Source organism: Streptomyces sp. SCSIO 75703, from assembly GCF_036607905.1.
GTDB lineage: Bacteria > Actinomycetota > Actinomycetes > Streptomycetales > Streptomycetaceae > Streptomyces.
This window is the reverse complement of record NZ_CP144555.1, coordinates 5,495,010-5,550,981: the sequence shown is the minus strand read 5'-3', so window position 1 is coordinate 5,550,981 and position 55,972 is coordinate 5,495,010. Positions and strand designations below refer to the sequence as shown.

Genomic DNA, 55,972 nt, shown 5'->3' with positions numbered 1-55,972 from the left:
TGGCGTACGTGACCTCCAGGAAGCGGTTCTCCTCGGATTCCGCGTACATCTGCTCGACCGCCGTCTGGATCATCCCCTGGACGGTGGAGCCCCGGTCGCCCGCGTGCTCCGCGAGGTCGTCCTCGTGCAGCGGGAGGCGCTCGGTGAGGTACTTGCCGAAGATGTCCGTGGCCGCCTCGGCGTCCGGACGCTCGATCTTGATCTTCACGTCGAGCCGGCCGGGCCGCAGGATGGCGGGGTCGATCATGTCCTCGCGGTTGGAGGCACCGATCACGACCACGTTCTGCAGGCCCTCCACACCGTCGATCTCGGCGAGGAGCTGGGGGACGATGGTGTTCTCCACGTCCGAGCTGACGCCGGAGCCGCGGGTGCGGAACAGGGACTCCATCTCGTCGAAGAAGACGATGACGGGGGTGCCCTCGCTCGCCTTCTCCCGGGCCCGCTGGAAGACCAGGCGGATCTGCCGCTCGGTCTCGCCGACGTACTTGTTCAGCAGCTCGGGGCCCTTGATGTTGAGGAAGAAGCTCTTGCCGGCGGCCTGGCCGGTCACCTCGGCGACCTTCTTGGCCAGCGAGTTCGCCACGGCCTTGGCGATGAGCGTCTTGCCGCAGCCGGGCGGGCCGTAGAGGAGGACGCCCTTGGGCGGCCGCAGCTCGTGCTCCCGGAACAGGTCGGGGTAGAGATAGGGGAGCTCGACCGCGTCGCGGATCGCCTCGATCTGTCCGCCGAGGCCGCCGATCTGCTCGTAGCCGATGTCGGGGACCTCTTCGAGGACCAGTTCCTCGACCTCGCTCTTCGGCACGACCTCGTAGACGTAGCCGGAGCGGGGTTCGAGCAGGAGGGCGTCGCCGGCGCGGATGGTGACGCCGCGCAGCGGCTCCGCCAGCCTGACCACGCGCTCCTCGTCGGTGTGGCCGAGGACCAGCGCGCGCTCGCCGTCCTCCAGGATCTCCTTGAGGGTGACGATGTCGCCGACGCTCTCGTACTCCATGGCCTCGACCACGTTGAGCGCCTCGTTGAGCATCACTTCCTGGCCGCGCCGCAGCTCGTCGAGCTCGACGCTCGGGCTCACGTTCACCCGGAGCTTGCGGCCGCCGGTGAAGATGTCGGCCGTGCCGTCCTCGTTCGCCTGAAGGAAGACGCCGAAGCCGGCCGGTGGCTGGGCCAGCCGGTCGACCTCCTCCTTGAGGGCCACGATCTGGTCGCGGGCCTCGCGGAGCGTATGGGCCAGCCGCTCGTTCTGGGCGGACACGCCGGCCAGATTGGTCTGCAACTCGACGATCCGCTCTTCGAGAATTCTCGTGTGCCGCGGAGAATCGGCGAGCTTGCGGCGCAGGACGGCGATCTCCTGCTCAAGATAGGCCACCTGCCCGGCCGGGTCCTCGGACCCTCGACCCGGGCGGATGCCGCGGTTCATGTCGTCGTCGTGGGCTGCCACGGTCCTCACCTCCTCCAAGGGGAGCTGGACGCTTCCAGACCCTACCTGCGTGGGTGTCGATTGAAACCCCTAGATCACAAAGACGGTGGGGGTGTGTCCGATCTTCACCCTTGCGCTCTCCCTCACGCCAGGGGAATACCCACCGAACGTGAAGGGAACCCAGGCGGAGGTAGGGTCGAACTGTTCAACACCCGTCGGAGCTGGCCGGATTCCCGGACCACCCGACGTGGTGCGAGGGCCGTACAGGGCAGGGAGAGATGAGCGTGGAACAGGGTGCCGGGACCACCGGTGAGGCGCTGGAGGTCTGGATCGACCAGGACCTGTGCACCGGTGACGGCATCTGCGCCCAGTACGCGCCCGAGGTGTTCGAGCTGGACATCGACGGTCTCGCCTACGTCAAGGGCACGGACGACGAGCTGTTGCAACACGCGGGGGCGACCACGCCCGTACCGCCGGCCCTGCTGACCGACGTGGTCGACTCGGCGAGGGAGTGCCCCGGCGAGTGCATCCACGTACGGCGCGTTTCGGACAAGGCCGAGGTCTACGGTCCCGACGCGGAGTGACCCTTCCGTGACGTTCCGCACGCGCGCGGGAGGCCGGTGCCGCCGGAGCGGGCCGTGCGGGCGCCGTCGCTCAGACCGTCCTGGCCGGTGCCGGCGTGCCGCGCAGGAACGCGCCGTCCTTCCACCGCCACATCACGTCGTCGGTGACGTCGGGACAGCAACTGGGCACATCGGACGAGGAGTAGCCGAGCATCGTGGCGAGCACCGCGCCGTCGCGGATCCGCAGGTCGGTGACGGTGCGGCGCTCGCGGGTGGCCACCAGGGTGGCCACGACGCGGGGGGCGTTGCCGCTGTCCAGGGTGAGGACGTACACGGCGTCGGGCGGGGTGCCCATGGGCGCGTCGCAGTGCACCGCGACCACCGTCTCGGGCACGCCGTCGCCGTCGAGGTCGCCGGAGGCGGTCTTCTGCACCAGCGCCTCGACGGGACCGCACTCCAGCGGGAAGACGGCGTCGGTCGGATCGGGCGGCGCGGTCCGCTGCGGGGCGCTCTTCGTCCGGGGGGCCGCGGGCTGCGCGGCCGTCGCGGCGTCGGGCTGGAGGAACGAGGAGAGCGCGACCACACCGGCGAGCGCCGCGGCGGTGGCGACCCAGTGGATCGGCCGGGTGTGCGTGTGGGACAGCTCCGGAACGGCGGGGTGCTGCACGAGGAGGGTCTCCTGTGAGGGCTGTGCCGGTGGGGGTGGCCAGCATCGTGCCACACGTCACAGTGGGAGGGAACGGTGGGGTGGGTACGCTTCCGCGCTCGCTCGCGGCCCACTGCCCCGTCCAACGCGGCGGCGCCGTGGCGAAGTTCCCGGTGTGTCCGGGGAACTCCGTCACGGCGCCCTGGGGTTGTGCGCGGCGCGGGCGGCTCAGCGGCCGGCGCCTCCGTCGGCGTTGGGACCGGAGTAGTCCTCGCCGTAGGCGCCCTTGGCGGGACGGCGGCGGCGCATGGGCGGCTCCACGCCGTCGGCGAGGCGCCGGGCGGTGAGCAGGAAGCCGGTGTGGCCGATCATGCGGTGGTCCGGGCGGACGGCCAGGCCCTCGATGTGCCAGTTGCGGATCATCGTCTCCCAGGAGGTCGGCTCGTTGAAGCAGCCGATCTCGCGGATGGACTCGACGGTCCGCGCGAGCTGGGTGGTGGTGGCGACGTAGCAGCAGAGGATGCCGCCGGGGACGAGGGCCTTGGAGACGGCGTCCAGGCACTCCCAGGGGGCGAGCATGTCGAGGATGACCCGGTCGACGTCGGTGTCGGACAGGTTGTCCTGGAGGTCGCCGACGGTGAGCTGCCAGGCGGGGTGGGGGCCGCCGAAGTAGCGCTCCACGTTCTGCCGGGCGATGTCGGCGAAGTCCTCGCGCCGCTCGTAGGAGTGCAGCATCCCCTGGTCGCCGATGGCACGGAGCAGGAAGCTGCTGAGCGAGCCGGAGCCGACGCCGGCCTCGACGACGCGCGCGCCGGGGAAGATGTCGGCGAAGGCGAGGATCTGTCCCGCGTCCTTCGGGTAGACGACGGCCGCCCCGCGGGGCATGGACAGGACGTAGTCGGGGAGCAGGGGGCGCAGCGCGAGATAGGCGACGTTGCCGGTGGTGCGGACCACACTGCCCTCGGGAGCGCCGATCAGCTCGTCGTGCGGGAAGGAACCCTTGTGGGTGTGGAAATTCTTCCCTGCTTCGAGCGTGAAGGTGTAGTGGCGGCCCTTGGGGTCGGTCAGCTGTACCTGGTCCCCGACCGTGAAGGGCCCGCGCCTGCGGGCGGCACCGGTCGGTTCGGACATGTGACCAGCCTACCGGTCCCCGGGGCACCGCCCGACCACGCGGCGGGGCGGGGCCGGGCGGGCGCGGTCCGGCCGGGTCCGGGGGCCGGTCACGAGGGGCCGGTCACGAGGGGCGGGCCATCGCCTTGACGAACGCCTTCTCCACGTCCGCCGCGGAGAGCACGCCGTAGATCGCGCCGGACTCCTCGACGACCAGGTACTCGGTCGCCGGGGTGGTGCGCAGCGCGTCGAGGAGTTCCTCGCCGGACAGCTCGGCAGAGACGCGCATGCCCTCGGTGATGTCGTGGGCCAGGGTGCTGACCGCGACCCAGGGGCGGCGGTGCTCCGGCACGCCGACGATGGCGGCCTCCCGGACCAGGGAGACGGGGTGGCCCTCGCCGTCGACGACGACCAGGGCGCGGGCCCCGGAGGCGTTGGCGCGGCGCAGCGCCTCCGACAGGGGCGTGTCGCCGGGGACCGGGACCGCGCGCCGGGTGAGGGCGCGGGCGCGCAGCTCGGGGAGGTGTTCGCGCAGGCGGGCCATGCGCAGGCTGTTGCCGGCGCCGGTCCAGATGATCGCGGCGAGGATCGCGGCCAGCAGCGCGTCCATCACCGTGTCCATGCCGACGCTGTTCTGCGCGGGCGAGCCGAGCGCCCCGGACTGGGTGAGCAGCGGCAGGCCGATCAGGACGGAGACGGCGAGCGCCCGGCCGACCCAGGCGGCGGCGACCGTACCGCTCATCGGCTTGCCGGTGATCTTCCAGACGACGGCGCGCAGCATCCGGCCGCCGTCCAGGGGGAGGCCGGGGAGCAGGTTGAAGACGGCCACGATGAGGTTGGAGATCATCAGGCCGGCCAGGAGCACGCCGGGGACGGTGCCCGGTTCCACGCCGAGCAGGGCGCCGTAGAAGACTCCGGCGAGGACGAGGGAGAGCAGCGGTCCGACGAAGGCGAGGACGAACTCGCGGCCCGGGGTCTCGGCCTCCTTCTCGATCTCGGAGACGCCGCCGAAGAACTGGAGCTGGATGCGGCGCACCGGGAGTTTGAAGCGGAGCGCGATGACGGTGTGGGCCAGCTCGTGGATGAGCACGGAGGCGTAGAACGCGACGGCGAAGAAGAGCGAGACGAGGTAGCGGGCGGCGCCGAGTTCGGGCAGTACGCGCTCCAGCTGGCCGCCGAAGACCCAGGTGATCAGGATGGCGACCAGGAACCAGCTCGGGGCGACGTACACGGGGACGCCGAAGAGCCGCCCCATGAGCAGCCCTCCCCCGGGCTCGGGCCGTTGCGGGGGCTTGCCGGGACCCTCGCCGGTGCCGCCGGTGTGGGCCTCGGAGCGGGGGGCGCCGGGACCGCCGGGGGCACCGGTGCCGCCGTCCGTGTGGGCCTCGGAGCGGGGAGCGCTGGGGGTGGGGTGCTCGACGGGGCCGGCGTGGCCGCCGGCGTGCTGGTGGTGGGCGGAGTGTTCGGGGTGCGCGTGGTCACGGTGGTGGCGGGGGCCGTCGGAGGTCTCCCCCGTGCCACCGGTCCCCCTCGTACCACCGGCCTCTTCCGAACCGCCGGTCCCCCTCGTACCACCGGCCTCTTCCGAACCGCCGGTCCCCCTCGTACCACCGGTTTCTTCCGTACTGCCGGCGCCTCGGGTCTCGTCCGTGTCCTCGGGCTCACCGGCACCACGGGCCTCGCGCGCGCCCTCGTCCGCGCGCTCCGGGGGTTCCGGTCGCTCCGCGTGTTCCGGGCGCTCCCCGCCGTCCGTGCCCCCGGTGGCAGCCCCGGGGGTCGTGGGGTCCGGGTGCTCGGGGCCGGCGGCCGGGGTTCCGGGCCCAGTGTGGGGCTCGGCCGGCTGGTCGTCGCCGGACCGCGGGTGCCCGCTCCCGCCGCTCACGTTCACGGTGTCCCCTCGTTCGAAGCGTCTTCCGCGCCTGCCGGGCGGAAGGGTCTCGTGTCGATGGTATGCGGCCGGGGCGCCCCGTTCCGCCCCGGCACCCCCTGGCGCCCCCGTGGCATCCCCGGCTCGTTCCCGCCCCGCCCCGCCGCACGCCTCGGCCCTCACCACCGCGGCTGGGTCACTGTCGGTGGCGGGCCGTAAGGTCTGGGGCATGGAGACGAGCACCGAGGGCGCCGCGGACGCGTCCGGTCCCGCCGCGGCGGCGGCCACCGCCCCCGCGCCCCCGTCCACCCCGGCACCCGAGTCCGCGCCGGGCGCCGCCCCCGTGCCCGTCGCCCTGCCCCCCGCCTCGCTGTCGCCCTCCCGCGCCGGCGACTTCATGCGGTGCCCGCTGCTGTACCGCTTCCGGGTCATCGACCGGCTGCCCGAGAAGCCGAGCGAGGCGGCGACCCGGGGCACCCTGGTCCACGCGGTGCTGGAGCGGCTGTTCGACGCCCCGGCGGCGGAGCGGACCGCGCCGCGGGCCAAGGCCCTGGTCCCGGGTCAGTGGGAGCGGCTGCGGGAGACCCGGCCCGAGGTCGTGGAGCTGTTCGCGGACGATCCGGGGGGCGAGCGGCTGGCCCGCTGGCTCGGGGAGGCCGAGCGGCTGGTGGAGCGCTGGTTCACCCTGGAGGACCCGAGCCGGCTGGAGCCGGCCGAGCGGGAGCTGTTCGTGGAGGCCGAGCTGGACTCCGGACTGCGGCTGCGCGGCATCATCGACCGGGTCGACGTGGCGCCCACCGGCGAGGTGCGGATCGTCGACTACAAGACGGGCAAGGCGCCCCGGCCGCAGTACGCCGAGGAAGCGCTGTTCCAGATGAAGTTCTACGCGCTGGTGGTCTGGCGGCTGAAGCGGGTGGTGCCGCGGCGGCTCCAGCTCGTCTACCTCGGCAGCGGTGAGGTGCTCACCTACGATCCGGTCCCCGCCGACCTAGAGCGCGTCGAGCGCAAGCTGCTGGCGCTGTGGGACGCCATCCGGCTGGCGACGGAGACCGGGGACTGGCGTCCGCGGCCCACCCGCCTGTGCGACTGGTGCGACCACCGGGAGCACTGCCCGGAGTTCGGCGGCACTCCCCCGCCCTACCCGCTGCCCGTCGTGAGGGCGGCCCCGTCCGGCGGCCCGCCGCAGGGCAGAATGGGCCCGGACTAGCGAAGGAGACTCACGTGGCCATCCGCGTCCTACTCGTCGACGACCAGCCGCTGTTGCGCACGGGCTTCCGGATGATCCTGGAGGCCGAGCAGGACATCGCGGTCGTCGGGGAGGCGGGAGACGGCCTCCAGGCGCTCGATCAGGTGCGGGCGCTCCAGCCCGACGTGGTCCTGATGGACATCCGCATGCCGCGGATGGACGGCGTGGAGGCCACCCGGCAGATCACCGGACCCGAGCGGGACGGCCCGGCCAAGGTGCTGGTGCTGACCACCTTCGACCTCGACGAGTACGTCGTGGAGGCCCTCAAGGCGGGCGCCAGCGGCTTCCTGCTGAAGGACGCCCCGGCCAACGAACTCGTGCAGGCGATCCGGGTCGTCGCCGGCGGGGAGGCGATGCTCGCCCCCTCCATCACCCGGCGGCTGCTCGACAAGTACGCCACCCACCTGCCCTCCGGCGAGGAGCCGATGCCGGACACCCTGCACACGCTGACGGACCGCGAGGTGGAGGTGCTCAAGCTGGTCGCCCGCGGCCTGTCCAACGCGGAGATCGCCGCCGACCTCTTCGTCAGCGAGACCACCGTCAAGACGCACGTGGGCCATGTGCTGACCAAGCTGGGGCTGCGCGACCGGGTGCAGGCCGCGGTGTACGCGTACGAGAGCGGACTGGTGCGTCCCGGCGCGCAGTAGCGTCCGGGAGCGCGGGCCGGGTGCCGCAACGGCGTGGGGCGCCCCCTTCCTCCGGGAAGGGGGCGCCCCACGTGTCGTACGGGTCCGGTGCGCTCAGCCGCTGACGCCCCGGTTCAGCTCCCAGAGCTGGAGCGTGGAGGAGGAGTTGAGGGCGTAGGCCGTGCCGGTGATGTCGTCGCGGGCGGCGACGTACTGCTTGCCCTGCCACAGCGGGATCAGCGGGACGTCCGCGGCGATGATGTCCTGGATCCGCGTCAGGCTGCCGGCGGCGGAGAGCCGGTCGGCCTCCCGCCGGGACTGCGGGATGAGGCTGTCGATGACCTCGGCGTTCGCGTACGGCGAGTTGAGGGTGTTGTCCTTGTCGAGGAACGGCGCGATGAAGCTGTCCGCGTCGGGGAAGTCCGGGAACCAGCCCATGCCGAAGACGTCGTACTCGCCCTTCAGCTCGGCCGAGCGGAAGTCCTTCCAGGGCGTGCCCTTGATGTCGACGTCGAACAGGCCGCTGCCGTTGAGCTGCTTCTGGAGCTGCTCGAACTCGTCCTTCGTCGCGGCACCGTAGTGGTCGGTGGTGTAGTGCAGCGTCAGCTTCAGCGGCGTGGTGATGTCGACGTCGGCGTCCTGCAGCATCTGCTTGGCCTTGTTGACACTCGGGTCGCCGTACGTGTTGAAGAACGAGTTGGAGTGGCCGGTGATGCTGGCCGGGACCATCGAGTACAGCGGTTCGGCCTGCGAGCCGTAGACCTCGGAGACCAGTTCGCTGCGGTTGATGACCTGGGCCATCGCCTGGCGCACGGCCTTGGCCTTGACGGTCGGCGCGTCCGTGTTGAAGGCAAGGTAGCGGATCTCCAGGCCGGCGACCTCGATGAGGGAGACCTCGCCGCCGGTGGTGGTGGAGAGCTTCTGGATCTGCGACGGCGTCATGGCACGTGTCATGACGTCGATGTCACCCTTCTCGATGGCGTCGCCCATGGCCTCGGCGTCGGCGAAGGAGACCATCTCGACCTTGCTGTTGTTCACCTTGAGGCTCCCCTTGTAGTGGGGGTTCCTGGTGAACACGGCCTTGACCAGCTCGCCGTCCTTGACCTCGCTCTTCAGGCGGTACGGACCGGAGCCGTCCACCGCGAAGCCCTCGCGCAGCTTGTCCTTCTCGTAGTCGTCGGGGTTGACGATGCCGGCGACCGGGGTCGACAGCTTGAACGGGAAGGTGGCGTCGGCGGTGTTGAGGTGGAAGACGACCTCGCGGTCGCCCTGGGTCTCCACGGTGTCCACGGTGGAGAGCAGCGCGTAGACCTGGCTGTCGGCCTCGATGGCCAGGGCGCGGTCGATGGAGTACTTCACGTCGGCCGCGGTGACGGGGTCGCCGTTGGCGAACTTCAGGCCGTCGCGCAGGGTGCACGCGTAGCGCTCGGAGGCGGTGTCGGTGAAGCCGCACTTCTCGGCCGCCTCGGGCACCGGTTCGCCGTCGCCGCGCGGCTGGGTCATCAGCGTCTGCACGGTCTGCCGAAGGATGTTCCAGGAGCCGACGTCGTAGGCGTACGCCGGGTCGAAGGGCGCGGGAACCTCCTTCGAGGCGGTGAACCGGTCCGTGGTGCCGACGACGATCGCACCGCCGCCACTGCCACCGTCGGACCCGCCGCAACCGGCGAGCACCGGCGCCAGCAGGCCGACGACGGCCGGCAGCACCAAAGTCTTACGGTTCATGCTCGAGTTTCTCCAGAGCTGTCGGTCCGTGTATCCGGCATGCAGGGGTGTCGCGGCGGATCACGGGGATAGTTGCCGAGGTTCTCGCCACGAGATTAGTCCGCGCCCGCACGCGGACTCACAGCCACCGGAGTTGAGGGCTCATCACGGAGCGAAACCGGGTGTGGACACACCGAAAACCCGACAGAGGAAGGATTCGTGCAGCCTCTCCCCAATCGGGACACATGGCCCCCCCGAAAACCTCTCCGGCACGATCGGCAGCACAATCTGCGCGCCCTGTCGACCCCCCAGGGGGTGGGAAACGTCACATCAACCCCCTCGGGTGCGGACCCACGTATTCGGTGATATGCGGCACCGGAAAATACGGGTCACGGGCCTGCGTTCCAGCAGACGCCCCTTACCGGAATTCGGCTGTTATCGAGACCGCACGCTGAGTGAAGGACTAGCGCATTCGCGTCATCAGGCCGTGCAGGAAATTCAGGTCCACCTCTTCCAGCGAGCCGACCACGGTGCGGCGGTGGGCCGGGGTGATGGGGTGGACGGAGGGCACGGCCACGACGTGGCAGCCGGCGGCCTCGGCGGCGGCGACCCCGGTCGCGGTGTCCTCGACGACGGCGCAGCGGACCGGATCGACGCCGAGACCCTCGGCGGCGGCCAGGTAGGGATCGGGGTGCGGCTTGGTCCGCGGGACCTCGTCGCCGGCGACGCTGAGCGCGAAGTGCTGGGGACCGAGGGTGGTGAGCACCCGGTCGATGATGCGCCGGTGCGAGGCGGACACCAGGGCCGTCGGGATCTCGTGGGCGGAGAGTTCGGCGAGCAGGCGGTGGGCGCCGGGCATCAGCGGCAGATCGCGGTGGATGCGCTCCTCGAACCCGTCGTTGAGCAGGACGCTCAGCTCGGCGAGGGAGATGTCCGCGCCGGTGGCCTCGATCAGGAATCCCGCGCTGCGGCTCATGGGGCCGCCGACGACGACGTGGCGCCAGGAGTCGTCGAGGGTGTGGCCGAGGGAGGCGAAGACCTCGGTCTCCACGTCCCACCAGAAGCCCTCGGTGTCCACCAGGGTGCCGTCCATGTCGAGGAGCACGGCCTGCAGGGCGGAGCCTTCGGCCGTACGGGTGCCGAGCGCGGGAACCGTACTGGTCATCCACGTACCTCCTTGGGGGACGAGCAGGCCGGTTCCCACGGGGGGAACCGGCCTGCAGGGGACCGACCAGTGTACGTCGTGCGGGACCGGAACGCCGGGTGTGGCGTCCGGGACCGCCCGGACGGAGGAGCCGGCGGGGTCAGCGGGCGTTGAAGTACTTCGCCTCGGGGTGGTGGATCACGATGGCGTCGGTGGACTGCTCGGGGTGGAGCTGGAACTCCTCCGAGAGGTGCACGCCGATGCGCTCGGGGCCGAGCAGGTCGGCGATCTTCGCGCGGTCCTCCAGGTCGGGGCAGGCCCCGTAACCGAGGGAGAAGCGGGCGCCCCGGTACTTCAGGGCGAACATGTCCTCCATTACGGCCGGGTCCTCCCCGCCGAAGCCCAGTTCGGCGCGGACCCGCGCGTGCCAGTACTCGGCGAGGGCCTCGGCGAGCTGCACCGACAGTCCGTGCAGTTCGAGGTAGTCGCGGTAGGCGTTGGCCTCGAACATGCGGGCCGTCTCCTCGCCGATGCGGGAGCCGACGGTGACGATCTGGAAGCCGACGACGTCGGTCTCGCCGGACTCCTCGGGGCGGAAGAAGTCGGCGAGGCACAGGCGCCGGCCGCGCCGCTGGCGGGGGAAGGTGAAGCGGGTGCGCTCGTTGCCGGAGTCGTCCAGGACGATCAGGTCGTCGTCCTTGGAGACACAGGGGAAGTAGCCGTAGACGACGGCCGCCTCCAGCAGGTTGTCGGTCTGGAGCCGGTCCAGCAGTCCGCGCAGCCGGGGCCGGCCCTCGGTCTCGACGAGTTCCTCGTAGGTGGGGCCCTCGCCGGTGCGGGCCTGCTTCAGTCCCCACTGCCCCTTGAAGAGGGCGCCCTCGTCCAGCCAGGAGGCGTACTCCTTGAGCTGGATGCCCTTGATCACCCGGGTGCCCCGGAAGGGGGGCTCGGGCAGGGGGTTGTCGGTGGCGACGTCGGAGCGGACGTGGCCCTCCTCGGGGCGCTCCTCGACCTCGACGGCCGCCGCGCGGACCCGGCGCCGGCGCAGTTCCGGCAGTTGGGCGCCGGGCACGCCGCGCTTGATGCCGATGAGCGCGTCCATCAGCCGCAGGCCCTCGAAGGCGTCGCGGGCGTAGCGCACCTCGCCGTCGTAGATCTCGTACAGGTCCTGCTCGACGTAGGCGCGGGTGAGGGCGGCGCCGCCGAGGATCACGGGGAACTTGGCGGCCAGCCCGCGCTGGTTCAGCTCCTCCAGGTTCTCCTTCATGATCACGGTGGACTTGACCAGGAGGCCGGACATGCCGATGACGTCGGCCCGGTGCTCGTCGGCGGCCTCCAGGATGGCGGAGACCGGCTGCTTGATCCCGAGGTTGACGACGTTGTAGCCGTTGTTGGAGAGGATGATGTCGACGAGGTTCTTGCCGATGTCGTGCACGTCGCCGCGGACGGTGGCGAGCACGATGGTGCCCTTGCCGTCCTCGTCCGTCTTCTCCATGTGCGGCTCCAGGTGGGCCACGGCCGCCTTCATCACCTCGGCGGACTGGAGCACGAAGGGCAGTTGCATCTGTCCGGAGCCGAAGAGTTCGCCGACCACCTTCATGCCGTCCAGGAGCGTCTCGTTGACGATCTCCAGCGCGGGACGGGTGGTGAGCGCGGTCTCCAGGTCCTCTTCGAGACCGTTGCGCTCGCCGTCGATGATGCGGCGCTTGAGGCGCTCGTCCAGCGGCAGCGCGGCCAGTTCCTCGGCCTTGGACGCCTTGAGGGACTTGGCGGTGGCGCCCTCGAAGAGCTGCATGAGCTTCTGCAGCGGGTCGTAGCCCTCGCGGCGGCGGTCGTGGATCAGGTCCAGGGCGGTGGTGACCTGCTCCTCGTCGAAACGGGCGATCGGCAGGATCTTGGAGGCGTGGACGATGGCCGAGTCCAGGCCGGCCTTGACGCACTCGTCGAGGAAGACCGAGTTGAGCAGGATGCGGGCGGCCGGGTTGAGACCGAAGGAGATGTTGGAGAGACCGAGCGTGGTCTGCACCCGGGGGTGGCGCCGCTTCAGTTCGCGGATGCCCTCCAGGGTGGCCACGCCGTCGCCCCGGGACTCCTCCTGGCCGGTGCAGATGGTGAAGGTGAGGCAGTCGATGAGGATGTCCTCCTCGCGGATGCCCCAGTTGCCGGTCAGGTCGGCGATGAGCCGTTCGGCGATCTCGACCTTCTTCTCGGCGGTGCGGGCCTGGCCGACCTCGTCGATGGTGAGCGCGATCAGGGCGGCACCGTGCTCCTGGGCCAGCCGGGCGACCTTGGCGAACCGGGAGTCGGGGCCGTCCCCGTCCTCGTAGTTCACCGAGTTGATCACGGCCCGGCCGCCGAGCCGTTCGAGCCCGGCGCGCAGGACGTCGACCTCGGTGGAGTCGAGCACGATGGGCAGCGTCGAGGCGGTGGCGAACCGTCCGGCCAGTTCCCGCATGTCGGCGACGCCGTCGCGGCCCACGTAGTCGACGCAGAGGTCGAGCATGTGGGCGCCCTCGCGGATCTGGTCGCGGGCCATCTCCACGCAGTCGTCCCAGCGGCCGGCGAGCATGGCCTCGCGGAACTTCTTCGAGCCGTTGGCGTTGGTGCGCTCGCCGATGGCCAGGTACGAGGTGTCCTGGCGGAACGGCACGGTCTGGTAGAGCGAGGCGGCGCCCGGCTCGGGGCGCGGGTCGCGCTCGGCGGGGGTGAGGCCGCGGACCCGCTCGACGACCTGGCGCAGGTGCTCGGGGGTGGTGCCGCAGCAGCCGCCGACCAGCGAGAGGCCGTACTCCCGGACGAAGGTCTCCTGGGCGTCGGCGAGTTCGGGGGCGGTGAGCGGGTAGTGGGCGCCGTCCTTGCCGAGGACGGGGAGTCCGGCGTTGGGCATGCAGGACAGTGGGATGCGCGAGTGGCGGGCCAGGTAGCGCAGGTGCTCGCTCATCTCGGCCGGGCCGGTGGCGCAGTTCAGGCCGATCATGTCGATGCCGAGCGGTTCCAGGGCGGTCAGCGCGGCGCCGATCTCGGAGCCGAGCAGCATCGTGCCGGTGGTCTCGACGGTGACGGACACGATCACCGGCAGGTCGAGGCCCAGGGCGTCGAGGGCGCGGCGGGCGCCGAGCACGGACGCCTTGGTCTGGAGCAGGTCCTGCGTGGTCTCCACCAGCAGCGCGTCGGCGCCGCCCGCGACCAGTCCCTCGGCGTTGCGCTGGTAGGCGTCGCGCAGGGTGGTGTACGGGGCGTGGCCGAGGGTGGGCAGCTTGGTGCCGGGTCCGATGGAGCCGAGGACCCAGCGCGGGCGGCCGTCGCGGGCGGTGAACTCGTCGGCGACGTCGCGGGCGACGCGGGCGCCGGCCTCGGAGAGTTCGTGGACGCGGTCGGCGATGTCGTACTCGCCGAGGGCGGAGTGGTTGGCGCCGAAGGTGTTGGTCTCCACGCAGTCCACGCCGGCCGCGAAGTACTCCTCGTGCACCGAGCGGACGATGTCCGGCCGGGTCAGGTTCAGTACCTCGTTGCACCCCTCGAGCTGCTGGAAGTCCTCCAGCGTGGGGTTCTGCGCCTGGAGCATGGTGCCCATGGCGCCGTCGGCCACCACCACGCGGGTGGCGAGCGCCTCGCGGAGGGCGGAGACACGGGTCCGGGTGTCGGCGGACGGGGTGGACGGCGACGAGGCCATGAAGGGGCTCCCTAGAATGCGACGGCTGTCGGCTTTGCGCCGGCCCGGCACCGCCCCCAGGGGACGTCCGGGACCACACGCACGGCGCCAGCCTAGCCGGGACCGGCGGACGGCGGGCGGGGGCGTCCACGAGACGGACGCGTCCGGCGGCCGGAATGCGCTCGGAGAGGTGACGTCGCAGGGCCGGGCGGCGGTGCCGGTCCGTCGGTGGGCGGCCGGCGGGCCGCCGGCCGGGCGGGGGTGGGACAGTGGCCCGCCGACCATTGGCGGGAGGTCGGCATCGACCGGTAGTGTTCGGCATTGCCGAACGGCGTCTGTGACGCCGGAGCTGCGGTCGGAGAGACGCCGGGAGCGGCGGTCCAGGAGACGGAGGCGTACGTCGATGGCTCGGAACATCCAGTCGCTCGAACGGGCGGCCGCGATGCTGCGCCTGCTCGCGGGCGGTGAGCGCCGGCTCGGCCTGTCGGACATCGCCTCGTCGCTGGGCCTCGCCAAGGGCACCGCCCACGGCATCCTGCGCACCCTCCAGCACGAGGGCTTCGTCGAGCAGGACGAGGCGTCGGGCCGGTACCAGCTCGGGGCCGAACTGCTGCGCCTGGGCACCACCTACCTCGACGTGCACGAGCTACGGGCCCGCGCCCTGGTCTGGACGGACGACCTGGCCCGCTCCAGCGGCGAGAGCGTCCACCTGGGGGTACTGCACCAGGGCGGGGTCCTGGTGGTGCACCACGTCTTCCGCCCCGACGACAGCCGCCAGGTGCTGGAGATCGGCGCCATGCAGCCGCTGCACTCCACGGCGCTCGGCAAGGTGCTCGCCGCCTACGACCCGGTCGCGCGCAGCCAGGCCCTGGAGGGCGAGCGGGAGGCGTTCACCGACCGCACGGTGTGCGGCGCCGAGGGGTTCGAGCACGTGCTGGACCTCACCCGCGCGCGGGGGTACGCGGCCGACGTCGAGGAGACCTGGGAGGGCGTCGCGGCCATCGCCGCGCCCATCCACGACCGGCGCCGGATGCCGGTCGGCGCGGTGGGGGTCACCGGCGCGGTGGAGCGGCTGTGCCGGGACGGGGAACTGCGGCCGGAGCTGATCGCGGCGGTGCGGGACTGCGCCCGCGCGGTCTCCCGGGACCTGGGCGCGGGACGGTTCTGAGGACGGGCCCCGACCCGTTCCCCTCCGAGACCCCTCCCCCTCCCGGACCCCGCCCCGCTCACGGACCCCACCCCCTCTCGCCCCAGGCCACCCCACCCCCCTCTCGCCCCAGGCCACCCCGCCCCGCTCACGGGCCCGCCTCCTGACGGCCCGGCCGGTGACGCCCCGCCTCCCGACGGCCCGTCCGCTGACGACCCGCCCGGTGACGACCCGCGCCCTGACGACCCGCCCTCTGACGACCCGCCCGGTGACGGTGCGGCCGTGCCCGGCGGTTTTCGCCCGCCCTCTTTCCGGGGACTGATAAGAGACGGCGATCAATCGGCTTCACGTTTCCGATAACGGAACCCTTGACGCATGACGGACGCCAGGCAAGACTCCCGTCCATCGGTCGGCATTGTCGAACACCTTCCGGACATACGCGTTAGAGTGTGGCAACGCCAAGGGCCGCCATCGCTCTCACACCGAGGGCGCCGGAACACCCGGAGGGACCCGGGGTTCGGCTTCCCCTGGACGAAGGACAAAGGAGTCGCGGGTGTCCAGCTCCGACATCTTCATCGGCGAGACCATAGGGACCGCCATACTGATCCTGCTGGGCGGCGGCGTGTGTGCCGCCGTCACCCTCAAAGCGTCCAAATCCCGCAACGCGGGCTGGCTCGCCATCGCCTTCGGGTGGGGCTTCGCCGTGATGACGGCCGTCTACATATCGGCCCCGCTCTCCGGCGCCCACCTCAACCCCGCCGTGACCGTCGGCATCGCGTTCAAGGACGGCCGGTGGAACGACGTCCCCGTGTACCTCGCCGGCCAGTTCCTCGGCGCCATGATCGGCGCGACCCTGGTCTGGGCCGCCTACTACGGACAGTTCCACGCCCACCTCACCGACCGCGAGATCGTCGGCGGTCCGGGCGCGCAGAAGACCTCCGCCGCCAAGGCCGTCGAGGCGCGGGAGAAGGGGGCCGGCCCGGTCCTCGGCGTCTTCTCCACCGGCCCCGAGGTCCGCAACGCGGCGCAGAACCTCACCACGGAGATCATCGGCACCTTCGTCCTGCTGCTCGCCGTCCTCACCCAGGGCCTGAACGACGAGGGCAACGGCCTCGGCACCCTGGGCGGGCTGATCACCGCGCTGGTGGTCGTCTCGATCGGCCTCTCGCTGGGCGGACCGACGGGATACGCGATCAACCCGGCCCGCGACCTCGGACCGCGCGTCGTGCACGCCCTGCTGCCGCTGCCCAACAAAGGCGGCTCCGACTGGACCTATGCCTGGGTGCCGGTCGTCGGCCCGCTGATCGGCGGCGCCGCCGCGGCGGGCGTCTACAACCTGGCGTTCGCCTAGGCACCCGGCCCGGCCCGCCGCACGGCACCCGCCGTACCCGCCGGTTCGCCCCCGACCGAGACCCCCAGACCCCAGGAGCACACAGTGACCGACGACCACTCCGCCAAGATCGCCTCGCACGGCCACGGGCCCTTCATCGCCGCGATCGACCAGGGCACGACGTCCTCGCGGTGCATCGTCTTCGACCGGGACGGCCGTATCGTCGCCGTCGACCAGAAGGAGCACGAGCAGATCTTCCCGCGTCCCGGCTGGGTCGAGCACGACGCCACCGAGATATGGACCAACGTGCAGGAGGTCGTCGCCGGAGCGGTCGGCAAGGCCGGCCTCACCCGCGCCGACATCGCGGCGATCGGCATCACCAACCAGCGCGAGACCACGCTGATCTGGGACCGGACCACCGGTGAGCCGGTGCACCACGCCCTCGTCTGGCAGGACACCCGCACCGACGCGCTCTGCCGGGAGCTGGGCCGCAACGTCGGCCAGGACCGCTTCCGCCGCGAGACCGGGCTCCCCCTCGCCTCCTACTTCGCCGGGCCCAAGGCCCGCTGGCTCCTCGACAACGTGGCGGGCCTGCGCGAGCGCGCCGCCTCGGGGGACCTGCTCTTCGGCACCATGGACTCCTGGGTCATCTGGAACCTGACCGGCGGCGTCGACGGCGGCCGGCACGTCACCGACGTCACCAACGCCTCGCGCACCATGCTCATGAACCTCCACACCATGGCGTGGGACGAGAAGATCTGCGAGTCCATCGGCGTGCCCCGGCACATGCTCCCGGAGATCCGCTCCTCCGCGGAGGTCTACGGCGAGATCAAGGGCGGCAGACTCGGCGAACTGCTCGGCGGCGTCCCCGTCGCCTCCGCGCTCGGGGACCAGCAGGCGGCCCTGTTCGGGCAGACCTGCTTCGCCGAGGGCGAGACCAAGTCGACGTACGGCACCGGCACCTTCATGGTGATGAACACCGGCTCCAAGATCATCAACTCGTACAGCGGGCTCCTGACCACCGTCGGCTACCGCATCGGCGACGCCGAGCCGGTCTACGCCCTGGAGGGCTCGATCGCCGTCACCGGTTCGCTGGTGCAGTGGATGCGCGACCAGATGGGCCTCATCTCCACCGCGGCCGAGATCGAGACCCTGGCCCTGTCCGTCGAGGACAACGGCGGCGCCTACTTCGTGCCCGCCTTCTCCGGCCTGTTCGCCCCCTACTGGCGCTCCGACGCCCGCGGCGTGATCGCCGGCCTGACCCGCTACGTCACCAAGGCGCACCTCGCGCGCGCCGTGCTGGAGGCGACCGCGTGGCAGACCCGGGAGATCGCCGACGCGATGACCAAGGACTCCGGCGTCGAACTGGCCGCGCTCAAGGTCGACGGCGGCATGACCTCGAACAACCTGCTGATGCAGACCCTCGCCGACTTCCTGGACGCCCCCGTGGTGCGCCCGATGGTCGCCGAGACCACCTGCCTCGGCGCCGCCTACGCCGCCGGTCTGGCCGTCGGCTTCTGGAACGGCACCGACGACCTGCGCGCCAACTGGCGGCGGGCCGCCGAATGGACCCCCCGCATGGACGCGGAGACCCGCGACCGTGAGTACGAGAGCTGGCTCAAGGCCGTCGAACGGACCATGGGCTGGCTCGACGAGAGCTGACCGGGCCGACGACGCCGACGCGCCGGCGGCGGTCCTCCCGGGACCGGCGCCGGCCGCCCGCACGGGGCCGGGAGTCCCGTCCCGCCCCGGCGCCGCCGGAGACCGCCGGCCGAGAAGGAGCAAGAGGAAGCGATGACCACACAGTCCACCCTGCAGTCCGCACCCGCCCTGGGAACGCGCCTGCTCGCCGGCCCGAACCCGAGCCGCGCCGAGACCCGCGAGCTGCTCTCCCGGGCGTCCTACGACCTCCTCGTGATCGGCGGCGGCATCCTCGGCCTGTCCACCGCCTGGCACGCCGCGCAGTCCGGGCTGCGGGTGGCCGTGGTGGACGCCGGCGACTTCGCCGGAGCCACCTCCTCCGCCTCCTCCAAGCTGCTCCACGGCGGGCTGCGCTACCTCCAGACCGGCGCCGTGCGGCTGGTGGCGGAGAACCACTTCGAGCGCCGGGCCGTCTCCCGCCGGGTCGCCCCCCACCTGGCCCGCCCGCTCACCTTCTACCTCCCCGTCTACGAGGGCGGGCCGCACGGCGCGGCCAAGCTGGGCGCCGGCGTCTTCGCGTACTCGGCGCTCTCCGCCTTCGGCGACGGCGTCGGCCACCTGCTCTCGCCCGCCCGGGCCGCGCGGGACGTGCCGGAGCTGCGCACCGAGAACCTCAAGGCCGTGGCCGTCTACGGCGACGACCAGATGAACGACTCCCGCATGGCCCTGATGACGGTGCGGGCGGCCGTCGAGGCGGGCGCCGTGGTCCTCAACCACGCCGAGGTCACCGGACTGCGCTTCACCCGGGGCCGGGTGACCGGCGCCGAGCTGACCGACCGGCTCTCCGGCGACGCGTTCGGCGTCGACGCCCGGCTCGTGCTCAACGCCACCGGCCCCTGGGTCGACCACCTGCGCCGCATGGAGGACCCCGGGGCGGCGCCCTCCATCCGCCTGTCCAAGGGCGCCCACCTCGTGCTGCGGCGCACCTCCCCGTGGCGGGCGGCCCTGGCCACCCCGATCGACAAGTACCGGATCACCTTCGCCCTCCCCTGGGAGGACATGCTGCTGCTCGGCACGACCGACGAGGAGTACGAGGGCGACCCGGGGGACGTCGCGGCCACCGAGAAGGACATCGCCCAGATCCTCGACGAGGCCGCCTTCTCCGTCCGCGACCAGCAACTCGACCGGGACCTGATCACCTACGCGTTCGCCGGGCTGCGGGTGCTGCCGGGCGGACCCGGCGACACCGCGAAGGCCCGCCGCGAGACGGTGGTCACCGAGGGCCGCGGCGGCATGCTCTCCGTCGCCGGCGGCAAGTGGACCACGTTCCGCCACATCGGCCGCACGGTCGTGCGGACCCTCCAGGCACTTCCGGGCGGACCGCTGGGCGACGCCTTCGAACCGGTCTCCACGCTGCCGAGGAAGCTGCCCCTGCCCGGTGTCGCCAACCCGCACGCGGTCGCCCACCGGCTGCTCACCGACCACCCGGCGCCCGGCCCGCGCATGGCCGCCGACACCGCCCGGCACCTGGCCACGCACTACGGCTCGCTGGCGTTCGACGTGGCCCGGCTCGCCAACGCGGACCCCGCGCTCGCCGAGCGCGTCCACCCCGACGCGCCGGAGATCTGGGCGCAGGTGGTGTGGGCCCGCGACCACGAGTGGGCCGCGACACCGGAGGACGTGCTGCGCCGGCGGACCACGCTGACGGTCCGCGGACTGGCCACCGAGGACGTCCGGACGAAGGTGCGGGACCTGCTCGGCCGGCGGTGACGCGCGGTGCCGCGCCGCGGGGTCCCGCCCGCTCCGCCGTACGGGGTGTCCGGGCCCCCCGAACGGGGCAGTGATCCGGTCACCGCCCCGTGCAAGGGGGCTGCGGGCGGCCCCTCGTGACGCCGTAAGGTTGGGGGGTACGCGAGGGCTCGTCGGAAGGAGGCGCTGGGTGATCGAGCTCGAGGGGGTTCCCGAGCTGATCGACCCGGTCATGGTGGCCGCGTTCGAAGGCTGGAACGATGCCGGTGACGCCGCTTCCACCGCGGTCGCGCACCTGGAGCGGGAGTGGAAGGGCGAGGTGTTCGCGGCGCTGGACGCCGAGGACTACTACGACTTCCAGGTCAACCGTCCCACGGTCTTCATGGAGGGCGGCGTCCGCAAGATCACCTGGCCGACGACCCGGCTCTCGGTGGTCCGCGTCGGCGGCGACACACCGCGCGACCTGGTGCTGGTCCGGGGGATCGAGCCATCCATGCGCTGGCGCTCGTTCTGCAACGAACTGCTCGGCTTCGCCCACGAACTGGGCGTCGAGATGGTGGTGGTGCTCGGCGCGCTGCTGGGCGACACCCCGCACACCCGCCCGGTGCCGGTCAGCGGGACCACGTCGGACACCGCGCTGGCCGGCCGGATGGACCTGGAGGAGACCAAGTACGAGGGCCCGACGGGCATCGTCGGCATCCTCCAGGAGGCGTGCACCCACGCCGGGGTGCCGGCCGTGTCGCTGTGGGCGGCGGTGCCGCACTACGTGTCGCAGCCGCCCAACCCGAAGGCGACGCTGGCCCTGCTCAACCGGCTGGAGGACCTGATCGACGTCCGCATCCCGCTGGGCGACCTGCCCGAGGACGCGCGCGCCTGGCAGGTCGGCGTGGACCAGCTCGCCGCCGAGGACACCGAGGTCGCCGAGTACGTCCAGTCGCTGGAGGAGGCCCGGGACACCGCGGAGCTGCCGGAGGCGTCGGGCGAGGCGATCGCCCGCGAGTTCGAGCGGTACCTGCGGCGCCGGGACGGCTCCGGGCCGGGCGTCGGCGGCCACGCCACCGCGGAGGGGAGCGAGGGCCTGCCGGGCGCCCCGTACCTGAAGGACAATCCGAGCGGCCGCGCGCGCCCGCCGAAACCGCCGAAGGCGGGCGGGGACGACGAGGACTCCGCCGAGGACTGACCGGACCGGACGGCCGGGCGGGGGCGCTTCCACCGGGAAGCGCCCCCGCCCGCCGTTCCGGAGGCTCCGTCAGAGGGCCACGCCGAGCAGCGCGTCCACGGCGCGGGAGACGACCCCGGGCGCCCCGTCGTCCGTGCCGCCGTCCTCGCGCTGGCGGTCGGCCCAGCGGTCGACCGCGTCGAGCGCGGCCGGCGCGTCCAGGTCGTGGGAGAGGGCCGCGCGGATCTCCTCGACGAGCCCCTCGGCCGGCGGTCCGTCGGGCCGGGAGACGGCGGCCCGCCAGTGCTCCAGCCGCCGCTCGGCGTCCCGCAGCACCTGGTCGGTCCACTCCCAGTCCGACCGGTAGTGGTGGGCGAGGAGCGCGAGCCGGATGGCCGCGGGGTCGACGCCGTCACGCCGGAGCTGCGAGACGAAGACCAGGTTGCCTTTGGACTTGGACATCTTCTCGCCGTGCAGCGCGACCATCCCGGCGTGGACGTACGCCTTGGCCATCGGGAACTGTCCGGTGAGCACCTGGGCGTGGGAGGCGCCCATCTCGTGGTGCGGGAAGGCCAGGTCGGAGCCGCCGCCCTGGACGTCGAAGCCCATGCCGAGGTGGTCGAGGGCGATGGCCACGCACTCGATGTGCCAGCCCGGACGGCCGGGGCCGAGCGAGCCGCCGTCCCAGCTCGGTTCGCCCTCGCGGGCGCTCATCCACAGCAGCGGGTCGAGGGGGTTCTTCTTGCCCGGCCTGTCGGGGTCGCCGCCCCGCTCGGCGGAGAGCAGTCGCATCGCGGCGGTGTCGAGGCCGGAGACGGCGCCGAAGTGGGGGTCGCAGTCGACGGAGAAGTACACGTCCCCGTCCAGGTCGTAGGCGGCGCCCGCGTCCCGCAGCCGCTCGACGAGCGGGACGATGCCCGGTATGGCCTCCACGGCGCCTATGTAGTGCCGCGGCGGCAGCATCCGCAGCGCCGTCATGTCCTCGCGGAAGAGCGCCGTCTCCCGCTCGGCGAGGCCGGCCCAGTCGACACCGTCGCGCTCGGCCCGCTCCAGCAGCGGGTCGTCGATGTCGGTGACGTTCTGCACGTAGTGGACCTGCCGCTTGGTGTCGAGCCACACGCGCTGCACGAGGTCGAACGCGTTGTAGGTCGCCGCGTGTCCCAGGTGGGTGGCGTCGTAGGGCGTGATGCCGCAGACGTAGATTCGGGCGACGGGGCCGGGGGCGAGGGTGACCAGCGCCCCCGTCGCGGTGTCGTGGATCTCCAGGTCGCGGCCCTGACCGGGCAGGGCGGGGACCTCGGAAGCGGGCCAGGCATGCATGTCATGAGCCTAACCGGACGGATGTTCCGTACACGAACCGGACCGGGCCGGTTGGCCGGTCCTGCCCTCTTGCCTTCCGGCCACCGGTGTGCCGCGCCCGCCGCGGGGCCCTCAGACCGGCGGCCAGGGGATGGCGGGCCACTGCCCGCCGGGCACGGGGTGCCGGCCGGAGTCGAGCAGGGCGCCGACCCGGGCGCGGGTGGCGTCCAGTTCGGCCGGGGTGATCAGCTCCCCCAGCCGGTCGGCCAGGGGCGCTCCCTCGCCGAGCGCCTCCCGCAGGGCGTCCAGCACCGCCAGGGCCTCCCCGGTGAGCGGGTCCCCGGCCCAGCCCCACAGCAGGGTGCGCAGCTTGTCCTCGGTGTGGAACGTGACCCCGTGGTCGATGCCGTAGAGCCGCTCCCCCGCGGCGGGCAGCAGGTGGCCGCCCTTGCGGTCGGCGTTGTTGACCACGGCGTCCAGGACGGCGAGCCGGCGCAGGCGCTCGTCGTCGGCGTGCACGAGCAGCGCGGGGCGCCCGTCCTCGGTCTCGGCGAAGGCGACCGCCTTCCAGCCGGGGGCGGGCTCCTCGTCCTCGGCCAGGGCGAGCAGTGCGGTGCCGGGCAGGGCCTCGATCCAGAGCTGGCACATGCCCTCTCCGTAGGGGCCGTCGCGGAGCACGGTGGGCGGTATCAGGCCCCAGCCGGTCGCCTCGGAGACCTCGTACGCGGCGACCTCCCGCCGGGCGAGGGAACCGTCGGGGAAGTCCCACAGGGGCCGCTCCCCGGCGACGGGCTTGTACACGCACGCGGCCTCGCGGCCGTCGTGGGACACGGTGCCGTGGAGCACCGCGTTGGAGGCGCCGCGGATGCGTCCGCGCACGGTCAGCTCGCCCTCGGCGAGGAGCCGTACGGTCGCCGCGTCGTGGGTCACGCCCCGCGGCGGTATCCGTTCTGGCGCGGACATACGTGTCCTTCCGGGTCGAGCGGGAGGCTGCACAGCGGACACGGCGGCCGCCCGGCGTTGACGACGTCGAGGGCGCGCTTGGCGAAGGCCCTGGCCTGCGCGCCGGTGAGGCGGACCCGGAGCATCGGGGGGCCGTTCTCCTCGTCCTGGAGCATCCGCTCCTCGGCCTCCGCCAGATCCTCCTCGGACTCGGCGTCCAGCTCCACCAGGGCCTGCGCCTCGACGATCATGCGCTCGTCCTCGCCGTCCCAGGCGAGCGCCATGGTGCCGACGCGGAACTCCTCCTCGATGGGGGTGTCCAGCGGCGCCGTGTCGGCGTTCTCGGTGGGTGCCATGGCGGGGACGGCGGTGCTGCCGCCGCTGCGCCGGACGACCTCGTCGAGGAGTTCGTCCATACGCTCGGCGAGCGCGGCGACCTGCGTCTTCTCCAGGGCCACGCTGGTCACCCGGGAGCCGGCGATGGCCTGGAGGAAGAACGTACGGCGTCCGGGCAGCCCGACCGTGCCGGCCACGAAACGTTCCGGTTGGTCGTAGAGGAACACCTGACGGGACACGTCCTGTCTCCATGGAAGTCGAGAGGGTGGTCGGGAGGGATGCGGAAGGGCGGGAACGGGCACTGCCGCGACCGCCTCACCCTACTGCGGCCGACGATCACGGTGCGCCCGCACCGCCACCGACCGGGGCCTCCTCGGCGGGCGGCTCCTCGCGCGGCACCAGGGAGGCGAAGTCGCCGGTGTCGCCGAGGCGGACCAGGAAGGGCCGCAGCCGGGTGTAGCGGATCACGGTGACGGAGCAGGGGTCGACCGAGATCCGCTGGAAGAGGTCGAGGTGGAGGCCGAGCGCGTCGGCGACCAGGGACTTGATGATGTCGCCGTGGGAGCACATGAGGTAGACCGCGTCGGCGCCGTGGTCGCGCTCCACGCGCGCGTTCCACTCGCGCACCGCCTCGGCGGCGCGGGTCTGCATGGCGCGCATCGACTCGCCGCCGGGGAAGGCCGCGGCGGAGGGGTGGGCCTGTACCACCTCCATCAGCGGCTCGTCCCTGAGGTCGGCGAGCTTGCGGCCGGACCAGTCGCCGTAGTGGCACTCCCCGATCCGTTCGTCGGTGTGCGCGCTCAGGCCGGGGCGGGCCTCCAGCAGCGGCCGGACGGTCTCCTGGCAGCGCTGGAGCGGGCTGACGACGATCTCGGAGAGCGGCAGGCCGGCGAGCCGGCCGGGCAGCGCGGCGGCCTGCGCGGCCCCGCGTTCGTCGAGCGCGACGCCGGGCGTCCAGCCGGCGAGCACCCCTTCGGTATTGGCGGTCGAACGTCCGTGCCTGACCAGGATCAGCGTGGGCATGCGGCCAGGGTAGGCCCCGTACGCCGTGCGAACGCGCCGGGCCGGGGGGAGAATGCGTTCGATGATCGTCGACTGTGCCGTCTACCGCGACGGGCGCCGGTCGGAGGGGACCGAGGACCTCTCCGCCGCGCTCGCCGGGGCCCGCGCCGCGGGCGGCTTCGTGTGGATCGGGCTGCACGAGCCCACCGCGCAGGAGTTCGAGCTGGTCAGCCGCGAGTTCGGGCTGCACCCGCTGGCCGTGGAGGACGCCCTCAAGGCGCACCAGCGGCCGAAGCTGGAGGTGTACGAGGACTCGCTCTTCGCCGTGCTCAAGCCGGTCGTCTACGAGGCGCGGAGCGACTCCGTCTCGACCGGCGAGGTGATGGTCTTCCTCGGGGACGCGTTCGCGGTCGTGGTCCGGCACGGCGAGGCCGCCCCGCTCGCGGGGGTGCGCCGGCGCCTGGAGCACGAGCCGGAACTCCTCGCCAAGGGCCCCACGTCGGTGCTGTACGCGATCGCCGACGCCACCGTCGACCACTACCTGGAGGTCGCCGTCGCGCTCCAGAACGACCTGGAGGAGCTGGAGGCGGAGGTCTTCTCCCCGGACGGCGGCGGCACGCGCAACACGGCGTCGCGGATCTACGCCTTCAAGCGGCAGGTGCTGGAGTTCCGCCGGGCGACGGTGCCGCTGGCGCCGCCGCTGGCCCGGCTGGCGGGCACGGGCGCCTTCGGCGCGGTGGTGCCCTTCGTCGACGAGCGGGCGCGGCCGTTCTTCCGGGACGTCAACGACCACCTGCTGCGGGTGAACGAGTCGGTGGAGGGCCTGGACCGGCTGGTCTCCGACATCCTCTCGGCGCACCTGGCGCAGATGAGCGTCCGGCAGAACGACGACATGCGAAAGATCTCCGCGTGGGCGGCGATGGCGGCGGTCCCCACGATGATCGCCGGGATCTACGGCATGAACTTCGCGCACATGCCGGAGCTGGGCTGGGAGTGGTCGTACCCGGTGGTGATCGTGGTGATGGCGGGGCTGGAGCTGCTGCTCTACCGGCTGTTCAAGCACCGGGGCTGGCTGTAGCGCCGCGCGGGGCCCGCGGGGACGTGTGCGGGGCGGGCGGCGCGGCGCCCGGGGGCGTCAGACGGTCTCCGGCGCCGGTACGGCCGGGCCGCCGAGGGCGTCGCGCAGCTCGGGCGGGCGCAGCGTGACCAGGCGGCGCCAGCCGCCGAGGCGCTCGAAGAGGTACATCGCGCGGATGCCCGCCGCGAGCAGCGCCGAGCGGGCCCGCGACCAGCCCAGTACGCGGCCCATGTGGGCCATCACCGCGAGGCTCACGTCCCGGTAGACGCGGATCTCGGCGAGGGCGCACTCCCGCAGCGTCCGCTGGATGTACCGGCCGTGACCGGCGGCGGCCAGGCGCAGCAGTTCCTCGTGGGCGTAGGCGAGGTGGTTGTCCTCGTCGGCGGCGATCATGCGTACGGCGCGTCCCACGTCCGGGTGATCGGCGAAGTGCTTGCGCAGCAGCGCCATCTGACCGGCCGCGCGCTCCTCGGTGACCCGGCTGTGCGCGAGGTAGGTGATGATGTCCCGCACCGTCAGCGGGTGGTCGGCGCGGAGCCGGTCGTGGGCGAGACCGATGCCGTGCCGCTCCAGGAGCATGGTGTAGTCGGTCTCCGGGGGGACCTCCACCGGCTCCAGACCGCGTTTCCTGAGCAGTGCGTGGAAGATGCGCCCGTGCTTGTCCTCGTCCGCCCCGTGCCGGGCGATCTTGGGGGCGAGGTCGCGCTGGCTCTCGGGCGCCAGGGCCGCGATGCGCGCGTTCTCCCAGCCTCCCTGCGACTCCCCGCCGGCCGCGATGGAGCAGAAGAGACGGAAGGACTCGTCGTGGTCGAGGATCTCCTGGAACAGGCTCTTCGCCGAAAGCATCGGGGCACCTCTCTGCCTCTGCAGGGTCGTTCCGCAGGTCCGCAGGGCACGAGTCAACTGCGGGGCGGCGGACGCGGCAAACGCTCGGCGCGGTGGCTCCGCCGAACGGCGGACACGCACCGGGCGCGACAGGGGCGCGCGGACGCGTAACCCCGGGCGCGCGGGCGCGTTGTTCTCCGTGACGGCCGTGGCGGGGAAGACCCCCGAGCCCCCACCACGGCCGCGAGACCTCCCCGGCCCTCGGCCGCCACTGAGGTCTTTCGTTCGCGTCAGGCGGGACCCTGCGAGCCCGACGTGATCCACACGAGAGGCCCTAGGCCAGACCGGCGCGCTCCAGGGCCTCGGTACCGGCCCGGAGGGCGGCGATCCGCTCGTCCAGGGTGAAGCCCGCCGGGGCCAGGGTGAGGGTGGTGACCCCGGCGGCGGCGTAGGCCCGCATCCGGTCGGCGATCCGGTCGACGGAGCCGAGCAGCGTGGTGCGGTCGATCAGTTCGTGCGGCACGGCGGCCGCGGCGCCCTGCTTGTCGCCGGAGAGGTACTTGTCCTGGATCTCGGCCGCCGCCTTCTCGTACCCCATGCGGCCGGCCAGCCGGTTGTAGAAGTTCTGCCGGCGGCTGCCCATGCCGCCGACGTACAGCGCCGTGTAGGGGCGGAAGGTGTCGGCGAGCGCGGTCACGTCCTTGTCGTCGCCGAGGGCGAGGGGAAGGGTGGGGCAGACGTCGAAGCCGTCGAGGGTGCGGCCGGCCTTCTCCCGCCCGGCCCGCAGGTGCCGGACCGCGGTCTCCTCCAGGTGCTCGGCGGAGGGGAAGATCAGCAGGGCGCCGTCGGCGATCTCGCCGGTCTGCTCCAGGTTCTTCGGGCCGATCGCGGCGATGTAGAGCGGGATGTGCTCGCGCTGCGGGTGCACGGTCAGCTTGAGCGGCTTGCCCGGACCGCCGGGCAGCGGCAGCGTCCAGTGCGTCCCCTCGTACGACAGGCGCTCGCGGGTCATCGCCTTGCGCACGATCTCGACGTACTCCCGGGTGCGGGCCAGGGGCTTGTCGAACGTGACGCCGTACCAGCCCTCGGAGACCTGCGGTCCGGACACGCCGAGGCCGAGGCGGAAGCGGCCCCCGGAGAGCGAGTCGAGCGTGGCCGCCGTCATCGCGGTCATGGCGGGCTGCCGGGCCGGGATCTGGAAGATCGCGGACCCGACGTCGATGCGCTCGGTCTGGGCGGCGACCCAGCTCAGCACCGTGGCCGCGTCCGATCCGTACGCCTCGGCGGCCCAGCAGACGGCGTAGCCCAGCCGGTCGGCCTCCTGGGCGACGGCCAGGTTGTCCGCGTCCATTCCGGCACCCCAGTAGCCGAGGTTGATCCCGAGCTGCATGGCCGATTCCCCTTACCGATCAGTAACGTCGCTGGTGTCCCGACCTTAGCGCGCGCGACTCGGTTGTCCACAGGACCCCACAGCGCAACCCGTGGCCAGTAATGTCGGCGTTCATGGAGCACAGGCATCTCGGCCGCACGGGCCTGCGCGTGTCCCGCCTCGGGCTCGGCACCCTCACCTGGGGCCGCAGCACCGACGAGCACGCCGCCGCGGACCTCTTGAAGACCTTCTGGGAGGCGGGCGGGACCCTCGTCGACACCGCGGACGTGTACGGCGACGGCGAGGCCGAGTACCTGCTCGGCCGGCTCATGGAGGGCCTGGTGCCGCGCCGGGACCTGGTGATCTCGACCAAGGCGGGCAGCGTCCCGGACCCGGAGCGGCGCTTCGACGGCTCGCGCGGTCACCTGCTCTCCGCGCTGGACGCCTCGCTCGCCCGCCTCGGCACCGACCACGTCGACGTGTGGCACCTGCACGCCTACGACCCGCACACCCCGCTGGAGGAGACGCTGAGCGTCCTCGACCTGGCCGTGAGCACCGGCCGGGCCCGTTACGCGGGCGTCTCCAACTACTGCGGCTGGCAGCTCGCCAAGGCCGGCACCTGGCAGCTCGCCGCCCCGGGCGCACGGAACCCGCTCGCCAGCACCCAGATGGAGTACTCACTGCTCCAGCGCGGCATCGAGCGCGAGGTGCTGCCGGCCGCCCTGGACCTCGGCATCGGCGTGCTGCCCTCCTCACCGCTGGGGCGCGGGGTGCTCACCGGCAAGTACCGCAAGGACGCGACCCCGGCAGACTCGCGGGGCGCCTCGGACCAGCTGGCGCCCTTCGTCGCGCCCTACCTCGACCAGACGGCCGGTCACATCGTGGACGCGGTGGCGACGGCGGCCGACGGGCTCGCGGTGACGCCCTTGCAAGTGGCGCTGGCGTGGGTGCGCGACCGGCCCGGCGTGGTCGCGCCCATCCTCGGCGCGCGCACGGCACGGCAGCTCACGGCGGCGTTGTCGGTGGAGACCCTTAGTCTTCCTGACGAGATCCGCCGGGCGCTCGACGACGTGTCGGCGCCGGTGCACCGCTACCCCGACCACGACTGGAGCACGCTGTGAGCACGGAGCCCGTACCCGGCCAGGACACCGCGGAGTCCGGGGACACCGGGGGCGGCGTGGACGACACGAACGCCGCCGTCGGCGCGGGCACCGGGCCGACGGCGGGGACCGGACCGGCCGCGGAGGCCGGCGGTACGGACCGGGGCGGGGCGCGGACGCCGGCCGCCGGTGCCGGAGGGGACGGCGTGGACGAGGCGCGGGCCGCCTCCGCCGGGGTGCCGGGGGGCACGGGCGGGGAGCCGGAGAGCGCCGGGGAGCCCGGGGAAGGCGGACAGGCGAACGAGGGCGCCGGGGCCGCGGCAGACGGACGGACGGCGGACGCCGAGGCCGGGGAGGGTGGGCAGGCGAGCGGGGGTACCGGGCCGGAGGGGGACGGACAGCCGGAAGGGGGCACCGGGCAGCCCGGGGGACTCGGGCGGGAGGGGCGGCCGGACCCGGATGCCGGGTCCGAAGAGGAGGAAGCCGGTTCCCGGCCGTCCGAGGCCGAGGCGGAGCTGGCCGCCCAGCGGATCGAGCGGGAGCGCATCGAGCGCCGCAAGTCCCAGCGGCAGGCGCCCCTCGCCAGCGGCGCCAAGCTCAGCGGCACGGCCGCCGATCTGCTCGCCGCCGTACGGGCCGTGGAGAGCGGCGAGAAGCCCCCGGCGACGGTCTTCGCCGGCCCCGCGCCCGCCCCGCGCCGGCCGGCCCCCGAACCGCAGCGCCCGCCGCGCCCGGTGCCGGCGGGCCCGGACGCCGAGCCCGCGGGCCCCACGCCCGAGACCGTCCGGGCGGTGCGCGGCGTCCTCGCCGAGGGCGGTGCGCCCGAGGTGCTGGCCCCGCGGGCCGCCGCGCTCCTCGGCGAGTCGGCGGACTCCGCCCTGCGCGCCGACCCCTGGCAGTTGCTCCGGATCGCCGAGGTCCGGCCGCAACAGGCCGACGCCTTCGCCCGCGCGCTGCTCGGCGCCGGGGCCGGGCCGGACGACGACCGCCGGGGGCGCGCGGTGACGGTCTGGCTGCTGGAGCAGGCCGCGCTCGCCGGACACACCGCCCTGGATCTGCCCCGTCTCACGGCCACGCTGGCCCAGCACGGTGTCCCGGACCCCGACGCGGCCGTGCAGAACGCCCTCGCGGAGGGCGAGGCACTGGCCTTCCAGGACATCCTGGAGGAGCCCGGCGGGGCGCACGGCACGGCCCGTGCGCCGGGGGCCGCCGGGGAGTCCTCCGCCGAGGGCGACGAGGAGGAGGCCGAGGAGCGTCCGGTCCGGGTGCTGATCGGCCTGGAGCGGTACGCGCTCGCGGAGGAGAGCCTCGCCGACGGACTCGCCCGGCTCGCCGCCTCGACCCCGCGCGACCCCGGCACGGACGGCACGAAGGACACGCACGGGCCTGCGGGCCCCGGGGGCGACCCGGCGGACGGGGGCGGCGCGGGGTGGGAGCGGTTCGCCGGCTCCGCCGAGGGCGCCGCCGCCGACCTGATCCGGGCGGTCGCGGGGCACGCCCTGGTGGTGCACACCGGCGGGGAGGCCGCCCTCGCGGAACCGGCGGCCCTGCTGCGTGCCGCCCACCTGCTGGGCCTGCGGGTCTGCGCCGCCGCGCCCGGTGCGCTCGGCAGGGACCGCTTCGCCGCCCTGGCCGGCCCCGCGGCACCGGACCGGGAGGGCCCCGACGTCGTGACGGTGGCCGGGCTGCTCGCCGGGACGGAGGGACCGGGGCGGGACGCGGACGGCACCCTCGCCCTCAACCTGCTCGTCGTGGTGGACGCCCCCCAGGTGGACGTCGAGACGGGCGCCCTGCTGGTGGAGTCGCTCTCCGACGGCTCCCGGCTGGTGCTGGCCGGGGACCCCGGGGTGCTGGGGTCGGTGGGGCCCGGACGGGTCTTCGCCGATCTGCTCGCCGCCCGGATCTGCCCCCAGGTCGCCTCCCGCCGGCCCGATCCGGGTCCGCTGGGCGAACTGGTCTCCGGCATCGGCGCCGGGGAGCTGGGCCGGCCGGCGGCCCCGGGCAGGGAGATCGTGATCGTGCCGGTGCGGGACGCGGGCGAGGCCGTGCACCGCACGGTGCAGATCGTCGCGGACTCGGTGCCCCGCGCCCTCGGCCTGGCCGCCGAGGAGACCCAGGTGATCACGCCGGGGCACGGCGGCGCCGCCGGCACCCGGGCGCTCAACGCGGCCCTGAAGGAACGGCTGAACCCGGGGCCCGGCCGGTTCGGCGGCTTCGACCCCGGTGACCGCGTCGTCCACTCCCCTGCCCCGGGCCGCGCGGTGCCCGGCCGGGTGGTCAAGGGCGACGCCGACGGGCTGCACCTGTCCTGCGCGGGCCGGAGCGTGGTCGTACCGCGGGAGCGGGTGGAGCGGTCGGTGCGGCACGGCTGGGCGCTGACCGCGCGGCAGGCGGCGGGCGGGCGGTGGCCCGCGGTGGTCGTGGTCCTGCCCGGCGACGCGGCGCGGTCCCTCAGCCGGCCCTGGGTGTACACGGCCTTCGGCCGGGCCGGGCGCCACCTCTCCGTGGTGCACGGCGTGGAGCAGGCGCTGCCCCGGGCGGTCGCGGAGGTGCCGGAGAAGCCGCGGACCACCCGGCTGCCGGTGCTCCTCGCACCGCAGGACCCGGAAAACGGCTGAAGGACCCGGAGAACGGCTGAGAAACGCCGGTGGCGGTCGTGGAGGGCACCCCTCCACGACCGCCACCGGCGGCGCTGCCCCGTGCCGGGCTCAGCGCCCGGCGTCGAGCGGCTCCGGCTCCCCGTCGCCGTCCCGCTCCACCTCTTCCATGTCGGCGTCCTCGATGTCGTCGTCCACCGTGAGGCCCTCCGCGGCGTCGACCACGTCGTCCGCGTCGTCGTCCTCGCCCGCCCCGTCGGCCTCGTCTCCCTCGTCGTCCCCGCCGTCGTGGTCGTCTTCGTCGTCCTCGTAGCCGTGGAAGTCGTCGTCCTCGTCGTCGAAGACGGCGCTGACGTCGAAGCGGCAGACGACCCGCTGCGGGTCGACGTCCTCGAAGGGTGCCTCCAGCCATTCGCCGGGTTCGGCCGCCTCGTCGGCGGCCGTGACCCAGAGGGTCGAATCGCCCTCCTCCAGTCCGAACTCCTTGTGCCGGGAAGCGATCTCGTCGGCCTCGAACTCGCCGAAGAGGATGCCGAGCGCCCCGTGCACGGTCTCGGCGGCCTCCGGGTGAGCCTGGTCGTCGTCCGCCGCCTCGACCCAGCGGGCCTGGGCCATCAGCCGCTGTGGCTCCACGACGGCGTAGTCCCGGCGGATCAGCACGCTCAGCGCGTTCGGCTCCTCGGGCCCCGTGTAGGGGGGCAGGGTGTCGTCCCCGCCGGGGATCTCGAAGGGGGTGACCTCGTCGTAACGGTCGTACAGCAGTTCGTCGTACGCCTCTGCCGCCGCGGCCAGCAGGTTGAACGCCTCGAAGACGGCCGGGTCGTCCTCCCGCGACCGGCGCTCGACCGCCGCCAGGTGGCGGTCGAGCGCGGTCTTGACGGCCTCGGCGGCGGCGCGTACCTCGGCAGCGGTGGGCTGCGCAGCATCAGACATAGTGCAGACGCTATCCGTACCGGGCCCCAGACCGCACAATAGATGCGATGCCGGAATACGAATTTGTCGATGTGTACCTACCGCGTGCGGTCTCCCGCAAGGAGGCCGCACGCCTGCTGACGGACCACGCGGAGTACGGACACTGGGAGCTGTACCGCCTGACCCTGCTGCGCGACGGGAGCCGCAGGGTGCGGCTGCGTCGGCGGATCATCCGCCAGGTCCGTGCCACCTGGTGAGACCGGGGCGAGCCCGGCCCTCCGTGGCCGGGAGACATCACGGAGCGGGTCCCGCGCGTGCGGGGCCCGCTCCGTGTGTGGTGGCGCGTGCGCGTCGGGTGGCGCCGGGGCGCGCGCCTCAGGCGGCGGTGCGCGCCTTGCGGTAGAGCACGGCGCCCGCGAGGAGCGCGCCGGCGCCGGCCGGCAGCACGAGGCCGAGCGGGAGTTCGCTGCCGGTCGCGGCGAGCTGCGCGGTCCGCGGGTGGCTGACGCCGGTCGCGGGGGTGTCCGGGGTCCGGGGCTCACCCGGGGTGCCGGGGTCACGCGGCTCGCCGGGGGTGCCGGGCTCACCGGGGTTCCCCGGAGTACCGGGCTCACCGGGCTCACCAGGGGTGCCGGGCTCACCGGGGGTGCCCGGTTCACCGGGCTCACCGGGTTCACCAGGAGTCCCCGGCTCCCCGGGCTCCCCCGGCTCACCAGGGATGCCGGGCTCGCCCGGCTCGCCCGGAGGCGTCCCGTGGTCGCCGCCGTTGGCGCAGCCGTTGCCCGCGGCCGGGTTGAGGACGCCGACGACGTCGACGCTGTTGCCGCATACGTTGACCGGCACGTCGACCGGCACCTGGACCTGGTTGCCGGAGGCGACGCCCGGCGATCCGGTGGTGTGGCCGCCGGCCTGCGCACCGCCCTGGCCGGCGCCGGCGCCGCCGCCCTGGTTGGCACAGGCGTTGCCCATCGCCGGGTTGAGGAGGCCGACGACGCTGATCGTGTTGCCGCACAGGTTGACCGGGACGTGCACCGGCACCTGCACCGTGTTGCCGGACAGCACGCCGGGCGAACCCGAACTCGCCCCGTACGCCCCGGAGTCGGCGTGGGCGACTCCGCCCGCGGCGGCGATCACGCCGGTGGCGGCCGCCATCGTCATCAGGCCCTTGCGGGTGACCTGTCGCATTTCGTGAAACCTGCCTTGCCCTAGTCCCGTAGTCCCGTTGTCCCGAAAAACACTGGAGCCCTCCGGCCTCCACCCCCCGAGCGCTCGGCCCCGGAGCGCGTGGTGCGCGCCCCGGGGCCGAGCGGCTCAGTCCTCAGGGGACGAGGCGCAACGTCACTTGTTGATGCAGACGTTGCCGAAGGCCGGGTTCAGCAGGCCGATCACGGAGACCGTGTTGCCGCAGACGTTCACCGGGACGTGCACGGGAACCTGCACGACGTTGCCGGACAGGACGCCCGGCGAGTGCACGGCGGCACCCTGGGCACCCGAGTCGGCGGCGGCGAGGCCCGCGCCCGCGAGAACCAGCCCACCGGTGGCAGCCGCGACGGCGACGACCTTCTTGATCATTGTTCCTCCTAGTTAGCAACGTGCGATCCCCACTTGCCGATCGCACCCCGTGTAACGAGGAGGGAGTAATGAGGCTACGAGCTTATGAGCGCATTCACCCGTCCCGGTCGGTCACCGCACACCCGGACGAATACGGACGGGTGTACGCGGGCGTGGTCACGAGGCGTCGAGGAAGCGGTCGAGCACCCGCACACCGAACTTGAGTCCGTCCACCGGGACGCGTTCGTCCACCCCGTGGAACATGCCCGCGAAGTCCAGCTCGGGCGGCAGCTTCAGCGGTGCGAAGCCGAAGCAGCGGATGCCCAGGTCGTCGAAGGACTTGGCGTCGGTGCCGCCGGAGAGCATGTAGGGCACCGCCCGCGCGATGGGGTCCTCGGCGCTCAGCGCGGTCTGCATGGCGTCGACGAGCCGGCCGTCGAAGTCGGTCTCCAGCGCCTTGTCGGCGTGCACGTCCTCGCGCCGGACCCGCGGGCCGAGGATGCGGTCGAGGTCGGCGAGGAACTCCTCCTCGTACCCCGGCAGGAAGCGCCCGTCGACGTGGGCGACGGCCTGGCCGGGGATGACGTTGACCTTGTAGCCGGCGCCGAGCATGGTGGGCGCGGCCGAGTTGCGCAGGGTCGTGCCGATCATGCGGGCGATGCCGCCCAGCTTGGCGAGGGTCTCCTCCATGTTCTCGGGGTCGAGTTCGGTGCCGAGCGCGTCGGACAGCTCGTCGAGGAAGGCCCGCACGGTCTTGGTGACACGGACCGGCCACTGGTGCCGGCCGAGCCGGGCGACGGCGTCGCACAGTTCGGTGATGGCGTTGTCGTCGTTGGTCATCGAGCCGTGGCCGGCCGTGCCGTCGACGGTCAGCCGCATCCAGTGCATGCCCTTCTCGGCGGTCTCCACGAGGTAGAGGCGCAGCTTCTCGTTGACCGTGAAGGAGAAGCCGCCGACCTCGCCGATCGCCTCGGTGACGCCCTCGAACAGCTCGGGGTGGTGCCGGACGAGGTGCTTGGCGCCGTACGTCCCGCCCGCCTCCTCGTCCGCGAGGAAGGCCAGGACGATGTCGCGGGGCGGCTTGCGCCCGGTGCGCATCCGCTCGCGGACGACCGCGAGGGTCATCGCGTCCATGTCCTTCATGTCGACGGCGCCGCGCCCCCACACGCACCCGTCGGCGATCTCGCCGGAGAAGGGGTGGTGGGTCCAGTCGTCGGCGTTGGCCGGGACGACGTCGGTGTGGCCGTGGATGAGCAGCGCGGGCCGCGAGGGGTCCTCGCCCTCGATGCGGGCCACGGTGGAGGCCCGGCCCGGGTGGGACTCGAAGATCCGCGGTTCGAGACCCACCTCGGCGAGCTTCTCGGCGACGTACTCGGCCGCCTTGCGCTCGCCGGGCCCCGAGTGGTCGCCGTAGTTGCTGGTGTCGATCCGGATCAGCTCGCGGCAGAGGTCGACGACCTCGTCCTCGCCGGTGGCGCTGTCGGCCGTGCCCTTCTCGCTCACGTGCTTCCTCCCGCTGTCACTGCTGGTGGGTCCCCCCATCCTGCCCGTCCGGCCGGTGCGGCCCAAGCCGGGTCCCGGCCCCGTCGCGCCGCGTTCACGCCGGGCCGGGGGGTGATCGGGCACCCCCGAAAGCCTGGTAATGTTTACGTCGTCGCCGCGGGGAACACCCCGCACGACACACACCTTGTCCGGGTGGCGGAATGGCAGACGCGCTAGCTTGAGGTGCTAGTGCCCTTTATCGGGCGTGGGGGTTCAAGTCCCCCCTCGGACACCATGTGAGACCCCTGCCGAGCAGGGGTCTTTCGCGTTGGGGCGCGTCGGTGCTCCCGGGTCCCCGGCCCACCGTGCCGTGGGGCCGCCGTGCCGACCGGGCAGAATGGCGGCCATGACCACGCGTTCCTGCCCGTGCGGGCTGCCCGAGCCGTACGCGTCGTGCTGCGGCCGTTTCCACTCGGGGGCCGCCGCCGCGCCGACCGCCGAGGCGCTGATGCGCTCGCGGTACAGCGCCTTCGCGCGCGGGGACGCCGCCTACCTGCTGCGAACCTGGCACCCGCGGACCCGGCCCGCCCGTCTCGACCTGGACCCGGCGACGCGGTGGACCGGTCTGGAGATCCTGGGGACGTCGGGCGGTTCCGCCTTCCACTCGACCGGGACGGTGGAGTTCCGGGCGTCGTACCGCGGGGGCTCGTTGCACGAGCACAGCCGTTTCGAGCGCTCCGGCGGCGCGTGGGTCTACGTGGACGGGGACTTCCCCGGCTGAGCGCTTCCGGTCCGTCCCGTCTACGGGGCGAGGACGTCCAGTTCCCGCAGGGCGCCCACGGTGATCTCCCGGGTGAGCCGCTCGGCCTCGGCGGCGTCGCCCGCGCGGACCGCCTCCGCGACCTGCACGTGGAGGGTGACGGCGGCGGGGTCGGGGTCGTCGAACATCACGTCGTGCTCGGTGCGCCCCGTCAGCACCTCGGCCACGACGTCGCCGAGCCGGGCGAACATCTCGTTGCCGGAGGCGGTGAGGACCACCCGGTGGAAGGCGACGTCGTGCAGGAGGTAGCCCTCCAGACGTCCGCCGCGTGAGTGGGCGACCATGCCGAGCGCGCACTCGGTCAGCTCGGCGCACTGTTCCGGGGTCGCGCGGGTCGCGGCGAGCCCCGCGGCGACCGGTTCGACCGCGGAGCGCAGCACGGTCAGGGACCGCAACTGGCGGGGGCGGTCGGCGCCGGCCAGGCGCCAGCGGATGACCTGCGGGTCGTAGACGTTCCACTCGCACTCGGGCAGGACCGTGACGCCCACCCGGCGGCGGGAGGCGACCAGCCGCATCGACTCCAGCACCCGGACCGCCTCGCGCATCACGGAGCGGGAGACCTCGAAGTCCTGGGCCAGCTCGTCGGTGCGCAGGACGCTGCCCGGTGCGTACCGCCCCGCGGTGATGGCGGGGCCGAGGGTGTCCAGTACGCGGCCGTGCAGCCCTCGGCCCTGTGTGCTCATGGGACTCAGCGTACGAGGTACGTCACGGAAACAAAAAGTCAGACTTATTTGTCACAGAGTCTTGAATTCGTCGTACCTATGGGTTTCAGTTGCGTGGACATCAGATGTCGACGGAGACAGCAGACAGCGAGAGCACGATGGATCAACTGCGCACCCCCCACGTCGTCGTGGTCATGGGCGTGGCGGGCACCGGGAAGACCACGATCGGTCCCCTGCTCGCGGACCGGCTCGGCGTCCCCTACGCCGAGGGCGACGACTTCCACCCGCCGGCCAACATCGCCAAGATGACGGCCGGCACCCCGCTCACCGACGCCGACCGGCTGCCCTGGCTGGACGCGATCGGCGGCTGGGCGCACGGCCGGGCCGGGCTCGGCGGGGTGGTGAGCAGTTCGGCGCTGAAGCGGGCGTACCGGGACCGGTTGCGCGCCGCCGCTCCGGACGTGGTCTTCGTGCACCTGACCGGCAGCCGCGCGCTGATCGAGGAGCGGATGGCGCACCGGCGCGGGCACTTCATGCCGACCGCCCTGCTCGACTCGCAGTTCGCCACGCTCCAGCCGCTCCAGCCGGACGAGACCGGGGTCGCGGTCGACGTCGCCGGCACCCCCGAGGAGATCGCCGACCGGGCGTGCGCCGCCCTGCGGGCCCTGCCCGGAGCGGCCCGCTAGCCCCTGGCACCGTCACTCTCCCCACTCCCCCTTCCCCACCCCTCTCCATCACCGCAAGGGAAACCACCGTGACCAGACTCAGTGTCGAGATGCTGGCAGCGGACACCGCCGAGCCGATCACCTCGGCGGGCCACGCCCAGCTCGGCATAGCCGTCCTGTTGGGCATCGCCGTCATCGTCCTGCTCATCACCAAGTACAAGCTGCACGCCTTCCTGGCGCTGACCATCGGTTCGCTGGCGCTCGGCGCGTTCGCCGGGGCGCCGCTGGACAAGGTCATCACCAGCTTCACCGCCGGGCTCGGTTCGACCGTGGCGGGCGTCGGCGTGCTGATCGCGCTGGGCGCGATCCTCGGCAAGATGCTCGCGGACTCCGGCGGCGCCGACCAGATCGTGGACACGATCCTGGCGCGGGCGAGCGGACGGGCGATGCCGTGGGCGATGGTGCTGATCGCCTCCGTGATCGGTCTGCCGCTCTTCTTCGAGGTCGGCATCGTGCTGCTGATCCCGGTGGTGCTGATGGTCGCCAAGCGCGGCAACTACTCCCTGATGCGCATCGGCGTCCCGGCGCTGGCCGGTCTCTCGGTGATGCACGGGCTGGTCCCGCCGCACCCCGGCCCGCTGGTGGCGATCGACGCGGTGCAGGCCAACCTCGGTGTGACGCTGGCCCTCGGTGTGCTGATCGCGATTCCGACGGTGATCGTGGCCGGTCCGCTCTTCGGCAGGCTGGCGGCCCGCTGGGTGGACGTCCCGGCCCCCGACCGGATGATCCCGCAGCGTGCCTCCGAGGACCTGGAGCGGCGTCCGGGCTTCGGCGCGACCCTGTTCACGGTGCTGCTGCCGGTCGTGCTGATGCTCGCCAAGGCGCTGGTCGACATCGTCGTGGACGATCCGGACCACCTGGTGCAGCGGGTCTTCGACGTGGCCGGCTCGCCGATGATCGCCCTGCTGGCCGCCGTGCTCGTCGGCATCTTCACGCTGATGCGGCCGGCCGGTTTCGGCAAGGAGCGCGTGTCCCGGGTCGTCGAGACCGGTTTCGCGCCGATCGCGGGCATCCTGCTCATCGTCGGCGCGGGCGGCGGCTTCAAGCAGACGCTGATCGACTCGGGCGTGGGCCAGATGATCCTGGAGATCTCCAAGGACTGGTCGATCCCCGCGCTGCTGCTGGCCTGGCTGATCGCGGTCGCGATCCGGCTGGCGACCGGTTCGGCGACCGTGGCGACGGTCTCCGCGGCCGGTCTGGTCGCCCCCCTGGCGGCCGACATGTCGACCACGCACGCGGCGCTGCTGGTGCTGGCGATCGGCGCGGGCTCGCTCTTCTTCAGCCATGTCAACGACGCCGGTTTCTGGCTGGTGAAGGAGTACTTCGGGCTGGACGTCGGCCAGACGATCAAGACGTGGTCCGTCATGGAGACGATCATCTCCGTGGTCGCCGGTGGTCTGGTGCTGCTGCTGTCCTTGTTCATATAGCCCCGGCGGGCTCGCATGAGCCCGCCGGGGAGCGGGACAGGCGTGCGGGGCGGTGGCCATCCGGTCACCGCCCCGCCGTCGTTCCCGCGGTCCGCGCCCGCCGTCGTTCACGGGGCCTGCGAGGTGCCCGAACTGCCGGTGGTCGTCGGGACCGTCCTTCGGCCGGGTCGGGGTCGGGTCGCGCCGAGCGCGCCGGCCCGCGCGGCGCGGAAGGCGGTGTGCGGATCACGGTCCGGGTAGGACCACGGGGCGGACGTGGCGTGGCCGCCGATGCGGTGGAAGAGCGCGGCGGCCTCGGCGCCACGGCCCTCGCAGCATTTGGCGTGGGCGAGGAAGTTGAGGTCGACCAGCCGGCGCGGGTGGCCCTCGTGCTCCCACTCCAGCCACCAGTCGAAGGCGGCCTGCATCACCAGCCGGGCGCGGCGCCCCGACCAGTGGCCGGAGGCGCCGGGGTCGGGCGGCTCGTGCCCGGCGGCGGCGAGGACGCGGTAGCGCTCGGCGTGGGCGATGACCGGCAGCATGGCCAGCGGGGAGTCCGCGGGCGCCTGCTCGGCGGCCCGGCCGGCGAAGTCGTAGACCTCGTGGAGCGGGTCGGGTCCGGTCTCGCCGCGCCGTTCGGCGAGCCGGGCGACCATCAGGTGGTGGGCGTGGTGGTGGTCGGCGTACCGGCCGCGGACCTCGTCGAAGACGCGGACCACCTCGTCCTCCGGGCCCAGGGCACGTTCGAGCAGCAGCAGGCCGAACCAGGGGGTCGGGTCGGCGGGGCGGGAGCCGGCGGCCGTCCGGCACGCCTCCCGGCAGCGGTCGGGCGCCTCCTTGCCGCGCAGGGCACGGTGGACCAGGGCGAGGGCGAGCAGCAGGGCGGCGTCGCCGGAGCCGGGGTCGGCGAGCAGCCATTCGCGGGCCCAGGCGGCGCAGGAGGGCTCCTGGGCGAGGACGGTCGCGCGGTGTGCGCGACGGTCCCAGTCATCACCCGTACGGACCAGCAGGGAGCGGGCGGACTGCCACCGCCCCTGGGCCAGCGCCGCGCGGGTGGCGACGAGTTCGGCGTCGTCGAGGGCCTCGTCGAGGCTGTGGGCCGCGCGTCCGCGGACTCGGACGAGGGGAGGCGGGGGTGGGGTCACCGCGGGGGACTTCCTCACGTGACGCGGTAGGTCGTCGTAGCCGGTTGCCATGGAGTGATCACGCGAAGCCAAGCGGTAGCCATGACTCGTCGTCAAGGCCGGACAGGCCGTTACACGCGTCAACTCCCTTAATTCCCCAGGCATTTGCCAAAGGCAGCTACCGAAACACCACCCGGATGCGGGACTCGACCGGCGTATCGGAGCCCCCGGCGCTAGAGTCGCCCCGGCACACTCCGTGACCCGGCCTGACGATCGAGGTACGCAGCGTGACGCTTTTGGTACTGGTCCTCGCCGTGAGCGCCGCGTGCTGCCTGGGCCTCGGCTTCGTGCTCCAGCAGGACGCCGCCCAGCGCGCGCCGTTGGGCGACTTCCTCTCCCCCCGGCTGCTGCTGGACCTGATCCGGGTGCCGCGCTGGCTGGGCGGCATCGCGCTCATGGTGGCGGGCATGGTGCTCGGCGCCCTCGCGCTCGGCGCGGGCGGGGTCACCCTGGTGGAACCCCTGCTCGCCACGAACCTGCTCTTCGCCCTCGCCCTCTCCCGTCTCCGCACCCGGCAGCCGCTGGGCGGCCAGGGCTGGTCGGGGCTGGTGCTGCTGGCCGGCGGGGTCACCGCGTTCATCGTCGCGGGCCGGCCGCGCGGCGGCAGCGCGGTCACCGACCCGGTACGCCACTGGCTGGTCGTCGGCGGGGTGCTCGGCCTCGCCCTGCTGCTCACGGCGTGCGCCCGGCGGGCCCGGCTGACCTGGGGCCCCGCACTCCTGGCCCTCGCCGCCGGGCTGCTCTACGGGGTGCAGGACGCGCTCACCCGGGTCAGCGGGCGGCGCTTCTCGGCCGAGGGCCTGGTCGGCCTGCTCACCGCCTGGCAGCCCTACGGGGTCGTCGTCCTCGGCGTCACGGGGCTGGTGCTCGTGCAGAGCGCCTTCGAGACGGCGCCGCTGCGCAGGTCCCTGCCCGCCCTGACCGCCGCCCAGCCGCTGGCGGGCATCGCCTGCGGCGTCGGCTTCCTCGGCGACCGGCTGCGCACCGGCGCCGGGGCCCTGGCGTGGGAGGCCGGCGGGCTGGCGGCGGCGGTCACGGGCATCGTCCTGCTGGGGCTGCACCCGGCCCTGCCCCGGGGAGCGGCCGCGGCGCCGGCGGAGACCGGCCGCGCTGCTTGGATGGACACATGAGCGCTGACGAGATCCTGGACATCGTCGACGAGGACGACCGGGTGGTGGGCCGGGCCCGCCGGGGCGACGTGTACGCCCGGGGCCTGCGCCACCGCGCCGTCTTCGTCCGGGCCCGCGACCCCGAGGGCCGCCTCTTCGTCCACCGCCGCACCCCGGTGAAGCTGGTCTACCCGTCCTTCTACGACATGTTCGTCGGCGGGGTGGTCGGCGCGGGCGAGTCGTACGACGAGGCCGCCCTGCGCGAGGCCCGCGAGGAACTCGGCGTCCCCGGCCTTCCCCGGCCGCGGCACCTTTTCACTTTCCTCTACGACAACGGCGCGGGCCACACCTGGTGGTCGGCGGTCTACGACGTGCGCTGCGAGTGGCCGGTCCGCCCGCAGCCCGAGGAGGTCGCCTGGCACGCCTTCCTGACCGAGGGGGAACTGGAGGCCCGCCTGGAGGACTGGCCCTGGGTCCCGGACGGCCTGGAGGCGTACCGGCGCCTGCGCGCGTCCCCCTGACCCCCGGCTACCGCCGGAGCCGTGCCCGGGTACGGCACGGGCGGCGCGGGCGGGCCGGGTGCGGCGCGGGAGACGCGGGCGGGCACGCCGGGTGCGGCGCGGGAGACGCGGGCGGGCACGCCGGGTGCGGCGCGGGAGACGCGGGCGGGCCGACGCCGCCCGTACCGGCACGGCGCGGGCCGCTCTGGATAGGGTCGCCCGCGTGATCCCCTTCGTACGGAACGCCCGCCTGTGGTTCGCCCCCGAGGAGGTCCGGAGGGAGGGCCCGACCCCCGACTACCGCTTCTCGCTGGCCAACGAGCGCACGTTCCTGGCCTGGCTGCGCACCGCCCTGGCCCTGATCGGCGGCGGTTTCGCGGTGGACCAGTTCCTGCCCGACCTGCGCTGGGGCTGGCGCGTGGGCCTGGCCCTGGCCCTGCTCGCGGCCGGTGTGCTCTGTTCGCTGCGCGCGGTGAACCACTGGGTCCGCTGCGAACGGGCGATGCGCCGGGGCGAGGACCTGCCCGCCTCCCGCTTCCCGGTGGTGCTCGGCCTGGTCGTGGCGGTCGTCGCCGTGGCCATGGTGCTGGTGGTGCTCGTCGGGTGGGAGCGGTGAGCACGGACGCCGGCGCGGCCCCGGGCCGCGATCCGGGGCTCCAGCCGCAGCGCACCCGCCTGGCGTGGCGGCGTACGACCCTGTCGGGCACGGTCGTCACGGTGCTGGCGGCGCGGAGCGCGCTGGGCAGCGGCCCGTCCCCGGCGTCGGTCGCGGCCGGCGCGCTGTGCGCGCTGTTCTGGCTGGCCTTCCTGCGTCTGGCCCACCTGCGCATCCGCACGCTGGACGCGTCCCACCGCCCGGGGGCGCTCGCCCCGCCGCACGCCGCGGCGGCGGCCCTGTGCGCGGTCGCCCTGGCGGTGTGCGGGGCGGCCATCGTCCTCTGAACGCCCGCCCCGCCACGGGCGTACGTGGCTTCACCCCCCGTGGGTACCCGGACGGCACGCAGGCCCGGGACGGCCGCACACGCGTCGCGGGAAGGCGACGCCCGGCCCCCTGGGCGGTGCCCGACGGCACCCACGCCACCCCGCCTCTCCCCTGCCCCCGGAGGTTGAGCACCATGACCACCGCCCACCAGGAGCACGCCGCCCACCCCCACGTCCACGGCCCGGCCTGCGGCCACACCGAGGTCCCGCACGGGGACCACGTCGACTACGCGCACGACGGCCACCTGCACCGCGCGCACGGCGGCCACTGGGACGAGTGCGAGCCCGCCGGCCACACGGCGCACGCGGACCACCCGCACCGGCACGGCGAGGACTGCGGGCACCCGCGCGTGCGCCACGGCGACCACGTGGACTACCTGCACGACGGCCACCGGCACGCCGCCCACGAGGGGCACTGGGACGACCACTGACCGCGCGGGAGACCCGGTCCCCGCCGGTGTCCGGCCCGGACCCGCTCCCCGCGTCCGCCCGAGCGACGACACGCCGAAGGAGCCCCGCACGGACCGTGCGGAAGGCCATCGGCGTGTCGTCGCGTCGCTCACGTTCCGCCCGCCCACTGGACTCCATACCGACCGGTCGGCATCATGAGGCGTGTCCTGGTCACCCCGACTGGAGGAGCGACGATGAGCCCCGACCATCCGCCCGGACTCGACCCGGGCCGGCTGCGCGACCTGCTCGACCGTGAACGGCCCGGTCTGGTCGACGGACCGCTCACGGCCCGGCTGATCGAGGGCGGCCGGTCGAACCTGACGTATCTGGTGGGCGACGGCACCGCCCGCTGGGTCGTGCGCCGCCCGCCGCTCGGGCACGTCCTCGCCACCGCGCACGACATGGCGCGCGAGCACCGAGTGATCAGCGCCCTGCACCCGACCGGGGTGCCGGTGCCGCGCACGGTGCTGTTCTGCGAGGACGAGGAGGTCCTCGGAGCACCGTTCTACGTGATGGAGTTCGTCGAGGGCACCCCGTACCGCACGGCGGACCAGCTCGCCCCGCTCGGCCCGGAGCGCACCCGGGACACCGTCCTGAACCTGGTCGACACGCTCGTCGCCCTCCACGCGGTGGACCCCGGCGAGGTCGGGCTCGGCGACTTCGGCCGTCCCGAGGGCTTCCTCGCACGCCAGTTGCGCCGCTGGGCCACCCAGCTCGACGCCTCGCGCGGACGCGACCTGCCCGGCATCGACGAACTGCACGGCGCGCTCGGCCGGGCGTTGCCCCGCTCCCCCGCCCCGGCCGTCGTGCACGGCGACTTCCGGCTGGACAACGTCCTGATCGGCGCGGACGGCGAGGTCGCGGCGGTCCTGGACTGGGAGATGTCCACCCTGGGCGATCCGCTCACCGACCTCGGCCTGCTGGCGATGTACAGCACACCGCTCGGCATGCCGGGCTCCCCCGTCGCCACCACGGCCGAGGCGCCGGGCCACCCCTCCCCGGCCGAGCTGGTCGAGCGCTACGCCCGCCGCTCGGGCCGGGACGTGGGCGCCGTCGCCTGGTACACGGCGTTCGCCTGGTTCAAGCTCGCCGTGATCCTGGAGGGCATTCACTACCGCTACACGCTGGGCCGCACGGTGGGCGGCGGCTTCGACCGCATCGGCGAACTGGTGCCGGTCTTCATCGAGCACGGACTGACCACGCTTCAGGAGGGCTGACCCGCGATGGACTTCGCGTACGACGCGCGCACCGAGGAGCTGCGCGCCCGGCTGCTCGCCTTCATGGACGAGCACGTCTACCCGGCCGAGCCGGTCGCCCGGGAGCAGCGCGCCGCCCTGGCGTCGCCCTGGGACACCCCGCGGATCGTCGGGGAGCTGAAGGCAGAGGCCCGCCGCCGGGGCCTGTGGAACCTCTTCCTGCCCGACGCCCGGTTCGGCGCCGGCCTCACCAACCTCCAGTACGCGCCGCTCGCCGAGATCACCGGCCGCAGCCCGCACCTGGCGCCGACGGCGACGAACTGCGCCGCGCCGGACACCGGGAACATGGAGGTGCTGGCGCAGTTCGCGGACGGGCCGCAGCGGGAACGGTGGCTGCGGCCGCTGCTGGCCGGCGAGATCCGCTCGGCGTTCGCCATGACCGAACCGGAGGTGGCCTCCTCCGACGCCACCAACATCACCACGCGCATCGAGCGCGACGGCGACGCGTACGTCGTCACGGGCCGCAAGTGGTACATCTCCGGCGCGATGAACCCGGACTGCCGGATCTTCATCGTCATGGGCAAGACGGACCCGGAGGGCGCGGACGTGCGCCGCCAGCAGTCGATGGTGCTGGTCCCGCGCGACACGCCCGGCGTCACGGTGACGCGCGCCATGCGGGTGTTCGGGTACGAGGACCACGACCACGGGGGCCACGCCGAGGTGGTCTTCGACCACGCGCGCGTGCCGGTCACGAACCTCGTCGGCGAGGAGGGGGGCGGGTTCGCCATCGCGCAGGCCCGCCTCGGCCCCGGCCGCATCCACCACTGCATGCGGCTCATCGGCATGGCGGAGCGGGCGATCGAGCTGATGTGCCGGCGGGCGGCCTCCCGGGAGGCGTTCGGCAGGCCGCTGGCCCAGCAGGGCGTGGTCCACAACTGGATCGCGGACGCGCGGGTCACCGTGGAGCAACTGCGGCTGCTGGTGCTGAAGACGGCCTGGCTGATGGACACCGTCGGCAACAAGGGCGCGCACACCGAGATCCAGGCCATCAAGATCGCCACGCCGCGCGCGGTGGTGGACATCGTGGACCGGGCGATCCAGTTGCACGGCGCGGGCGGGGTGAGCCAGGACTTCCCGCTGGCGGAGCTGTACGCCGCCGCGCGGACGCTGATGATCGCGGACGGCCCGGACGAGGTGCACCAGCGCTCGCTGGCCCGCCGCGAGATCAGGCGGTACGCCTGACGGTCCGTGCGCGGTGCGCCGCCCCGCGTCCCCGGGGCGGCGCACCGGCCACTCCTCGTCCGCCGCCGGACGGCTGCCGTCCCGGGGCGGTGGCCGCGGCCGGGCCCCTCAGGGCCGCAGGGCGCGCAGCAGCAGGTCGGCCAGATGGTCGGCGACCTCCTGCGGGCCGAGCGGACCGTCGGGCCGGTACCAGGTGGAGAGGTGGTGCACGGAGCCGAAGTGGTAGTCGACGACGAGGTCGGCGGGGACCTCGTCGGTGAAGACCCCGGCGCGCCGGCCCTCCTCGATGAGCGCGCGGAAGCGCTCGTGGTAGCGCCGTCGCTCGGCGCGCACCTGGCGGTACTTCTCCGGGCTCAGGTGGTGCATGGAGCGGAAGAAGATCGAGGCGTCGTCGAGGTTCTCGATGGTGGTGACGACGACGTCGGCCGCCGCGTCCCGCACCCGTTTCTCGACGGGCTCGTCGGCGTCCGCGAAGGCGTCCAGGCGTTCCTGCTGGAGGCGCAGCACGCGTGCGTACACCTCGTGCAGGAGGTCGTCCTTGGAGCCGAAGTAGTGGTAGAGCGCTCCCTTGGTGACGCCGGCCGCCTCGACGATCTCCTGTACCGAGGTGCGGTCGTAGCCCTGCTCCGCGAAGAGCCGGGTGGCGGCGGCCAGGAGCCGCCGGGGCACCGGAGTGCCGTCCCCGTCCGTGGTCCTGGGCACTGCCGTCACCTGCCTTTCCGTGTCACTGTCCGTCGTGGTGCCTGGAGGGGAACGCGGTTCCCGGAGGAGGATCCTCCCATTCTCCGCCGCCGGCGTGCCGGGCAGGACCGGCCGCCGGGCGGACGTCGCGCGGGCGGGCCGCTCAGCCGGCCGCCTCCCACGTGCGCTGGACGCGGTTCATCCCGGCCAGCCAGCGGTCGGGGTCGGCGGCCCGGGCGCGGTAGTGACCGGCGACCTCGGGGTGGGGCAGGATCAGGAAGCGGTCCTCCTCGATGCCCCGGAAGAGGGCGTCCGCGACGTCCGCCGGGTCGATCGCGGTGGGCCGCAGCACGAGGTCGCCGACGGTGCCGGCGGCGTCGAGCATGGCGGTGCGCACGCCCTGGGGGCAGATGGCGTGGACCTTGACGCCGCGGTGGCGGTAGGTCAGCGACAGCCACTCGGCGAAGGCGTGGGCGCCGTGCTTGGTGACGCTGTAGGGGGCGGCGCCGATCATGGTGAGCAGTCCGGCGGCGGAGACGGTGGAGACGAACCGGCCCGCGCCGCGTGCGAGCCAGTCGGGCAGCAGCGCCTCGGCGGCGCGGACGTGGGCCATCACGTTGACGTCCCAGGCGTGGGCCCAGACGTCCTCGCCGGCGGCCTCCGTACCTCCGGAGGCGACGCCCGCGTTGGCGCAGTACACGTCGATCGTGCCGCCGAGCGCCTCCCGGGCCGCGGGGACGACCTCGGAGGCGTCGCCGGGCACGGCCACGGCGCCGATCTCGTCGGCGACGGCGCGCGCCCGCCCCGGGTCCAGGTCGTTGACGGCGACCCGGGCCCCCTCGGCGGCGAAGCGGCGGGCCAGGGCGGCGCCGATGCCGCCTCCGGCCCCGGTGACGACGACTGCGGCGTCCTGTACGGCATCCACCTGGGGGCTCCTTCACGGCGGCGGGTCTGGGGGTCCGTGCCGCGGCCGGCCATCGACGCGGGTCGGGCCGGGTCGGCACGGGTCGGGTCGGGTCGGGTCGGCACGGGGTGGGCCCGGGGCCTCACCGTGGACGTCAGACTAACCAGTCGGTATGCGCGGCCGGAAGAGGGCCGCGCCCGCCCGCCTCGTTCCGCGCGGAGGACGGGCGGGTTAGCGTGCGTGCACATGACACCCGCCGCGATCACGGAGGTCACCGCATGACGCTGTCCCGACGGACCCTGTTCGCCACCACGGCCGCGGTGGCCGCGGCCACCACCGCCGGCGCGGGCCCCGCCTCGGCCGCAGCCCCCGACGGCCCCGCCGGGGGCGCTCCCGGCGGCCGGCGGCTGCGCACCGGCTTCGAGCGGCTGGCCGAGGACGGATACGCCCTGCTGCGCGGGCGCCGGGTCGGCGTCGTCACCAACCCGACCGGCATCACCCGCGACGCCCGCCACATCGTGGACGTCATGCACGCCGACCGCCGGGTGGACCTGATCGCCGTCTTCGGCCCGGAGCACGGCTTCCGGGGGACGGCACAGGCGGGCGGCTCCGAGGGCCGCCACGACGACCCGGCGACCGGCCTGCCGGTCTACGACACGTACCTCAAGAGCGGCCCGGCGCTCGCGGAGATCTTCACCGCGTCCGGCGTGGACACCGTGGTCTTCGACATCCAGGACGTGGGCGCCCGCTTCTACACGTACATCTGGACGCTGTTCGACTGCATGGAGGCCGCGGCGCTGGCGGGCAAGCGGTTCGTGGTCCTGGACCGGCCCAACCCGGTGACCGGACGGGCGGCCCTCGGCCCGGTGCTGCGCCCGGAGTTCGCCAGCTTCGTCGGGCGCCGCCCGATCGCGCAGGCCCACGGCATGACCGTCGCCGAGCTGGCCCGCCTGTTCGACGAGGAGTTCCTCTCCTCGCGGGTACGGCCGGAGACGGTGGCGATGACGGGGTGGCGGCGCTCGGACTTCCACGACGCCTCCGGACTGCCCTGGGTGCCGCCGAGCCCGAACATGCCCACCCCGGAGACCGCCCTCGTGTACGCGGGGACCTGCCTGTTCGAGGGCACGAACCTGTCGGAGGGGCGCGGCACCACCCGTCCCTTCGAACTGCTCGGCGCGGAGGGCCTGGACGGGCGCTGGGCCGCCGCCGCCAACGAGGCCGGGCTGCCCGGGGTGCGCTTCAGGGAGGCGTACTTCGCCCCGGTCTTCTCCAAGTTCGAGGGGAAGACGGTCGGCGGCGTACAGCTCCACGTGCACGACCGGGCCGCGTTCGACCCGGTACGCACGGGCATCGCCCTCCTGGTGACCGCGCGGCGCGTCTGGGACGGCTTCGCCTGGCGGCCGGACCACTGGATCGACACGCTCACCGGTTCCACCCGGGTGCGCACGATGATCGACGCCGGGGCGGGCACCGACGAGGTGGTGGGCGCCTGGCAGCGGGAACTGGCGGCGTTCCGCGCGACACGCCGCCAGTACCTGCTCTACCGGTGAGCCGTTCGCCGGCCGGTCACCGGTGGGACGTGAACTCCACGACCTGCTGGTAGGTCGGCCGGTTCTGCCAGCCGATCCCCCGGTGCTTGATGCCGCCGAGGGTGCGGTGCACGATCGAGTCCGCGCACCACTGGTCGCCGGCGGCGCAGGCGTCGTCGCCGGGGTAGACCTGGGCGGGCGTGCGGGCGGCGGCCTCCTTCAGCGTGGCGACCAGCGTGTCACGGCAGGCGGACAGGTCGCCGCCGCCGCAGTAGGAACGGGCGAGCGGTCCCCGGACGGTCTCGCCGAGCACGGACCGGATGTCCTTGTCGACATGACTCCACCAGCCGTACTGGAACGCGCTCCCGGCGTGCGCCCCGGTCGGGCCGTGCGCGGCGGAGGGCGACTCGTCGACGGGCAGGTTGCGGGTGAACGCGGTGTACAGGCCGGTGCCGAGGCCGGGACCGAACTCGGCCTCGACCAGCCGCGGCCACCAGGCGTCGAGGGTGCGGATGGCGTCGGCATGGGCGTACTTCCTGGCGCCCGCCGAGGTCTCGGCGCGCAGTCCGCCGGCCTCGGACCAGGCCCGGAGCCTCCCGACGGCGGTGGCGACGGCGGGGTCGGTCACCGGCGCGGAGCCGATCACCGCCAGCAGGTCCGGCAGGACGTCCGTCGCCCGCAGGTCGGCCAGTCCGGCCTCGGCCATGGCCTTGACCAGCGCGGTACGTGTGACGCCGCCCTCGGCGACCAGCGCGCCGACCCGGTCGTCGAGCAGGTTGCCCCGGTGGACCGAGCCGTTGCCCCAGGAGGCGGCGGTGTAGTCCTTGGCCGGCTTGTTGTTCCAGGAGACGTAGTACGGCTGGTCGACCGACTGCGGGTGGGCGGACGGCGGGGTGTGGCGGGCGGTGTTGGCGGCCGGGTCCCAGTCGCGCCACTCGTGCGCCGGACGCGCCCAGACGGGGAACTCGGCGTCGACGCCGTCGGCCCGCACCGGGTTGTCGCCGCTGTTGTAGTACGCGGTGTGCTCGGCGTCGGCGTAGAACCAGTTGAAGGTGTAGTTGATGTGCTGGACCGCGCCGCGGAAGCTCTCCGGCCCGTCGAGGTAGCCGGGGTCGTTCAGCATCTGGAAGCCGATGATGGAGTCGGCCTCGTGCAGGAAGGAGGAGCGCAGGCTGGTGTAGGCGACCTTCTTGCCGCCGACGGTGGCGCGGTACTCCACCGGCCCGTAGACGGTGCGCCAGGCCCGCATCGTGTAGGAACCTGCGGCGGTGCCGTCGGCGACGGTGGGCTTCCAGGAGTTGGTGTGCTCGACCTTCTCCATCGGCACGCAGGCGCCGCGGTGCAGGTAGTGGTGGTCGTCCTGGCACAGTTCGACCGCGTAGGTGTCGATGATGTCCTGGCCCGAGGTGGTGGCGCTCCACGCGTAGTCCTGGCCGCGGCCGAGTTCGACGTACATGCTCAGGCCCGCGAAGGAGGCGCCGCGGGCGCTGAGGCCGGGGCCCTGGATCTCCTGGAGCATGAGCAGTTGCGGCGCGAAGTAGCCGGTCTGCGGGCCGAAGACGGCGATCGGGTGGCCGCTCGCGGTGTGCTCGCCGCTGACGACGAGGGCGTTGGACATGCCGCGCCGGGCGGAGGAGAGGGCCGCGTCGGCGGCGCCGTCCGAGGCGCGGGCGGCGTCCGCCGTGGCGGCGCTCCCCGTGCGGTCGTACACCAGCGGTTCGGCGCGTACGGAGCCCGGGTCGGGCAGGGCGCGGCCCTGCGGGTCCTCGGGCCGGGGCAGGTACGGGAAGCTGCCGTCGTGCTGGGTGAGGACGGCCTCGGGGTCGTTGCGCTGGCGGAAGGACTCCCAGACCTCGGTGCCCTCGGTGACGCCGTACTTCTCCTGTGCGGCGAGCAGGGAGAGGGCGTTGTCGACCTCGCCGCCGCCCCCGGAGCCGAAGAGGGCGCCGATGACGGAGGCGAGCGCGACCAGGTCGGTGCGCCGGAAGCGCTCGATGGTGCCGGAGTTGGTGAGCGCGTCCTTGTGGCCGGTCAGCACGTACTCGCCGGGGAAGTAACGGCCCTTGTCGGAGGCGTCGATGTAGGCGTTGACGCCGTCGATGTACGCGTCCACGTCGGCCAGGGCCTGCCGGCCGCGGTCGCCGGCCTTGGCGGCGGCGCCCTCGATCTGGGCGGTGAGGTCGTCCTCGGTGTAGGGCGCGTCGCGCCAGAACTGCTGCTCCAGTGCCTGGTTGGACGGGTCGCCGCCCGCGAACGGGGTCAGCCGTCCCCGGCCCACGTGCCGGAAGAGGTCCATCAGCCAGAGCCGGTCCTGCGCGGCGGCGTACCCGGCACCGAACTCGGTTCCGTAGCGGGTGGTGCCGGTGATGTGCGGGACGCCGGTCTTCTTGTCGCGGACGATGGTGACGTCGTCGCGGCCGGCCGGGCGCAGGGTGGAGGCGACCTGCCCGGAGGGGACGCCGAAGGAGGCGTCGTTGAAGAAGGCGCCGATCTTCTCCGTGGTCAGCGAGGGGTAGCCGGAGGCCAGGTTCGCGTACGGTCCCAGTTGGTCCTCGGCGTGCTCGGGCTGGGTGCCGAACGCCTGGTTGAGCAGGATCTGGGCGAGGGTGGCGTTGCCGTTCTGCCCGGGCGGCAGGATGTCCGCGCACTGTCCGCCGCAGTGGTCGGCGACGGCCGTGGGGGCGGGCGCCCGCGGTGCGGTGCCGGCCGCCACCGCGGGGGACAGCGGTGACAGCAGACCGGCGACGAGCGTGCATACGGATGCGGTCTTCAGGAACCCGTGGAAGCCGCGGGGAGTTCTCAGTCTGTCGCGGGCATTGCGTGGGGTGCGCCGTGGCATGGCAGCTCCTCCCGACGAGGGTGATGCCGGAGGTTACCGCCGGTATCCCCGCACTGGAAGGTGAACACGCGTCACTTTTCGCTGTGGACGCGGTCGGTCACGGGGGCCGGCCGGGAGCGGAGGGAGCCGATTCGCCGGCCGGCACGTCTATCCGACGACGTCCGCTGGTGACGCCGAAGTGACCGAAGTACAGGTGCAGGTGTGACGGAGGTGCAGGACGATGGCCGGTTTCCGGAGTCTGGCGAGACAGGTCCGAGATCCACGCTGCGACCTGGCGCTGCGGCGCTACTCGCTCCGCAAGTGCCTTGAGCGGTTCGCCCCTTACGGGCACCGGGCGACGTGGGACCACCTGTGCTCGCGGGCCGGGTTCGGCCCCGAGGACCGCTCCCCCGACCCGGTGCGGCTCGTGGCCGCACTGGAGGAGCTGGAGGAGGCGCGGTCGGTGTGGCTGGCCTACGAGGCGGAGTTCGCCGAGCGCCGCAGGAGGGAGAAGCACGGCGGGCTGCGCAGGCCGGGCAGCGTGGACGACTGGCACCGGCTGACCTGGGGCGGGTTCGGCGTCGCCTGGTGCGACGATCCCCGGGTCCACCCGGACGGGCCGCTGGCCGAGGTGCTGCGCTCCCTGATCTCCGCGCTGGAGCGTGAGCCGGGCTCGCTCTGCCCGGTGTGCGACGGGGACCGCCTGGAGTGGCGGTACGACCTGGACCACGAGCCGTCGTCGGGCCCGGTCTGCTCCGACTGCGGCATCCTCGTGCCCCGGCCGGTCCTGACCGCCGACGCGATGACGTACGCCCGGCGGGGCCGGCTGCTGATGTCGGCGTAGACCGGGGACGGCCCGGGGCGCGGCGCCGGGGGTCGGACGACGGGGGCCGGGGACCGGACCGGGAGCCTGTGGGGCGCGGTGCCCACGGAGGACAGGACGCCGCCCGTGCGGCCGACTGCGCGGGCCGGAGAAGCGGAGCGCCGCAGGGGCGGCGCGGGAGGAACGGAGCGAGGACGGGTGGCGGGGTGCGCCGGAAATGCCGCACCCCGCCACCCCTTACGAGGCGGACCGCCCACACGGGCGGCCCGGCGACGCCCCGGGCGGCCGGACCGTCCGGGGCCACCGGAGCGGGCCGGGGCCACCGGGACCGGGAGCGAACCGGGGCCACCGCCGCCGGGGCCGCCGGAGCGGGCCCGGGGCCGCCGTACCGGTCGTTCAGTCGTCGGGGCCGGTTCCGGAGGCGGTTCCGCGGCCGGGGGCGGGCCGGCGCGGCTCGGCCAGCAGGCGGGAACCGCTGCGGCTCTCGCCGAAGACGTCGTCGGGGTTGGACAGCACGCACGAGTCCAGGGAGAGGCAGCCGCAGCCGATGCAGTCGGTGAGGTGGTCCCGGAGCCGGTTGAGCTGCCGGATGCGCTCGTCGAGTTCGTAGCGCCAGGCCCGCGACAGCCGGGCCCAGTCGTCCCGGGTGGGCGTGCGCTCCTCGGGCAGCTCGGCGAGGGCCTCGCGGACGGTGGCGAGCGGGATGCCGACCCGCTGCGCGGCGCGCACGAAGGCGACCCGGCGCAGCGCGTCCCGGGAGAAACGGCGCTGGTTGCCGGAGGTGCGGCGGCTGGTGATCAGGCCCTTGGACTCGTAGAAGTGGAGGGCGGAGACCGCGGCGCCGCTGCGTGCGGCGAGCTGGCCCACCGTGAGTTCGTGGATCGTCTCGGGAATCTGAGGCACTCCGCGAACCCTACCGACCGCCGCGCCCCCGCGGTCCGTTGACAGGAACCGCCCCGCCGACCATGCTAAGCAGTCGCTTAGCCTGCGGGGCGGGACTGGGCAGGGATGCGGGCGAGCGGAGCGGGGGGACCCCGCGAGACGAACTGCGAACACGGGAGGCCGGGACATGGCAGAGCCGAGGATCTTCACGTCCGCCGCGGACCTGAAGGCGGCGGTGGGCGAGCGACTGGGCCACACCGACTGGCTGGAGGTGGACCAGGCGCGGATCGACCGGTTCGCCGAGGCGACGGGCGACCACCAGTGGATCCACGTGGACCCGGAGAAGGCCGCCGCGGGCCCCTTCGGCACGACCATCGCCCACGGCTACCTGACGCTCTCGCTGCTCCCCCTGTTCGGGCCGCAGCTCATGGCGGTCGAGGGCGTGCGGATGGGCGTCAACTACGGCACCAACAAGGTCCGTTTCCCCGCCCCGGTCCCGGTCGGCTCACGGCTGCGCGCGACGGCGGCCATCACGGCCGTCGAGGACGTGGCGGGCGGCGTGCAGGCCGCCGTCGCCTTCACCGTGGAGCGCGAGGGCGGCGACAAGCCGGTCTGCGTCGCCGAGTCGGTGGTGCGCTACTACTTCTGAACCGGCCGTCCCCCGGCCGGCCGCGTCGGGCGTACGGCTACGCCCCGGCGTCATCCGCGGGCCGCGCCCCGACCATCCGCAGGACGAGGCCGGCGTAGAGCGCGCCGACCTCGTCCGGGGTGCGGGGGCCCTCGATGTTGAACCAGCGGGCGACGTCGATACAGAGCGAGAGGATGGCGAGCGTCGTGCCCTGGACGTCCGGCACGTCGAACTCGCCCGACGCGACACCGTCCTCGACGATCCCGCGCACCTCGGCGTCCACCTGACGGCGCAGGGCCAGGATCTCCGCGCGGGCCTCGGGACCGAGGGCGTCCAGCTCGTACTGGACCACCCGGGCGGTGGTGCGCCGTCCGGCGTGCCAGCGGACGAAGGAGGAGACGGCGTCGGCGAGCCGTTCGGCGGCGCCGCCCTCACCCCCGGCCGCGGTGCGCAGGATGGAGAGGGCCCGGTCGTGGCCGATGCGGCTGATGCGGTGGAGCAGCTCTTCCTTGGTCTTGTAGTGGATGTAGAGCGCGGCCGGGCTCATGCCCGCGCGCCCGGCGATGTCACGGGTGGTGGTCGCGTGGTACCCGCGCTCGGCGAACGCCTCGACGGCGGCGACCAGCAGTCGCCGGGCCGCGTCGGGCGTGACCTCTTCCCACGGCTCGATCTCGCCGCCCGTCGCCTCGGCCGCCGTACTCATCCCTCGCTCGCCCCTCTCGGTACCGGAGCTCCACCATACCGCCGACGCTGAGCGAGCGCTTAGGCTCGGGGGCGGCGCGGGGGTCACCCGAGTTTCTCGAAGGGATCGTGCGCGGCGAGGAGCTTCTCCAACCGTGCCTGGTCCACCCGGTTCACGATCTGCCCGGCCTCCTGCCGGTCCCGGACGGTCTTGGCGAGGGTGAAGGCCGAGGTCACGAGGTACAGGACGGCGATCCCGAGGAAGGCCCGCACCCAGGCGTCGGCCTGGAGTCTGGCGATGCCGACGGCGGTGGCGGCCAGGGCCACCGCGAACGACGCCACGGCCTGCCCGTAGAAGGCCGCCGTGCTCTGCTGCTTGACCGGTGTGTCACTCATGGCCCCAGCTTCGGCCTCCGTGACGGGGACCACATCCGTGCGGGTACTCAGCCCGGATACTCAGCTCGGGCACTCGGCTCGGGCAACTCACCTCCTCCACTCGGCTCGCACGCTCGGCCGGGCCCGCCCCCGCGTCCGGTTCAGAAGGCCGAGACGCCGGTGAGCGCCCGCCCGATGACCAGCTTCTGGATCTGGCTGGTGCCCTCGTAGAGGGTCATCACCCGGGCGTCGCGCAGCAGTTTGCCGACCGGGTACTCGTCGATGTAGCCGTAGCCGCCGAAGACCTGGAGCGCGTTGCCCGCGGCGCGGACGGCGGCCTCCGAGGCGAACAGCTTGGCCTTGGACGACTCGACGGCGAACGGCCGCCCCCGGTCGATCAGGTCGGCGACCCGCCAGGTGAGCAGCCGGGCCGCGTCCACGTCGACGGCGATGTCGCTGATCAGCTCCTGCACCAACTGGTGGCCCGCGATGGGCTTGCCGAACTGCTCGCGCTCCCCCGCGTACCCCACGGCGGCGTCCAGCGCGGCCTGCGCGATGCCGACGCAGCCGGCCGCGACCGACATCCGCCCCTTGGCGAGGGCCGACATGGCGACGGAGAAGCCCTTCCCCTCGGGGGCCAGCAGCGCGGAGGCGGGCACGCGCACCCCCTCCAGGACGAGTTCGGCGGTGGACTGGCCGCGCAGACCGAGCTTGCCGTGGACCGGGCGACGGGTCAGGCCGGGCGCGTCGGCGGGGACGAGGAAGGCGGAGACACCCCGGTGGCCGGGCGCGTCGGTGGAGCGGGCGAAGAGCAGCACGACGTCGGCCCAGGTGCCGTTGGTGATGAACATCTTCGTGCCGTCGATCACGTAGTCGCCGCCGTCG

Annotated in this window: 51 protein-coding genes and 1 tRNA gene (2 of these 52 only partly in view); 26 read left to right on the top strand and 26 right to left on the bottom strand. The window is 73.5% G+C overall.

Annotation, left to right across the window (positions count from 1 at the left end; all coding sequences use genetic code 11):
- On the bottom strand, positions 1-1,438 hold the 5' portion of the coding sequence (arc, locus tag VM636_RS24430) for a proteasome ATPase (RefSeq protein WP_030418077.1). Its footprint begins 329 nt before the window's first position; only the first 1,438 of its 1,767 coding nucleotides appear in the window; the start codon lies at positions 1,436-1,438; its stop codon lies beyond the left edge, outside the window.
- A gap of 257 nt (positions 1,439-1,695) precedes the next feature.
- Between arc and VM636_RS24425 the strand changes: the two genes are divergently transcribed.
- Positions 1,696-2,001, top strand: coding sequence for a ferredoxin (locus tag VM636_RS24425; protein WP_030418076.1), 306 nt, complete (start codon positions 1,696-1,698; stop codon positions 1,999-2,001).
- Between the two features lie 70 nt (positions 2,002-2,071).
- On the opposite strand, the gene VM636_RS24420 is transcribed toward VM636_RS24425, so the two are convergent.
- From VM636_RS24420 to VM636_RS24410, 3 genes are all read right to left on the bottom strand, one after another.
- Positions 2,072-2,647 carry a hypothetical protein gene (locus tag VM636_RS24420; protein WP_030418075.1) on the bottom strand — a complete coding sequence of 192 codons (576 nt, stop codon included), beginning with the start codon at positions 2,645-2,647 and terminating at the stop codon, positions 2,072-2,074.
- Positions 2,648-2,854: 207 nt separating this feature from the next.
- A complete protein-coding gene (locus VM636_RS24415) occupies positions 2,855-3,757 on the bottom strand; it encodes a tRNA (adenine-N1)-methyltransferase (RefSeq protein ID WP_030418074.1) in 903 nt (300 codons plus the stop codon).
- A gap of 103 nt (positions 3,758-3,860) precedes the next feature.
- Positions 3,861-5,624: a site-2 protease family protein gene (locus VM636_RS24410; protein ID WP_338485725.1), complete on the bottom strand. Its 1,764-nt coding sequence runs from the start codon at positions 5,622-5,624 to the stop codon at positions 3,861-3,863.
- A gap of 208 nt (positions 5,625-5,832) precedes the next feature.
- Between VM636_RS24410 and VM636_RS24405 the strand changes: the two genes are divergently transcribed.
- Both VM636_RS24405 and VM636_RS24400 read left to right on the top strand, forming a co-directional pair.
- Complete coding sequence (locus VM636_RS24405; protein ID WP_030418072.1) at positions 5,833-6,810, top strand: RecB family exonuclease; 978 nt, start codon at positions 5,833-5,835, stop codon at positions 6,808-6,810.
- A gap of 14 nt (positions 6,811-6,824) precedes the next feature.
- Entirely contained in the window at positions 6,825-7,496 is a 672-nt protein-coding gene (locus VM636_RS24400; RefSeq protein WP_030418071.1) for a response regulator transcription factor, read from the top strand.
- Positions 7,497-7,589: 93 nt separating this feature from the next.
- Here the strand turns inward: VM636_RS24400 and VM636_RS24395 are convergent, their stop codons facing one another.
- From VM636_RS24395 to metH, 3 genes are all read right to left on the bottom strand, one after another.
- Positions 7,590-9,197 (bottom strand): ABC transporter substrate-binding protein, encoded by a 1,608-nt coding sequence (locus VM636_RS24395; protein WP_053913526.1) that lies wholly within the window; start codon positions 9,195-9,197, stop codon positions 7,590-7,592.
- Positions 9,198-9,639: 442 nt separating this feature from the next.
- Positions 9,640-10,341: an HAD family phosphatase gene (locus tag VM636_RS24390; protein WP_030418069.1), complete on the bottom strand. Its 702-nt coding sequence runs from the start codon at positions 10,339-10,341 to the stop codon at positions 9,640-9,642.
- 139 nt (positions 10,342-10,480) lie between these two features.
- Entirely contained in the window at positions 10,481-13,993 is a 3,513-nt protein-coding gene (metH, locus tag VM636_RS24385) for a methionine synthase (RefSeq protein WP_030418068.1), read from the bottom strand.
- A gap of 382 nt (positions 13,994-14,375) precedes the next feature.
- Between metH and VM636_RS24380 the strand changes: the two genes are divergently transcribed.
- The 5 genes from VM636_RS24380 to VM636_RS24360 all read left to right on the top strand — a co-directional run bounded on the left by VM636_RS24380 (position 14,376) and on the right by VM636_RS24360 (position 21,019).
- Positions 14,376-15,140 (top strand): IclR family transcriptional regulator, encoded by a 765-nt coding sequence (locus VM636_RS24380; RefSeq protein ID WP_030418067.1) that lies wholly within the window; start codon positions 14,376-14,378, stop codon positions 15,138-15,140.
- A gap of 532 nt (positions 15,141-15,672) precedes the next feature.
- Positions 15,673-16,470 (top strand): MIP/aquaporin family protein, encoded by a 798-nt coding sequence (locus VM636_RS24375; protein ID WP_030418066.1) that lies wholly within the window; start codon positions 15,673-15,675, stop codon positions 16,468-16,470.
- A gap of 84 nt (positions 16,471-16,554) precedes the next feature.
- Positions 16,555-18,111 carry a glycerol kinase GlpK gene (gene glpK / locus VM636_RS24370; protein ID WP_053913529.1) on the top strand — a complete coding sequence of 519 codons (1,557 nt, stop codon included), beginning with the start codon at positions 16,555-16,557 and terminating at the stop codon, positions 18,109-18,111.
- A 132-nt stretch (positions 18,112-18,243) separates the two neighbouring features.
- The gene (locus VM636_RS24365) at positions 18,244-19,860 is read left to right on the top strand and encodes a glycerol-3-phosphate dehydrogenase/oxidase (protein WP_030418064.1); all 1,617 of its coding nucleotides are present in this window, start codon (positions 18,244-18,246) and stop codon (positions 19,858-19,860) included.
- Between the two features lie 169 nt (positions 19,861-20,029).
- Positions 20,030-21,019, top strand: a complete 990-nt coding sequence (locus VM636_RS24360; protein WP_030418063.1) for a PAC2 family protein — start codon at positions 20,030-20,032, stop codon at positions 21,017-21,019.
- Between the two features lie 69 nt (positions 21,020-21,088).
- Here the strand turns inward: VM636_RS24360 and mshC are convergent, their stop codons facing one another.
- The 4 genes from mshC to VM636_RS24340 form a co-directional block, all read right to left on the bottom strand.
- On the bottom strand, positions 21,089-22,318 hold the full coding sequence (mshC, locus tag VM636_RS24355) for a cysteine--1-D-myo-inosityl 2-amino-2-deoxy-alpha-D-glucopyranoside ligase (protein ID WP_030418062.1): 1,230 nt from the start codon (positions 22,316-22,318) through the stop codon (positions 21,089-21,091).
- A gap of 111 nt (positions 22,319-22,429) precedes the next feature.
- Positions 22,430-23,260, bottom strand: a complete 831-nt coding sequence (locus tag VM636_RS24350) for an SCO1664 family protein (protein ID WP_051821146.1) — start codon at positions 23,258-23,260, stop codon at positions 22,430-22,432.
- Positions 23,224-23,814: a DUF3090 domain-containing protein gene (locus VM636_RS24345; RefSeq protein WP_030418060.1), complete on the bottom strand. Its 591-nt coding sequence runs from the start codon at positions 23,812-23,814 to the stop codon at positions 23,224-23,226. The genes VM636_RS24350 and VM636_RS24345 overlap by 37 nt, the downstream gene beginning before the upstream one ends.
- A 97-nt stretch (positions 23,815-23,911) precedes the next feature.
- Positions 23,912-24,598 carry a histidine phosphatase family protein gene (locus VM636_RS24340; RefSeq protein WP_338485718.1) on the bottom strand — a complete coding sequence of 229 codons (687 nt, stop codon included), beginning with the start codon at positions 24,596-24,598 and terminating at the stop codon, positions 23,912-23,914.
- 61 nt (positions 24,599-24,659) lie between these two features.
- Here VM636_RS24340 and VM636_RS24335 point away from each other — a divergent pair, with 61 nt between their 5' ends.
- Complete coding sequence (locus VM636_RS24335) at positions 24,660-25,655, top strand: magnesium and cobalt transport protein CorA (RefSeq protein ID WP_030418058.1); 996 nt, start codon at positions 24,660-24,662, stop codon at positions 25,653-25,655.
- A gap of 57 nt (positions 25,656-25,712) precedes the next feature.
- Here the strand turns inward: VM636_RS24335 and VM636_RS24330 are convergent, their stop codons facing one another.
- Positions 25,713-26,501: a hypothetical protein gene (locus VM636_RS24330; protein WP_030418057.1), complete on the bottom strand. Its 789-nt coding sequence runs from the start codon at positions 26,499-26,501 to the stop codon at positions 25,713-25,715.
- A gap of 313 nt (positions 26,502-26,814) precedes the next feature.
- The gene (locus VM636_RS24325; protein ID WP_030418056.1) at positions 26,815-27,870 is read right to left on the bottom strand and encodes an LLM class F420-dependent oxidoreductase; all 1,056 of its coding nucleotides are present in this window, start codon (positions 27,868-27,870) and stop codon (positions 26,815-26,817) included.
- 113 nt (positions 27,871-27,983) lie between these two features.
- Between VM636_RS24325 and VM636_RS24320 the strand changes: the two genes are divergently transcribed.
- Complete coding sequence (locus VM636_RS24320) at positions 27,984-28,970, top strand: aldo/keto reductase (RefSeq protein WP_338485716.1); 987 nt, start codon at positions 27,984-27,986, stop codon at positions 28,968-28,970.
- Positions 28,967-31,567 (top strand): helix-hairpin-helix domain-containing protein, encoded by a 2,601-nt coding sequence (locus VM636_RS24315; protein ID WP_338485714.1) that lies wholly within the window; start codon positions 28,967-28,969, stop codon positions 31,565-31,567. Before VM636_RS24320 ends, VM636_RS24315 begins: the two co-directional genes overlap by 4 nt.
- 90 nt (positions 31,568-31,657) lie before the next feature.
- Here VM636_RS24315 and VM636_RS24310 read toward each other — a convergent pair whose 3' ends face one another.
- A complete protein-coding gene (locus VM636_RS24310) occupies positions 31,658-32,479 on the bottom strand; it encodes a hypothetical protein (RefSeq protein ID WP_030418053.1) in 822 nt (273 codons plus the stop codon).
- 47 nt (positions 32,480-32,526) lie between these two features.
- Between VM636_RS24310 and VM636_RS24305 the strand changes: the two genes are divergently transcribed.
- The gene (locus tag VM636_RS24305; RefSeq protein WP_030418052.1) at positions 32,527-32,715 is read left to right on the top strand and encodes a DUF5703 family protein; all 189 of its coding nucleotides are present in this window, start codon (positions 32,527-32,529) and stop codon (positions 32,713-32,715) included.
- A 118-nt stretch (positions 32,716-32,833) separates the two neighbouring features.
- On the opposite strand, the gene VM636_RS24300 is transcribed toward VM636_RS24305, so the two are convergent.
- From VM636_RS24300 to VM636_RS24290, 3 genes are all read right to left on the bottom strand, one after another.
- Positions 32,834-33,643 carry a chaplin gene (locus VM636_RS24300; RefSeq protein ID WP_338485711.1) on the bottom strand — a complete coding sequence of 270 codons (810 nt, stop codon included), beginning with the start codon at positions 33,641-33,643 and terminating at the stop codon, positions 32,834-32,836.
- A 153-nt stretch (positions 33,644-33,796) separates the two neighbouring features.
- Positions 33,797-34,030 (bottom strand): chaplin ChpH, encoded by a 234-nt coding sequence (chpH, locus tag VM636_RS24295; protein WP_030418050.1) that lies wholly within the window; start codon positions 34,028-34,030, stop codon positions 33,797-33,799.
- 156 nt (positions 34,031-34,186) lie between these two features.
- On the bottom strand, positions 34,187-35,512 hold the full coding sequence (locus tag VM636_RS24290) for a M20/M25/M40 family metallo-hydrolase (RefSeq protein ID WP_030418049.1): 1,326 nt from the start codon (positions 35,510-35,512) through the stop codon (positions 34,187-34,189).
- Positions 35,513-35,698: 186 nt separating this feature from the next.
- On the opposite strand from VM636_RS24290, the gene VM636_RS24285 reads away from it, so the two are divergent.
- Positions 35,699-35,786: transfer RNA gene (locus tag VM636_RS24285), tRNA-Leu, on the top strand.
- 111 nt (positions 35,787-35,897) lie between these two features.
- Positions 35,898-36,272: a YchJ family metal-binding protein gene (locus VM636_RS24280; protein WP_030418048.1), complete on the top strand. Its 375-nt coding sequence runs from the start codon at positions 35,898-35,900 to the stop codon at positions 36,270-36,272.
- A 20-nt stretch (positions 36,273-36,292) separates the two neighbouring features.
- Here VM636_RS24280 and VM636_RS24275 read toward each other — a convergent pair whose 3' ends face one another.
- On the bottom strand, positions 36,293-36,994 hold the full coding sequence (locus VM636_RS24275) for a FadR/GntR family transcriptional regulator (RefSeq protein WP_030418047.1): 702 nt from the start codon (positions 36,992-36,994) through the stop codon (positions 36,293-36,295).
- Between the two features lie 146 nt (positions 36,995-37,140).
- On the opposite strand from VM636_RS24275, the gene VM636_RS24270 reads away from it, so the two are divergent.
- Together VM636_RS24270 and VM636_RS24265 are read left to right on the top strand one after the other, a co-directional pair.
- Positions 37,141-37,659 carry a gluconokinase gene (locus tag VM636_RS24270; RefSeq protein WP_037857246.1) on the top strand — a complete coding sequence of 173 codons (519 nt, stop codon included), beginning with the start codon at positions 37,141-37,143 and terminating at the stop codon, positions 37,657-37,659.
- 68 nt (positions 37,660-37,727) lie between these two features.
- Positions 37,728-39,125 carry a gluconate:H+ symporter gene (locus tag VM636_RS24265; RefSeq protein WP_030418045.1) on the top strand — a complete coding sequence of 466 codons (1,398 nt, stop codon included), beginning with the start codon at positions 37,728-37,730 and terminating at the stop codon, positions 39,123-39,125.
- Between the two features lie 107 nt (positions 39,126-39,232).
- On the opposite strand, the gene VM636_RS24260 is transcribed toward VM636_RS24265, so the two are convergent.
- Positions 39,233-40,249, bottom strand: a complete 1,017-nt coding sequence (locus VM636_RS24260; protein WP_234312496.1) for a hypothetical protein — start codon at positions 40,247-40,249, stop codon at positions 39,233-39,235.
- Between the two features lie 266 nt (positions 40,250-40,515).
- On the opposite strand from VM636_RS24260, the gene VM636_RS24255 reads away from it, so the two are divergent.
- From VM636_RS24255 to VM636_RS24225, 7 genes are all read left to right on the top strand, one after another.
- Positions 40,516-41,418, top strand: a complete 903-nt coding sequence (locus tag VM636_RS24255) for a DMT family transporter (RefSeq protein ID WP_338485707.1) — start codon at positions 40,516-40,518, stop codon at positions 41,416-41,418.
- Positions 41,415-41,918, top strand: coding sequence for an NUDIX domain-containing protein (locus tag VM636_RS24250; protein ID WP_338485703.1), 504 nt, complete (start codon positions 41,415-41,417; stop codon positions 41,916-41,918). Before VM636_RS24255 ends, VM636_RS24250 begins: the two co-directional genes overlap by 4 nt.
- 202 nt (positions 41,919-42,120) lie before the next feature.
- Positions 42,121-42,513, top strand: a complete 393-nt coding sequence (locus tag VM636_RS24245) for a DUF202 domain-containing protein (protein ID WP_030418041.1) — start codon at positions 42,121-42,123, stop codon at positions 42,511-42,513.
- Positions 42,510-42,839 (top strand): DUF202 domain-containing protein, encoded by a 330-nt coding sequence (locus VM636_RS24240; RefSeq protein ID WP_030418040.1) that lies wholly within the window; start codon positions 42,510-42,512, stop codon positions 42,837-42,839. The genes VM636_RS24245 and VM636_RS24240 overlap by 4 nt, the downstream gene beginning before the upstream one ends.
- A gap of 173 nt (positions 42,840-43,012) precedes the next feature.
- A complete protein-coding gene (locus VM636_RS24235; RefSeq protein WP_030418039.1) occupies positions 43,013-43,309 on the top strand; it encodes a hypothetical protein in 297 nt (98 codons plus the stop codon).
- Between the two features lie 213 nt (positions 43,310-43,522).
- Positions 43,523-44,545 (top strand): phosphotransferase family protein, encoded by a 1,023-nt coding sequence (locus VM636_RS24230; protein ID WP_030418038.1) that lies wholly within the window; start codon positions 43,523-43,525, stop codon positions 44,543-44,545.
- A gap of 6 nt (positions 44,546-44,551) precedes the next feature.
- The gene (locus tag VM636_RS24225; RefSeq protein WP_338485700.1) at positions 44,552-45,766 is read left to right on the top strand and encodes an acyl-CoA dehydrogenase family protein; all 1,215 of its coding nucleotides are present in this window, start codon (positions 44,552-44,554) and stop codon (positions 45,764-45,766) included.
- Positions 45,767-45,874: 108 nt separating this feature from the next.
- On the opposite strand, the gene VM636_RS24220 is transcribed toward VM636_RS24225, so the two are convergent.
- Positions 45,875-46,468, bottom strand: coding sequence for a TetR/AcrR family transcriptional regulator (locus tag VM636_RS24220; RefSeq protein ID WP_030418036.1), 594 nt, complete (start codon positions 46,466-46,468; stop codon positions 45,875-45,877).
- A gap of 142 nt (positions 46,469-46,610) precedes the next feature.
- A complete protein-coding gene (locus VM636_RS24215) occupies positions 46,611-47,372 on the bottom strand; it encodes an SDR family NAD(P)-dependent oxidoreductase (protein WP_338485698.1) in 762 nt (253 codons plus the stop codon).
- A 257-nt stretch (positions 47,373-47,629) separates the two neighbouring features.
- Between VM636_RS24215 and VM636_RS24210 the strand changes: the two genes are divergently transcribed.
- A complete protein-coding gene (locus tag VM636_RS24210) occupies positions 47,630-48,901 on the top strand; it encodes a DUF1343 domain-containing protein (RefSeq protein ID WP_338485696.1) in 1,272 nt (423 codons plus the stop codon).
- A gap of 16 nt (positions 48,902-48,917) precedes the next feature.
- Here the strand turns inward: VM636_RS24210 and VM636_RS24205 are convergent, their stop codons facing one another.
- Positions 48,918-51,719, bottom strand: a complete 2,802-nt coding sequence (locus VM636_RS24205; protein ID WP_030418033.1) for a penicillin acylase family protein — start codon at positions 51,717-51,719, stop codon at positions 48,918-48,920.
- 220 nt (positions 51,720-51,939) lie between these two features.
- Here VM636_RS24205 and VM636_RS24200 point away from each other — a divergent pair, with 220 nt between their 5' ends.
- The gene (locus VM636_RS24200) at positions 51,940-52,542 is read left to right on the top strand and encodes a hypothetical protein (protein WP_030418032.1); all 603 of its coding nucleotides are present in this window, start codon (positions 51,940-51,942) and stop codon (positions 52,540-52,542) included.
- Between the two features lie 375 nt (positions 52,543-52,917).
- Here VM636_RS24200 and soxR read toward each other — a convergent pair whose 3' ends face one another.
- Positions 52,918-53,424, bottom strand: a complete 507-nt coding sequence (soxR, locus tag VM636_RS24195; protein WP_338485694.1) for a redox-sensitive transcriptional activator SoxR — start codon at positions 53,422-53,424, stop codon at positions 52,918-52,920.
- 166 nt (positions 53,425-53,590) lie between these two features.
- On the opposite strand from soxR, the gene VM636_RS24190 reads away from it, so the two are divergent.
- Positions 53,591-54,052 (top strand): MaoC family dehydratase, encoded by a 462-nt coding sequence (locus tag VM636_RS24190; RefSeq protein ID WP_030418030.1) that lies wholly within the window; start codon positions 53,591-53,593, stop codon positions 54,050-54,052.
- A gap of 37 nt (positions 54,053-54,089) precedes the next feature.
- Here VM636_RS24190 and VM636_RS24185 read toward each other — a convergent pair whose 3' ends face one another.
- From VM636_RS24185 to VM636_RS24175, 3 genes are all read right to left on the bottom strand, one after another.
- Positions 54,090-54,734, bottom strand: a complete 645-nt coding sequence (locus VM636_RS24185) for a TetR/AcrR family transcriptional regulator (protein ID WP_030418029.1) — start codon at positions 54,732-54,734, stop codon at positions 54,090-54,092.
- Positions 54,735-54,817: 83 nt separating this feature from the next.
- Positions 54,818-55,108 carry a YiaA/YiaB family inner membrane protein gene (locus tag VM636_RS24180; protein ID WP_030418028.1) on the bottom strand — a complete coding sequence of 97 codons (291 nt, stop codon included), beginning with the start codon at positions 55,106-55,108 and terminating at the stop codon, positions 54,818-54,820.
- 140 nt (positions 55,109-55,248) lie between these two features.
- A protein-coding gene (locus tag VM636_RS24175) for an acyl-CoA dehydrogenase family protein (RefSeq protein WP_030418027.1) crosses the window boundary here: on the bottom strand, positions 55,249-55,972 show its 3' portion. Its footprint extends 428 nt past the window's final position; the window shows 724 of its 1,152 coding nt (coding positions 429-1,152); the start codon falls outside the window, past its right edge — the gene reads right to left on this strand; it ends in the stop codon at positions 55,249-55,251.

Bases quoted from the DNA above. Each gene is read 5' to 3' on its own strand.
- VM636_RS24380 (WP_030418067.1), top strand. From the start codon at position 14,376: ATGGCTCGGAACATCCAGTCGCTCGAACGGGCGGCCGCGATGCTGCGC.
- metH (WP_030418068.1), bottom strand. From the start codon at position 13,993: ATGGCCTCGTCGCCGTCCACCCCGTCCGCCGACACCCGGACCCGTGTC.
- VM636_RS24200 (WP_030418032.1), top strand. From the start codon at position 51,940: ATGGCCGGTTTCCGGAGTCTGGCGAGACAGGTCCGAGATCCACGCTGC.
- VM636_RS24390 (WP_030418069.1), bottom strand. From the start codon at position 10,341: ATGACCAGTACGGTTCCCGCGCTCGGCACCCGTACGGCCGAAGGCTCC.
- mshC (WP_030418062.1), bottom strand. From the start codon at position 22,318: ATGCATGCCTGGCCCGCTTCCGAGGTCCCCGCCCTGCCCGGTCAGGGC.
- VM636_RS24395 (WP_053913526.1), bottom strand. From the start codon at position 9,197: ATGAACCGTAAGACTTTGGTGCTGCCGGCCGTCGTCGGCCTGCTGGCG.
- VM636_RS24275 (WP_030418047.1), bottom strand. From the start codon at position 36,994: ATGAGCACACAGGGCCGAGGGCTGCACGGCCGCGTACTGGACACCCTC.
- VM636_RS24350 (WP_051821146.1), bottom strand. From the start codon at position 23,260: ATGTCCGCGCCAGAACGGATACCGCCGCGGGGCGTGACCCACGACGCG.
- VM636_RS24190 (WP_030418030.1), top strand. From the start codon at position 53,591: ATGGCAGAGCCGAGGATCTTCACGTCCGCCGCGGACCTGAAGGCGGCG.
- VM636_RS24320 (WP_338485716.1), top strand. From the start codon at position 27,984: ATGGAGCACAGGCATCTCGGCCGCACGGGCCTGCGCGTGTCCCGCCTC.
- chpH (WP_030418050.1), bottom strand. From the start codon at position 34,030: ATGATCAAGAAGGTCGTCGCCGTCGCGGCTGCCACCGGTGGGCTGGTT.
- VM636_RS24415 (WP_030418074.1), bottom strand. From the start codon at position 3,757: ATGTCCGAACCGACCGGTGCCGCCCGCAGGCGCGGGCCCTTCACGGTC.
- VM636_RS24340 (WP_338485718.1), bottom strand. From the start codon at position 24,598: ATGCCCACGCTGATCCTGGTCAGGCACGGACGTTCGACCGCCAATACC.
- VM636_RS24230 (WP_030418038.1), top strand. From the start codon at position 43,523: ATGAGCCCCGACCATCCGCCCGGACTCGACCCGGGCCGGCTGCGCGAC.
- VM636_RS24250 (WP_338485703.1), top strand. From the start codon at position 41,415: ATGAGCGCTGACGAGATCCTGGACATCGTCGACGAGGACGACCGGGTG.
- VM636_RS24235 (WP_030418039.1), top strand. From the start codon at position 43,013: ATGACCACCGCCCACCAGGAGCACGCCGCCCACCCCCACGTCCACGGC.
- VM636_RS24335 (WP_030418058.1), top strand. From the start codon at position 24,660: ATGATCGTCGACTGTGCCGTCTACCGCGACGGGCGCCGGTCGGAGGGG.
- VM636_RS24405 (WP_030418072.1), top strand. From the start codon at position 5,833: ATGGAGACGAGCACCGAGGGCGCCGCGGACGCGTCCGGTCCCGCCGCG.
- VM636_RS24425 (WP_030418076.1), top strand. From the start codon at position 1,696: ATGAGCGTGGAACAGGGTGCCGGGACCACCGGTGAGGCGCTGGAGGTC.
- VM636_RS24225 (WP_338485700.1), top strand. From the start codon at position 44,552: ATGGACTTCGCGTACGACGCGCGCACCGAGGAGCTGCGCGCCCGGCTG.
- VM636_RS24280 (WP_030418048.1), top strand. From the start codon at position 35,898: ATGACCACGCGTTCCTGCCCGTGCGGGCTGCCCGAGCCGTACGCGTCG.
- VM636_RS24180 (WP_030418028.1), bottom strand. From the start codon at position 55,108: ATGAGTGACACACCGGTCAAGCAGCAGAGCACGGCGGCCTTCTACGGG.
- VM636_RS24185 (WP_030418029.1), bottom strand. From the start codon at position 54,734: ATGAGTACGGCGGCCGAGGCGACGGGCGGCGAGATCGAGCCGTGGGAA.
- VM636_RS24300 (WP_338485711.1), bottom strand. From the start codon at position 33,643: ATGCGACAGGTCACCCGCAAGGGCCTGATGACGATGGCGGCCGCCACC.
- VM636_RS24205 (WP_030418033.1), bottom strand. From the start codon at position 51,719: ATGCCACGGCGCACCCCACGCAATGCCCGCGACAGACTGAGAACTCCC.
- VM636_RS24365 (WP_030418064.1), top strand. From the start codon at position 18,244: ATGACCACACAGTCCACCCTGCAGTCCGCACCCGCCCTGGGAACGCGC.
- VM636_RS24325 (WP_030418056.1), bottom strand. From the start codon at position 27,870: ATGCAGCTCGGGATCAACCTCGGCTACTGGGGTGCCGGAATGGACGCG.
- VM636_RS24330 (WP_030418057.1), bottom strand. From the start codon at position 26,501: ATGCTTTCGGCGAAGAGCCTGTTCCAGGAGATCCTCGACCACGACGAG.
- VM636_RS24305 (WP_030418052.1), top strand. From the start codon at position 32,527: ATGCCGGAATACGAATTTGTCGATGTGTACCTACCGCGTGCGGTCTCC.
- VM636_RS24310 (WP_030418053.1), bottom strand. From the start codon at position 32,479: ATGTCTGATGCTGCGCAGCCCACCGCTGCCGAGGTACGCGCCGCCGCC.
- VM636_RS24210 (WP_338485696.1), top strand. From the start codon at position 47,630: ATGACGCTGTCCCGACGGACCCTGTTCGCCACCACGGCCGCGGTGGCC.